Genomic DNA, 54,369 nt, shown 5'->3' on the forward strand with positions numbered 1-54,369 from the left:
CATAAACCAGAACGGCCAAGCTAGATAATATCGGCACAAAGGTCAGGATCGTAACGACTGCGAACTTGACGAAGCCAACCACGGATGATGGCTTCTCAACCATTGTCATTGTCGTAGCATATGCCGCTGCGAGCCAAGGCAATATGGCAACAGCTAGAAGGGCGTAATTCCATTCGGAAAATTTCGCGCCAGCCCCCCATTGAACTAGGTCCGTGATAGCAGATAGCGCGCCCGCTATTGCGACGTAGATCAGCCCACGCTTAGGGACAGTGCCGAACTCGCCCATCGTCTGCGTGAAGAAGTCTTGGAATGTGGAACCGCCGGTCATTCACGAATCATGAACGACAACGCTTTGCACCGCAATCTAGGTTCTGCATCAGACGCTATGTCAGCTTTTGGACATATCACTGCGCAAAGCCGCCAGTCCGCCACCCACCCATCGTTTGACCGCTCCGCACCCTCATAACGCAACACCCACTGGCCCCCCCGCGCCTCAGCCGCTAGAGGCCATGCGATGCGGCCCGCCATTCCCACCCTTCTCCACGACATATTCGGCTTTCCTGCCTTTCGCGGGGTGCAGGAGCAGGTGGTTGGCCGCGTCATGGCGGGGTTGCCGACGCTGGCGATCATGCCGACCGGGGCGGGCAAGTCGCTCTGCTACCAATTGCCCTCGGCGGCGCTGGACGGCTGCTGCGTCGTCGTATCGCCACTGATCGCGCTGATGCATGACCAGTTGCGCGCGGCGAATGCGGTCGGCCTGCGCGCCGCCAGCCTGACCAGCGTGGATGCCGACTGGCGTGAAACGCAGGATCGCCTCCGCAATGGCGATCTCGACCTGCTCTATGTCGCGCCCGAACGCGCCAGTCAGGAGGGGTTTCGCAGCCTGCTCCGCTCGGCAAAGGTCGCCCTGTTCGCGATCGACGAAGCCCATTGCGTGTCCGAATGGGGCCATGATTTCCGCCCCGACTATCGCCTGCTGCGCCCGCTGCTCGACGAATTTCCCGACGTTCCGCGCCTGGCCCTCACTGCCACGGCGGACGCGCACACGCGCGATGATATTCTCGTCCAGCTGGGCATCCCGCGCGACGGCCTCATCATCTCCGGCTTCGACCGGCCCAATATCCGCTACGCCGTTCATCCGCGCGACGGCCTGTCGAGCCAGCTCGCTGATCTGGTCGCGACCCATCCCGGTCCCGGCATCGTCTATGCCCAGACCCGCGCCGCGACCGAGAAAATGGCTGAAACGCTGGGCCGTGGCGGCCGCCCCGTGCGCGCCTATCATGCAGGGCTCGACCCCGCCGTCCGTGCCCGCAACCAGGCCGCCTTCATCGCCAGCGAAGATATGGTGATGGTCGCCACCGTCGCCTTCGGCATGGGCATCGACAAGCCCGACGTCCGCTTCGTCGCCCATGCGGGCCTGCCCAAGTCGATCGAGGGCTATTATCAGGAATCGGGCCGCGCGGGCCGCGACGGCGAACCGGCGGTCGCGCATCTCTTTTGGGGCGCAGAGGATTTCGCCCGCGCCCGCCAGCGGATCATGGAACTCGACCCGTCCCGCCAGCAGGGCGAGCGCACCCGCATCGCCGCGCTCGGCGCACTGGTGGAGACAGCCACCTGTCGTCGCGCGATCCTGCTGCGCCATTTCGGCGAATCCCCGCCAGCGACTTGCGGCAATTGCGACAATTGCCTCTCGCCGCCCGCCAGCGTCGACGCCACCGAAACCGCGCGCAAATATCTCTCTGCCGTCTATCGCACCGGGCAAAGTTTCGGCTCCGGCCATATCGAGGCGGTGCTGACCGGCGGCGTCACCGACAAATTGCGCGAGCGCGGCCATGACAGGATTTCGGTCTATGGCATCGTGTCGGGCGACGAAACCGCGCTGCTGCGCCCGGTGTCGCGCGCGCTGCTGGTGCGCGACGCGCTGGAAACGACCGAACATGGCGGGCTGATGCTCGGCCCCAATGCCCGGCCGATCCTGCGTGGCGAGGAGGAAGTCCGCATCCTCGTGCCGCCCAGGCGCGAACGCCGCAAGCGCAACGCCCGCAACGGTGCGGAGGCCAATCCGGTCGGCGATCCGCTGTTCGACGCGCTGCGCACCTGCCGCCGCGAGCTGGCCCAGGAAGCGGGCGTGCCGCCCTATGTCATCTTCCACGATTCGACCCTGCGCGAAATGGCCGAACAGCGCCCCACCAGCTTGCGCGATCTCGGCACGATCAGCGGTGTCGGCCAGAAAAAGCTCGATGCCTGGGGCGATGCTTTCCTGGCGGCGATCCGGCCCTTTCTTTAACGCGACATCCTTGAAACCGGCGCTGTCCCGGCGCATGGGATGAGCAAAGGAGACCCACCGATGTTCCGTAAACTGACCGACCATATCCTCGTTTCGCCCCAGATCACGATCGATCAGGTGGCAGAGGCCAAGGCGCAGGGCGTGACGATGATCGTCAACAACCGTCCCGATGACGAGGAGCCGGGTCAGGTCAACGGCGCGGACATCGAAGCCGCAGCCAAGGCGGCGGGCATCGCCTATGTCGCCGTACCCGTAGCCCATGGCGGCTTTGCCCCCTGGCAGCTCGATGGCATGGCCGCCGCGCTGGAACAGGCCGGGACGGGCAAGACGCTCGCTTATTGCCGGTCAGGCACCCGCAGCACATTGCTCTGGGCGCTCACCCGCGCGCGGGCAGGGGATAATGGCGACGTGCTGGCAGCGCAGGCGGCTGCGGCAGGCTATGACATCGCCCCGGTGCGGCAGATCATGGACGCGCTCAAGAGCGACTGATCACTGCTCCTCGCACCGCCCGGTAAATTCGGTCGCCGCGCGCACATGGACGATGCGCGTGCGGCGATCATAGTCGATGTGCGGCTTGTTCAGCCCGTTCATGCGATAGCTGCCCGTAATCCGGTCTGGCGTCACCAGCAGGTCGGCGATCGGCCACCAGCCGTCGCTCCCGCCCGAATGGATCGGCGATACCAGCTTGCCGGACGGATGAACCCGGCCGACGCCATCGGCAATCTCGATCTCCAGATCGGACGAGAAGGCTTCGCGCCCCATGGTCGTGCCAAATTCCGGTTCGAATTTGCGCGACTTGCGATTGTAGCGATAGCCGGACGTGCTTTGCGCAGCAGGCCCGCTGCCCGCGCCGATACAGACCAGCGAAATCCGATCAAAGGACTGCGTTGGCCGCGTTGTCGCGCCGCCGCCAGCATTGCAATTGGCCGCCGGAACCGTGCCGATCGCGTTGTAGCGGCCCTCCGCCGTCGCCACCGAAATGCACTGCCGCTGCCGGTCGCTCCACCAGAAGGACCATTTCGTGTCTCGCACCACATTGGTGGTGATGAAGCGATAGCCCCGCGCCTCCAGCTGGGTTTCGCCCCCGGCGGCCCTGGCACCGACCAGGTCGGCGACATCGGGCGGGGTCTGGGCGATGGCGGGGGTCGCGGATGCCGCTAGCAGGACGGCTATCACAGGCAGGCAACGCATGGATCAATCCTCCTGACAGGGCGCTGATGTGAACATTAGCGCGTGAACAGAAATCCGACGATAAGGAACAGGGTAAATGCTTCAAACAGGGTGATGGCAACCGCACCGATCGCCGAAATATAGCCGGTTTCCAGCTTCATGGCGAACCAGCGTGTCTCTACGATGACATAATAGACTATGCTTGCGACGACCAGCCCGATGCCGCCCATATAGGTGGCGGGCCATGTCGTGCGGGCCAGGGCGACGCCGATGCCAATGCCCAGCGCGAACACGCCGGTGGGATAGCATTGCGCGTAAAAAGGCGCGCGCAACGCATTGCGATCGATCGGCAGGCCGCGCCGGCGCACCATCCTTGTCGCGGTGAACAGGGAAAAGGACGCAAAAACTACAAGCCGCAGCACCAACGCGCTGGCATCGTCATTGACCAGTCCGGCCAGCCCGTGCCGATCGGCGACGATCGCGTCGACCTCCCCCAGCGCCATCGCAACCGCATGGGCCATCAGCAGCGCAATCGCCAGGAACAGCGGCGGGCTGAGCGCCGCGCCATATTGCTCGTCATCGGGCAAAGCGAGCTGGTCGTCGGCATAGTCCATCATCGCAAAGGGATGGACGATCGAACGCCACAGGGTCAGCGGGAAGAAGAGCAGCCAGCTCATGACTTCGTAGAGAAGCTCGTCGAGCGAGTTGATCCATTTCATGAAATCCATGGCGCATCATCGAACAAAGCCGGTGCGCAGGGCAATCCCCTTAGAGCATGGAAATCTCAGCCTTCCACCGTCACATGCTCCATCCGGGGCAGGGTGCGCACCCGCGCGCGTATCCGCGCGGCGTCCGCGCCGGGTGCCAGGCTGATGATCGACGCATGGGCATGGGGACCGATGCGCCAGACATGCAAGTCGCGGATGGTCGCGCCCTCGGCCTCTACCAGTGTCCGCACCTTGGCCATCAGCGCCGGTTCGGCGGTATCGAGCAGGATGGCGGCGGTATCCTTCATCAGGCCCCAGGCCCAGCGCGCGATCACTACCGCGCCCAGCAGGCCGACCGCCGGGTCCATCCACCACCAGCCCAGATAGCGCCCGGCCAGCAAAGCCGCGATCGCCAGCACCGACGTCAGCGCATCGGTCAGCACATGCACATAGGCAGCGCGCAGATTATTGTCGGCATGGCCATGCTTGGCACCATCGGCGTGATCATGCCCGTCATGATCATGGCTATGGTCATGCCCCAGCAGGAAGGCGCTGATGATGTTGATGACCAGCCCGACGATCGCGACCAAGGTCGCCTCGCCAAAGGCAACCTCGACCGGCTGAAAGAAGCGCATCCCCGATTCGATCGCGATGAACAGCGCCATGACCCCCAGCAACAGCGCGGACGCAAAGCCCGACAGATCGCCGACCTTGCCGGTGCCAAAGGTATAGCGCGGGTTGCGCGCGTGCCGCCGGGCATAGCCATAGGCTGCCGCCGCCACCGCCAGCGCGCCCGCGTGCGTGGCCATATGAAATCCATCGGCCAGCAGCGCCATCGACCCGGTGGTCCAGCCAGCGACAATTTCCACCACCATGGTCGCGGCGGTCAGCCAGACGACCCACAGGGTGCGCTTGGCATTCTCGTCATGCCCGGCGGACAGATAGATATGGTCGAAATAATGGCTGTCCTCGCCATCGCCGCTTTGCAGCGATGCGCCATTCTCCAGCCCCTGGTCATGGTCCCGATCATGGGCATGACGGCCATGATGATGATGGTCGTTATGCATCGTCATTTCCCGTAGCGGCGGATCAGTGCCAGCATTTCCTCACTTGCCGCGCTACGTTCGGCATCGGTCAGGCCGGGCCGGGCGACATGCTCGCGCATATGCTGCTCGATCAGCTCCTCCATCAGGCTGCCGACCGCGCCGCGCACCGACGCCACCAGTTGCAGCGTTTCGGAGCAACCTGCGTCGCCCGCCAACTGGCGTTCGACGGCAGCCACCTGTCCCGCAATCCGGCGCACCCGCGCCAGCAATTTGTCCCGATCCGCGATGATATGCATAGGATAGCCCCCTATCCTATTTCCAGGACTTTGACCAGAGCGTGTTACACCAACCTCCGTTCGTTTCGAGCGAAGTCGAGAAACGTCACACGGATGTTTCTCGACTTCCCTCGAAACGAACGGGGGACAGGAAAACCAACCCGCGCTGAACGGCGCACCCGTCGGCAGCCGCTTCCCCAAAAACCATGCCGCCGCGCCATTTGAGTCATGGCCTTGTCCTATCGCCTCCCCTAACAGGATGGCATGACCAACCGGGTGGAATGCGATCTGGCGATCCTTGGCGGCGGCCTGGCGGGCAGCCTGATCGCGCTTGCCTTCGCCGCGCGGCGGCCCGACGTGCGGCTGGCGCTGATCGAGCGTGACGCGGTCATCGGCGGCAATCATATCTGGTCCTTCTTCGATGGCGATGTCGTGCCGGGCGACCGCTGGCTGGTCGATCCGCTGGTCAGCCATCGCTGGCCGCAGGGCCATGAAGTCCGCTTTCCCGGCCATCAGCGTCGGCTCGACACCCCCTATAACAGCGTCGCCTCGCCCAAGCTCGACGCCCATGTCCGCGCCGTGCTGGGCGATGCGGTGCTGATCGGGGCGGATGCCATGTCCGTGTCACCATCGGCCATCACATTGGCCGACGGGCGAGAGATTGCAGCGGGCGCAGTGATCGACGCGCGCGGCGCGGGCGACCTGTCGGCATTGCGCTGCGGCTGGCAGAAATTTGTCGGCCATACGCTGCGGCTCGATGCGCCGCACGGGATCGACCGGCCGGTGATCATGGATGCGATCGTGGATCAGATCGACGGCTATCGTTTCGTCTATCTGCTGCCTTGGGACGCGCGCACCATCTTCATAGAGGACACCTATTACAGCAACAGCACGGTGCTGGATGTCGCCACGATCGGCGCGCGCATCGCCGCCTATGCGCAGGCAAAGGGGTGGCACGGAACGGTCATCCAACGCGAACAGGGCGTGCTGCCGGTGGTCCATGGCGGCGATTTCGACGCCTATTGGCCCAGCGCTGATCCCATCGCCCGCGCCGGGGTGCGGGCAGGGCTGTTCCAGCCGATGACCGGCTATTCGCTGCCCGACGCGGTGCGCTTTGCCACCTGGCTGGTGGACCAGCCGCTCGATCGTCTGGCTGCCGTCACACGCACCCGCGCCGCTGCCCACTGGCGCAATGGCGGCTATTATCGCCTGCTCGGCAAGATGCTGTTCGGCGCGGCGCACCCCGACCAGCGCTGGCGCATCTTCGCCCGCTTCTATCGCCTGTCCGCGCCGCTCATCCAGCGCTTCTACGCCGGACGCTCCACCCTCACCGACCGCATCCGCATCTTGTGCGGACGCCCCCCCGTGCCCATAAGGGATGCCATGCGAACATTGTTGAATCCGCCCGCCTGATGACCAGAAAAGCGATCGTCATCGGCGCAGGCTTTGGCGGGCTGGCGCTCGCCATCCGCCTGCAATCCGCCGGTATAGACACTACCCTCGTCGAGGCGCGCGACCGTCCCGGCGGGCGCGCCTATATGTGGGAAAAGGAGGGCTTCACCTTCGACGCCGGGCCGACCGTCATCACAGATCCCGATTGCCTGTCGGAACTGTGGCGTCTGTCGGGGCATGACATGGCGCAGGATGTGACGCTGATGCCGGTCAGCCCCTTCTATCGCCTCAACTGGCGCGACGGCACCAATTTCGACTATAGCAATGACGAAGCGTCGCTGCGGTTGGAGATCGCCAAGCTCGATCCCGCCGATGTCGCAGGCTATGAACGCTTTCTCGATTATGCCGCCGGCGTCTATGAGGAGGGGTATCGCAAGCTCGGCTCCGTCGCTTTCCTCGACTTCGCTTCGATGATCAAGGCCGCACCGGCGCTCGCCAAATATCAGGCCTGGCGCTCGGTCTATTCGATCGTCTCTTCCTATGTGAAGAATGAGAAGCTGCGCGAGGCGCTGTCCTTCCACACGCTGCTGGTCGGCGGCAATCCGATGAACACCAGCGCCATCTATGCGCTGATCCACAAGCTGGAAAAGGATGGCGGCGTCTGGTTCGCCAAAGGCGGCACCAACCGTCTGGTGCAGGGCATGGCCACCCATTTCGAGCGGCTGGGCGGCACATTGCGGCTGGGTGACAAGGTGACCCGGATCGAAACCCATGGCGACAAGGTCACCGCCGTGCATACCGCGTCCGGCTGGCGCGGGGAGGCGGATGCGGTCGCCAGCAATGCCGACCTGATGCACAGCTATCGCGATCTGCTCGCCCACCATCCGCGCGGGCAAAAACAGGGCGAAAAGCTGGCGCACAAGCGCTGGTCGCCCAGCCTGTTCGTGCTGCATTTCGGCATCAAGGGCAGCTGGCCCGGCATCCCGCACCATATGATCCTGTTCGGGCCGCGCTATAAGGGGTTGCTGACCGACATTTACGATCATGGCGTGCTGCCGGAGGATTTCTCCCTCTACCTGCACCACCCGACCGTCACCGATCCGTCGATGGCGCCCGAAGGCCATTCGACCTTCTACGCCCTCGCCCCGGTGCCGCACATGGGCAAGCTGCCGATCGACTGGGACCAGTTCGCGCCCGCCTATGCCGAACGCATATTGGACGAGATCCAGCATCGCCTGATCCCCGACATACGATCGCGCATCGTCACCCAATTCCATTATGCGCCGTCCGATTTCGGGCGGGATCTGAACGCTCATCTGGGCAGCGCCTTCAGCCTGGAGCCGCTGCTGACCCAGAGCGCCTGGTTCCGCGCGCATAATCGCGACGATGTGATCCCCAACCTCTATCTGGTGGGCGCAGGCACGCATCCGGGCGCGGGCATCCCCGGCGTCGTCGGCAGCGCGAAGGCGACCGCGGCGCTGATGATCGACGATATGGCATCGGCAAGTTAAGTATCTGATATCTAATGATAATATCAGATATGCCATATGTGAATATGGGAAGAGTATGAAAAGATTGGCAGTCTATTGCGGATCGGCCACCCCCGCCGATCCCACTTTCATCGAAGCCGCCCGCCATGTCGGCCACACCCTTGCTGCGCGCGGCATCGGCGTCGTCTATGGCGGCGGTCGCCTTGGCCTGATGGGCGCAGTGGCGGATGCTGCGCTGGAAGCGGGCGGCGAGGTGATCGGCGTGATCCCCGAAGCGCTGGTGGGTGCCGAAGTCGCCCATCGCGGCTGCACGCAGCTGCACGTCGTCCAGACCATGCACCAGCGCAAACAGCTGTTCACCGACCTGTCGGACGGCTTCGTCACCCTGCCGGGCGGCGTGGGCACGATGGACGAACTGTGGGAAGCGATCAGCTGGTCGCAGCTGGGCTACCACCAAAAGCCGGTCGGCCTGCTCAATATCGGCGGCTTCTATGACCAGCTGATCGGTTTCAACCGCCAGATGGTGGAGGCCGGCTTCATCCGTCCGCAACATGCGGGCATCCTGCTCCATGCCGACGGCATCGACGCTTTGCTCGACGCCATGGCCGCCTATCAACCGCACGAAACCATCTTCGCGATGAAGGCGGACCGGCTCTGACAGGATTGCTGCGCCTCGACCGACCCGCCCTCGTCGCCCATGCGCAGGCAAGCATCGCGCGCGGTTCCAAATCCTTCGCCATGGCCTCCACCCTGTTCGACCGGGTGACCCGCGAACGCGCCTGGCTGCTCTATGCCTGGTGCCGCAAATGCGACGACATCGCCGACGGTCAGGACCATGGCGGCACGCTACGTGGCGTGACCGATGGGCAGGCGCGACTCTCGACCATCCGTGTGCTGACCAATACAGCGCTGCGGGGCGAGGCGACGGGCGATCCTGCCTTTGACGGCTTCGGCGTGGTGATGCGTGAATGTGCCATTCCCGCCCGCTATGCCCATGACCTGATCGAGGGCTTCGCGCTCGACGCACGCGACTGGCGACCGCGCAGCCAGGACGACATGCTACGCTATTGCTACCATGTCGCTGGCGCGGTCGGCTGCATGATGGCGGTGCTGATGGGCGTCGATCCGACCGATGAGGCGACGCTGGACCGCGCCTGCGATTTGGGGCTCGCGTTCCAGCTCGCCAATATCGCCCGCGATATCAGCGAGGATGAAGCCGCCGACCGCTGCTATCTGCCGCAGGAATGGCTGGCGGAAATGGATATCCCGCCCGGCGAACATATGAAGCCATGGGCGCGCCCGCGTCTCGCCCAGTTGGGCAAGCGGATGGCCGATATGGCCGCCGCCTATGAACAAAGCGCGCGCCACGGCACCGGTGCCCTGCCACCGCGCGCGGCATGGGCGGTGCTGGCTGCAGCGGGTATCTATGGCGACATTGCCCGTGAAGTCGCGAAGCGGGGCGAACAGGCGTGGGACCATCGCGTCGTCACGCCCAAGTCCGACAAGCTGTTATGGGTCGCCCGGTCCGGCTGGCAGGTGATCGGTCGCACCCGGCGCTGGCCCGCGACGACGCCGCGCCCAGCTGACCTGTGGTCTCGCCCAGCCGCCTGACATTTCCTCCAAGAACAAAAAAAGGGCCGATGCTTTCGCATCGGCCCGAGGCATGTTCGCAGGAGGAACAATGTGGGGCGGGCGGGCCTTGTGCCTTTCGGGCGGCCCGCCCTGCCAAGTCTTACATATTATAGGCGCGTTCGCCGTGGCTGGAGAGATCCAGACCCTGCTGTTCATCTTCGGCGCTCGGACGCAGACCGATGGTCTTGTCGATGACGAAGTAGAGGATCGCGCTACCCACGCCGGACCAGACGAGTGTCAACAGCACCGCCTTGATCTGGGTGATGACCTGACCGGAGATGCTGTAGGTCGAGGCATCGAAACCCGCCGGAAAGACGGTATAGTCGAAATAACCCTGACCGCCCAGCGCCGGAGAAGCGACGATGCCGGTGGCAATGGCACCAACGATACCGCCAACGCAGTGGACGCCGAATACGTCCAGGCTGTCGTCATAGCCGAGCTTGCCCTTCACGAAAGCCACGAAGATGTAGCAGATCGGCGAGACAACGAAGCCCAGGACGACCGAGGTCATAGGCGCGCCCAGACCAGCCGCCGGGGTGATGGCGACGAGGCCAGCGACAGCGCCGGTGACGGCACCCAGCAGCGAAGGCTTGCCATGGTGGAACTGTTCGACCAGCGCCCAGCTGACGGCAGCTGCGCAGGTGGCGACCATGGTGTTGATGAAGGCGACGCCGGTGACGGCATTGGCTTCCAGGTTGGAACCGGCGTTGAAACCGAACCAGCCGACCCACAGCAGGCTTGCGCCGATCATGGTCATGACGAGCGAGTGCGGCGGCATGGGTTCCTTGGGGAAGCCAACGCGCTTGCCAATCATGATGCAGCCAACCAGGCCAGCGATGCCCGCATTGATGTGGACGACGGTGCCGCCCGCGAAATCAAGCGCGCCCATGCCCCACAGGAAGCCGGTGTCGGTCGGAGCATCAGCCAGGAAGTCGGGGCCAGCCCAATACCAGACCATGTGCGCGATCGGGAAATAGATCACGGTCAGCCAGGCGACCACGAACACGATCAGCGCCGAAAACTTCACGCGTTCGGCAAAAGCACCGACGATGAGGGCCGGGGTGATCATGGCGAAGGTCATCTGGAACACGACGAACACCAGTTCAGGCAGATAGACGTTATTGCTGAACGTCGCTGCATAGGTGGTGGCATCGACGCCCATCAGGAACGCCTTGGAGAAGTTACCGATGAACGGATTGTTGCTGGTGAAGGCGAGGCTGTAGCCCCAGCAGACCCAGACCAGGCCTGCGACCGACACGATCATGAAAACCTGCATCAGGACCGACAGCATATTCTTGCTGCGGACCAGACCGCCGTAAAAGAGGGCGAGGCCGGGGATCGACATCATCAATACCAGAGCGGCGGAGATCAGCATCCAGGCGACGTCGCCCTTGTTGACCATGCCGGCCATGGCAGCGGCGTCAGGCGCCTTGATCGGGCCGGCAAATGCCGGCGACGCGGCGAGCAGGGTCAGGCCAAGCGCCCCCGCTACCCCGCAAAGTTTCTTGGAAAAGGTCATTATTTCCCCCTTCTTACAGCGCGGTTTCGCCGGTCTCGCCGGTGCGGATACGCACGGCCTGACCGACATCGAGGACGAAGATCTTGCCATCGCCGATGGCGCCCGAATTGGCGGCTGCCTGGGTCGCTTCCACGACGCGCGGCGCAAGGTCGTCGTCGCAGACGACCTCGATCTTGATCTTCGGGACCATGTTGGTGGAATATTCGGCACCGCGATAGATTTCGGTCTGCCCCTTTTGGCGGCCAAAGCCCTTAACTTCGCTGACCGTCATACCTGCGATGCCGAGCGAGGAGAGTGCCTCGCGGACATCGTCAAGCTTGAACGGCTTGATGATAGCCATGACAAGTTTCATGTCGCCCCCTGTTACTGGTGTGCGGGGACTACTCAGCAAGAGGCGTGCCAATTTGTTAAACGCGGGTTAACGCGGGCTTGCGGCGCGATGACATGAACGGCAGCGCCAAAAAAATGGGCAGCGCGGTTTCGATGCTCAAAAAATAGGCAGTATCAACCTACCATTGCGCGCCTTCCGCAACGGCAACGGCTTCTTCGGGCAGCGTCTCCCGCCCCAGCGCTGCATTACGATGCGGGAAACGGCCAAAGCGGGCGATGGTTGCGTGATGCTGCCGGGCAAAGTCGATCGACCGGGCATCGCCTGCCCCTTCAAACAGGGTCAGCGACAGTTCCTGATCCTCCAATGCCTCGCTATGCTGGAACGGCATGTAGAAAAAGAGCCGCCCCGCGCCGCCAATCTGGATATCATAGCCTTGGGCGATCGCACCGCGCGCCACGTCCCGCGCCAGCGCGTCAGTGGCGAAGGCCTGCGCCGTGCCCCGGAACATGTTGCGCGGCAACTGGTCTAACAGGATCACGGCGGCCAGCGCATCGTCAGCGCGGTCGAGGAAAGCGTCCGCAGGGAGCGCTTTCTTTTCGCGCCACAAAGGCTGGAATCTTGCCTGACATTGGTGATCCAGCGCAGGATCATGACTGTACCAGCCTGCCTCGCCGACCTGATTGAACCAAAGGTCGAGCAGCGCCGCCGCCCAGTCGGCGGTGATGGCGTCATGGCTGTCGGTCAGCATGTTCATGGATGCTATACCCATGACCTTCCCGCCCGGTTCCGCGATCCGTAGCGGCAAAGCGTCAGGTCGCCGTGCCGCCGACGGTCAGTCCCTCCATCAGCAGGGTCGGTTGGCCAACGCCCGCAGGCACGCTCTGCCCGCCCTTGCCACACATGCCGATGCCTTCGTCCAGCGCCCAGTCATTGCCGATGCCCACCACCTTGGTCAGCGCCGTCGGACCGTCGCCGATCAGGGTCGCGCCCTTGATCGGATCACCCAGCTTGCCATTCTCGACCCTGTAGGCCTCCGTGCAGGAAAAGACGAACTTGCCCGACACGATGTCGACCTGCCCGCCGCCAAAGCTTTTGGCGAAAATGCCCGACTTCATGCGTGACAGCAATTCTTCCGGGTCATCATTGCCGCCCTTGATGAATGTGTTTGTCATGCGCGGCATCGGGCCGTGGGCATAGCTTTCGCGGCGACCATTGCCGGTCGGCTCGACCCCCATCAGCCGGGCGTTCAGCCGGTCCTGCATATAGCCCTTGAGGATGCCATCCTCGATCAGGATATTCTCGCGCGTCGGTGTGCCTTCATCGTCGATGGAGAGCGATCCGCGACGGCTGGCAATCGCGCCATCATCAACCACGGTCACGCCCGGCGCAGCAACGCGCTGGCCGATGCGACCGGAAAAGGCGCTGGTGCCCTTGCGGTTGAAATCGCCCTCCAGCCCATGGCCGATGGCTTCATGCACCAGCACGCCGGGCCAGCCGGGACCAAGCAGCACGGTCATTTCGCCAGCTGGGGCGGCGACCGAGCGGAGATTGACCTGCGCCTGCGCCAGCGCTTCGTCGATGGCGCGGTTCCAGACGGCCGGTTCCATCATCTGATCGTAAAGATAGCGCCCGCCTATGCCGAAGCTGCCGGTTTCGCGGCGGCCATCTTCTTCCAGAATCAACGAGACGTTGAGGCGCACCAGTGGGCGAATATCAGTGGCGGTAAAGCCGTCGGCGCGGACGATCTCGACAACCGACCAGCTGCCGGCCAGGCTGACCGACACCTGTGCGACGCGCGGGTCGCGGGCGCGGGCGGCGGCGTCAATCGCGGCACACAGCGTCACCTTCTCGGCAAAGGGGACGATCTCCAGCGGATTGGCATCGGTATAAAGGTGGCGGTTGGTCCTCTGGGGCGGCGGCGCGGGCGGGGTGGTGGCCGGATCAAGCAGGGTCAGCGTTTGCGCCGCCTTGCGGATCGCCGCTTCGCTAATGTCGTTGGCATGGGCAAAGCCGGTCATTTCGCCCGACACGCCGCGCAGGCCGAACCCGGCATCGGTCGAATAATCGGCGGTTTTCAACCGTCCGTCATCAAAGCCAAAGCTCTCGCTCGCGCGATATTGCAGATAGAGTTCGCCATCGTCGCAGCTTTTGAGCGCATCGGCGGTCAGGCGGCGCGCGCCATCGGGATCAAGCAAGCCAGGGCGATAGAGAAGGCCACGGGCGTCGGTAAATTGGGCGGTCAGATCGGTCATGCCCCCGATATAGGGACGACATCATCCAGGCCCAAAGGAAAAGTTAGAGGCTGGCGCCCGAAGCGATGTCGGGCAGGTTGCCGACGTCGCCAGTATCCGCAGCGCCACCCGCCAGCACGAAGCGGCGGTCACAATAGCCGCAATCGACATAGCCATGCTCGTCAATTTCCAGAAACACGCGCGGATGGCCGAGCGCGGCAGGAATATCGCCCGAACCGTCGCAGGAGACGCGGGACTTGGAGACTCGGATGATTTCAGGCGGCTGGATCATGATCGCGGACCTAGCAGCGGCGGCGCTGCGCTGCAATATGGGACAGGCGCCTACATCAGCGGCAGGCGCGGCCTTTTGCAGGGCATATCCTTGTCACCCTTCACCGCTTTGGCCGCGGGCTTCCAGTCGGCGCAATCGCTCGCTGCCATCACCGCAAAGGGCGACAGCATCAGCAGGGCAGGCGCAATGGTGCCGCCAATAAGGGCTGCAAAGGGCATGAGCTAATGGTGCCGCAGCGATGCTTGCCACAGGATGAACGATACGCAGGCGGTTTGATCGAAGATGCCCTCGCTTGCGCTCGGGAGTTTTGCGGGAAAATGTCCCCCGGACATTTTCTGATCCGCAAAACTGGTGGGCGATGACGGGCTCGAACCGCCGACATTCTCGGTGTAAACGAGACGCTCTACCAACTGAGCTAATCGCCCGCTCCTGCGGAGAAGCGTCTATCTAGGGAAAAATGCCGGGGCGTCAAGCCGGGAGTCAGGTGGTGAGCAGGCGGCGGCTGGCCCCGAACCAGCGGGTCAGCGCTTCGGCGGCCTCGTGCGCCAGCGCGATGAAGATGCGGCGGCCGTCATGCGGATCGGCCTGCCGCTCGACCAGTCCCTTGTCGGTCAGGGTGCGAATCCAGCGCAGGGCGGTGGTGGGCGGCACGGCGGCGGCGATGCACAGGCTGGAAACCGACACGCGCTCATGTTCCAGCCTGGCTGCCAGCAGATCGAGCAGCATATCCCAAGCGGGATCGGCAAACAGGTCGCCGGGCAGGAAATCGGCACGGATGCGGCGCGCGCGCAGCAGGTCGCGGACCTGTGTGGCGGTGATGGCGGGCATGTCGGTGCGCGTCGCTTCGCCGCCGATCGGGGCGAGTGCGGGCATCCCGATATAGTCGCTCGGCCGATCGGAAATACGCTGGCCCAGATCAAAGCTGGGAGTGGCCACCCGCGTCCGTTCCGTCAGCGCGTCGAGGGTGCGGGCAAGGCGACCGACTTCCTCGCTCAATTGCTGGAGGCGGGCGCTTTCGCGGTCGATTTCATGCACCTGGCCCGAAGCTGGCCGACGATCCCCGGCGGCGACCAGCGCGGCGGCGAGTTCGACCCGGTCGGGATCGCACAGCAATTGTGTATGTGGGCTGCGCAGGCAGGCGAAGGCGAGTTCCACCGTATCCCATCCGGCGATCAGGATGACCGCCATGCCAGCCTGGATCGCCTGGGTTTCCAATTGCACCAGCAGGCGTTCCAGCAACGGGGTGATGATGGGGCAAAAGACCAGCACCGTGTCGCACTGGGCCTGAAGATCGAGCCGCACCGGCGCATCGGCCAGCGCGGTCAGCCCCAGCAGGCGGAAACCTGCCGCCGCAGCGACCGGCTCCAGCGCGGAGGCGTCCATCTGGTCGGCGATCACCAGCAGGCTGGCGCGATCATCGCGTGGCGTCAGCGGTGCGCTATGGCTCGTCAGCGGCGAGGCGTAGGAAAAATCTTCCATCATGGTCCGAATCCCGTTCTAGCTTCGTTCTAAAGAATAAAGCAAGAACGGATCGATTCAGCCCCGCATATTCGCCATTCTGGACAGGGTCTGGAGCAATGGCTTCATTCGGTCATGGACAAGGGGCGACAGGCGGCGCTTTCCGTCCAGTTTGCAGCCAATTTGGCGGGAGGATGCAGGAAATTTCCTATCATTTTAGGAAGGGCTGACATTCTCTCCGAAATGGAGTCAATTGTCACACCGCCGTGGCGCGGGCAAAGGCGATGTAGAGCGCGCGCAGCCGCATCGCGACCGGGCCCGGGGTGCCGCTGCCGATGGTCTGGCCGTCGATGGTGACGACCGACTGGCACAGGGTCGATGCGCTGGTGATGAACGCCTCTTTCGCGGTCAGCGCTTCCGCGACGGTAAAGGGGCGGCGGATGACGGCCAGACCGCTTTCGGCGGCCAGAGCGGTCAGCGCGTCGCCGGTGCAGCCCGCCAGCACCGCTTCGCTATAAGGGCGGGTAATGATGCCTTCGTCGGTGACGATGAAGGCGGTGGAGGAAGCGCCTTCGGTGACGAAGCCGTCCTCGACCAGCCAGGCCTCCTGCGCGCCCGCGTCGCGCGCGGCCTGCTTGGCCATCGCCTGCGCCAGCAAGCCAGTGCTTTTAATGTCGCGGCGTTTCCAGCGCAGGTCTGGCATCGTGGCAACCGCGATGCCGGTGGTGACAGCGGGGACGTTCAGGAACGGCTTGTCCTGCACGAACAGGAACAGGGTCGGCGCGGTATCGGGCGATGGCAGAAAGTCGCGGGTCGCGTCCGCGCCACGGGTGAGCTGAAGATAGACCAGCCCTTCATGGAGCGCATTAAGAGTGACGAGCTGCTTCTGCACGGCCTCAATCTCGGCAAGGCTGAGCGGCAGGCGAATGCCAAGCGCATCGGCAGAGCGTTGCAGCCGGGCGAGATGGCTGGCGCTGTCGACCAAGCCGCCGTCGATCACCGCAGCAACCTCATAAATCCCGTCGGCAAACAGGAAACCGCGATCCAGCGGCGAGATCCGCGCCTGATCGAGCGGCAGAAAGGCACCATTGAGATAGGCGATCGACATGAAGCGGGACGGTTCCTGAGCGGTGGATATCCACTGCTTTTGCCGGTCGGGCGGGCAGGGTCAAGCGGCTTGGCGGCACATATTGCCTTGGCGCTGGACCGGTGATGGGTGCGGAACTTCGCTAACTTCGCCCATATCGCGCATGAAGAATGGGCGCAAAGTCGGTCGTCCGCTGGTGCGGGTTGGGAAGGGCGGACGATGGGAAGGAGCCGCGGCGGCTATAGCAGGGGTGAGGGTCTGTAGGACAGGTGGAAGCTCCGTTTTTGCCTTCCCGCCTAAGCCGCCTTCCCCTGCAACGCCTTCTGCCGCCGCCGTTGCACGGACGATCCGATCCCCATCGCCTCGCGATATTTCGCGACCGTACGCCGGGCGATGTCCATGCCCTTGGCGCGGAGCAGGTCGACGAGGGTATCATCGGACAGGATGGCGTGGGGCTCTTCGGCCATGATCAGCGTCTTGATGTGGCTCTTGACCGCTTCGGCGGACACCGCGCCGTCGCCTTCCGCGTTCGAGACGCCGCTGGTGAAGAAATATTTGAGCTCGAACTGGCCGCGCGGGCAGGAAAGATATTTGTTCGACGTCACCCGGCTGACAGTGGATTCATGCATGGCAATGGCGTCGGCGACGGTGCGCAGGGTCAGCGGCTTCAAATGTGCGACGCCCTTGCGGAAGAAATCCTCCTGTTGGCGCACGACTTCGCTGGCGACCTTGATGATCGTTTTCTGCCGCTGGTCGAGCGCTTTCACCAGCCAGTTGGCGCTGGCGAGGCAGTCGGCGAGCCAGGCCTTGGCGCTCTTGTCCTGCTTGCCCGACGCCAGTTCGACATAGTAGCTGCGGTTGATGAGGACGCGGGGCAGGGTGGCGCTGTTGATCTCGATCGCCCAGCCGTCGGCGGTGGGCCGCACGAACAGGTCGGGGGTGACCGGCGCGGCGCGATCACTGGAAAAGCGCAGGCCGGGCTTGGGATCATAGCCGCGCAGCTCGCGGATCATGTCGGCCATATCCTCCTCATCCACGCCGCAGATACGGCGCAACTGGGGCAGCGCACCGCGCGCCAGCAGGTCGAGATTGGCGAGCAGCCGGGCCATGCAGGGATCGTGGCGGTCGGCCTCCTTGGCCTGCAGGGCAAGACATTCGGACAGCGACCGCGCGCCAACCCCGGTGGGGTCGAATGTGTGGATGACGCCCAACACCCGTTCGACATCGCAAAGCGGCAGGCCGAGCGCATGGGCGGTTTCGAGCAGATTGGCCTCAAGATAGCCCGCCGGGTCGATCTGGCCGATCAGCTGACCCGCGACGACCAGGTCCATGCCGGACAGGGCGGCGCGGGCCTGATCCATCAGATGTTCCTGAAGGCTGGGTTCGGGGTTGGCGAAACTGTCAAAATCGAGCGCTTCGCCGCTGCCGCCCGACAGCGCGTCCATGCCGCTGCCAGAACCGCTACCCGTGCCATGGGCGTTGGCCATGCGATCGCCGGGGCCATCGTCGATGAAGGTTTCCGCGCCATAATCGACGTCGAGCGGGGAATCGCTGGCCCCCAGCCCTTGCCCGATCAGGTCGTCGCTGGACCCGGTTTCCGCCGAAAGGGTCGGGCGATCGACATCGCGGTCGATACCGTCTGGCAGGGGCAGGTCGTCAGGCGTGCTGCCGCTGTCGAGCAGCGGGTTCTTTTCCAGCTCACCCGCGACGAACGCCTCTATCTCCAGATTGGAGAGCGCCAGCAGCTTGATCGCCTGCTGGAGCTGCGGCGTCATCACCAGCGACTGGCTCTGCCGTATGTCGAGGCGTGGACCGAGCGCCATCAGAATAAGGTCCATTCAGGACAGTGAGCGCGCGCCACCATCATGTCAGAGCGAGAAATTCTCGCCCAGATAGAGGCGGCGCACATCGGCATTGGCGACCAGTTCGGTCGGGCTGCCCGCAAAAAGCATCTGGCCGCCATAGATGATGCAGGCGCGATCGACGATTTCAAGCGTTTCGCGCACATTATGGTCGGTGATGAGGACGCCGATGCCCCGGTTTTTAAGGTCCTTCACCAGATCGCGAATGTCGGCGATGGAGAGCGGGTCGATGCCCGCGAACGGTTCGTCCAGCAGTACGATCGAGGGATTGGCGGCCAGCGCGCGGGCGATTTCGCAGCGGCGTCGTTCGCCGCCCGACAGCGCCATGGCGGCCGAATCGCGCAGGCGGGTGAGGCCAAATTCTTCGAGCAGCTGTTCCAACCGCGCGTCGCGCGCGGCGCGGTCCGGCTCGGCCAGTTCCAGCACCGCGCTGATATTCTGCGCCACGGTGAGGCCGCGGAAGATGGACGTTTCCTGCGGCAGATAGCCCAGGCCCAATATGGCGCGGCGATACATGGGCAGGCCGGTAATATCCTGCCCGTCCAATATGATGCGCCCGCGATCGGGGCGGACGAGCCCCATGACGGAATAGAAGCAGGTCGTCTTGCCCGCGCCATTGGGGCCGAGCAGGCCGACCACTTCGCCCTTGCCCACGGTCAGCGATACGTCGGACAGGACGACCCGCTTGTCATAGCTTTTGGCGATCGAGATGACCGACAGGCCGTCGCCCAGCTCCTGCGGGGCCAGCGGGCGGTGGTCGGCGGCGGGCCGGTCCTGGGTGGTGACGTCGTGCATGGCTCGTCCATATTTGCAGCCAAGGGGTTGACCGCCGGTAAAAATTGACCCGCCCATGGGGCAGTTGGCATTCTTTGTGCATGGGAATGCCGCCGGGGCAAGGGGGAAAATGCCGGGCGGGGGCTTCGACGCGCCTAGCCGCGCACGGGGAGCGCCGTCTGATATTTGGTGACCGACAGGGCAAATTGCGACGATGCGCCCGCGACCGAAGGATGTTTGAGCAGGGTGCGCATCAGGAAATGCTCATAATCCGCGACGTTGGAGGCGACGACGCGCATCAGATAATCCCATTCGCCCGACATGGAATAGCATTCCATCACCTGATCATGGTCACGCACGAACGTTTCGAACGCGGCGATCGAGTCGCCTGAAAAATCCTTCATCCGCACATGGCAGAAGATGGTGACATCCTGTCCCAGCAGTTGCGGATCGGCCAGCCGCACCGCGCCGCGCAGCACGCCTGCCTCCTCCAGCGCCTTCACCCTGCGCCAGCAGGACGGGCCGGTGCTGCCGACCCGTTCGGCGAGGTCCGCATTGCTGAGCGCGGCGTCGCGCTGCAACTCTGTAACGATGCGGCGATCGAGGGCATCGAGTTCGACAAATTTCGTCATATAATCGCCATTTCGGGAAATTTGGTTACAGCTATAGCCGAATAATCGGCCATTTTGAAAAGCAATTTCGCGCCCTATTTGCGATGCTGTGGCTATGGCCGAAACCCCGCCCCATCGTCCCGCGCACGCTGCGGAGGACTGGACCGTCCCGCAGGACTGGGACCGCTACAGCGCGGCCGATCATGCGATGTGGGACCGGTTGTTCGACCGGCAGGCGCATATGCTGCCGGGGCGGGTGGTGCCGGAATTCATCGCCGGGCTGGACATATTGCGGATGGACCAGCCGGGCATCCCGCGCTTCGACGCGCTGTCGGAACGGCTGATGGCGGCGACGGGGTGGCAGGTGGTGGCGGTGCCGGGGCTGGTGCCGGACCGGGTATTTTTCGATCATCTGGCCAATCGCCGTTTCCCCGCCGGGCGCTTCATCCGCACGCCAAACCAAGAAGATTATCTGCAGGAGCCGGACGTGTTTCACGACATATTCGGCCATGTCCCGCTGCTCGCCAATCCGGTGTTCGCCGATTATATGCAGGCCTATGGCCAGGGCGGGCTGCGCGCCGACGGGCTTGGCGCGATCGAGAAGCTGGCGCGGCTCTACTGGTACACGGTCGAGTTCGGGCTGATCGCCACGGATGAAGGCCTGCGCCTCTATGGCGCGGGGATCGTGTCGTCCAACGCCGAATCGCATTTCGCGCTGGAAGATCCCTCGCCCAACCGGCTGGGTTTCGATCTCCAGCGGCTGATGCGGACCCGCTACAAGATTGACGATTTCCAGCAGAGCTATTTCGTTATCGACAGTTTCGACCAGCTGCTGCGCCAGACGGTCGAGACCGATTTCGCGCCGCTCTACGCCGCGCTGGATCAGCAGAGCGATCTCGACACCGACACCATCCTGCCCGGCGACCGCGTCTTTACCCGCGGGACGCAGGCCTATGCCCATAAGAAAATGCAAGAGGAGCCGATATGACTGCCAGCGCCGACAATCCCCTGGGCCTGAACGGTTTTGAATTTGTCGAATTCACCTCGCCAGAGCCGCAGGCGATGGCCGCGCAGTTCGAGGCGCTGGGCTTTACCGCGACCCACCGGCACCCGACCAAGAATATCACCCGCTACAAGCAGGGGCGGATCAATCTGATGCTCAACCGCGACGATGCGGGCCGGGTCGCGGCGTTTCGCGGCGTGCATGGCCCCTCGGCCAGCGCCATGGCGTTCCGCGTCGCCAATCCGCAGGGCGCGCTGCAATGGGCGCTGGCCAATGGCGCGCAGCCGACCGAGGAGGACGACACCGTTATCATGGGGATTGGCGGCGCTTACCTCTATTTCATGCCGGACCAGGGCGACCCCTATGCCAATTGGGCCGAATTTCCCGGCTGGCGTGAGGCCGAGGCGCGCAACAATGTCGGCCTCGACCTGCTCGACCATCTGACCCATAATGTCCGGCGCGGGCAGATGCGGGTGTGGAGCGAATTTTACCGCACCCTGTTCGGGTTCGAGGAACAGAAATTCTTTGATATCGAGGGCAAGGCGACGGGCCTGACCAGCCAGGCGATGATCGCGCCGGACAAGGCGATCCGCATCCCGCTCAACGAAAGCAAGGATGACAATAGCCAGATCGAGGAATTCATCCGCGACTATCATGGCGAGGGTATCCAGCATCTGGCGCTGACCACTGACGATATTTACGCGACGGTCGAAAAGCTGCGCGCGCGCGGCGTGCGGTTGCAGGACACGATCGAGACTTATTATGAACTGGTCGACAAGCGCGTGCCGGGCCATGGCGAGGATCTGGAACGGCTGCGAACCAACCGCATCCTGATCGACGGCGATGTGGAAAGCGAAGGGCTGTTGCTGCAAATCTTTACCGAGCCGATGTTCGGGCCGATCTTTTTCGAGATTATCCAGCGCAAGGGCAATGAAGGCTTTGGCAACGGCAATTTCCAGGCCTTGTTCGAGAGTATCGAACTGGACCAGATACGGCGCGGGGTGGTGAGCGTCGACGCCTGACATAAGAGACGCGAGGAGAGGATTGACATGCATTACCTCCCCGGCTGGGGCAATCATCATGCGAGCGAGGCGGTGGTCGGGGCGTTACCCGTCGGGCGCAATTCGCCGCAGCAGGTGCCGTTCGGCCTCTATGCCGAGCAACTGTCCGGCACCGCCTTCACCGCGCCGCGTCACGACAATCGGCGCAGCTGGCTCTACCGGATGCGGCCGAGCGCCGGGCATTCGCCGTTACGGCCCCATGCGCGCGAAACGCTGATCGCGTCGGGGCAGGTCGATACGCCCAACCGGCTGCGCTGGAATCCGCTGCCAGCCGCTGGGGCAGGGGTGGATTTCGTCGATGGCCTGATCACGGTCGCGTCCAATGGCGACATAAGCGTAGGGACGGGCTGCGCTGTGCATCTTTATGCGGCCAGTGCGTCGATGGTGGATCGCGCCTTTTTCAGCGCCGATGGCGAGATGCTGATTCTGCCGCAGCAGGGGCGCCTGCGCATCGTTACCGAAATGGGTGTGCTGGACGTCGCACCCTTGCAGGTCGCGCTGATCCCGCGCGGGGTGCGCTTTCGTGTCGAACTGCCGGACGGCGCGGCGCGGGGCTATGTCTGCGAAAATTACGGCGCGCTGTTTCGCCTACCTGAATTGGGACCGATCGGCTCCAATGGCCTGGCCAATGCCCGCGATTTCGAGGCACCCGTCGCTGCGTTCGAGGATGTCGAGCGACCTACCCAGATCTTGCAAAAATATGGCGGCACGCTCTGGGTGACGCAGCAGGATCACAGCCCGTTCGATGTCGTTGCCTGGCACGGCAATCTGACGCCCTGTCGCTATGACCTGACCCGCTTCAACACGATCGGCACGGTCAGTTATGACCATCCCGATCCGTCCATCTTCACTGTGCTGACCAGCCCCAGCGACATGCCGGGCACTGCCAATGTCGATTTCGTGATCTTTCCGCCGCGCTGGATGGTGGCGGAGGATACGTTCCGTCCGCCCTGGTTTCATCGCAATGTGATGAGCGAATATATGGGCCTGATCCACGGCCAATATGATGCCAAGGCGGACGGTTTCGCGCCGGGCGGCGGCAGTCTGCACAACAGCATGTCGGGCCATGGCCCGGACGTCGATAGCTGGCGCAAGGCGGTGGAAGCTGCCCTGTCGCCCCAAAGGATAAAAGACACGATGGCGTTCATGATCGAGAGCCGTATGCCGTTCCGCCCGACCCGCTGGGCGATGGAAACACCCCTTTTGCAGGCTGATTATGACGCCTGCTGGCAGGGCTTTCCCAAGGCGCGCCTGCCATGACGCGCTGGTGGACCACCGATGAGACGCATGATCCGGCGCGGACCAGCTGGGTCGAGAGCGCGCAGGGGCATGGCGATTTTCCGATCCAGAACCTGCCCTATGGCGTCTTTTCGCCCGCCGGGGCGGAACAGCGGATCGGGGTTGCGATCGGCGACATGATCCTCGATCTGGCAGCGTGCGTGAAGGCAGGGTTGATTGCGCAAGACGCGGTGCTGTCGCATCCCACGCTCAACGCGCTAATGGCGTTGTCGGGCGAGACTCGCCGCAGTCTGCGCCGCGCGATCAGCGCTTTGCTCTCCGATCCCGCGATGCAGGCGACGGTCAAGCCGCATCTCCATGTCGCGCGCGAGTGCGCGTTGCATCTGCCCGCGCAGATCGGTGATTATAGCGACTTCTATGTCGGCATCCATCACGCCAATAATATCGGTCGCCAGTTCCGCCCGGACAATCCGTTGCTGCCCAATTATAAATATGTGCCGATCGGCTATCATGGCCGCGCCTCCTCGATCCGCCCGTCGGGCGAAGCGCTGGTGCGGCCCTGCGGCCAGCGCAAGGCACCCGATGCGGATATGCCGGTCTATGGTCCCACTGCGCGGCTGGATTATGAGCTGGAACTGGGCGTGTGGGTCGGTCCGGGCAATGATCTGGGCAGCCCGATAGGGATTCACGACGCGGCTGATCATATTGCCGGCTTCTGCCTGCTCAACGACTGGTCGGCGCGCGATTTTCAGGCGTGGGAATATCAGCCGCTTGGGCCGTTCCTGGCCAAGAATTTCCATTCCACCATCTCGCCCTGGGTCGTCACCGCCGAAGCCATGGCCCCGTTCCGCATCGCCCAGCCCGCGCGGCCCGACGGCGATCCCGCGCCCTTGCCCTATCTGGCCGATGCCGACGATCAGGCGCATGGCGCGCTGGGGCTGACGCTGGCGGTCTATCTGACGAGCGCCACGATGCGCGCGGAGGGGATGGCGCCGATGCGGCTCAGCCATGGTCCGGCCAGCAACATGTATTGGACGGTGCAGCAGATCGTGACCCACCATGCGTCCAATGGCTGCAACCTGATGCCGGGCGATCTGCTGGGCACCGGCACGATTTCCGCGCCGCTGCGGGAGGGTTTTGGCAGCCTGATGGAACTGTCAGCGGGCGGCAAGGAGCCGCTGACCCTGCCGACCGGCGAGACGCGCGCTTTTCTGGCCGATGGCGATGAAATGACGTTGCGGGCGGTTGCGCGGGCGGATGGGTTTGTGTCCATAGGCTTTGGCGATTGCCGGGCGCAGGTCCTGCCGGCGCGAGGATAGGAGGACGGCATGATCCTGCACGGCTATTATCGCTCCAGCGCTGCCTATCGCGTGCGGATCGCGCTGAACCTCAAGGGGCTGGCCTATACGGACGCCTTCCACCATTTGCTGCGAAAGGAACAGCGCGCGCCCGCCTATCTCGCGCTCAATCCGCAGGGACTGGTCCCCGCGCTGGAGGTCGACGGTGCGGTGCTGACCCAGAGCATCGCCATTTGCGACTATCTCGATGAGGCCTATCCCGCACCGCCACTGCTGCCCGCCGATCCGGTCACACGGGCGCAGGTGCGCGGCTTTGCGCTCGCCATCGCGTGCGACATTCACCCGGTACAGAATCTGAAGATATTGCGGCGATTGCGTGCGCTGGGGCTGGACGAAGCGCAGGTGACGGGCTGGGCGCGGGAGACGATCGAGGATGGGCTGGCCGCCTGCGCGGCGCTGATCGCGGGACAGAGCGGCCCCTATTGTTTCGGCGATCAGGTGACGCTGGCCGACATCTGCCTCGTGCCCCAACTGGTCAACGCCCGCCGCTTCGGCGCGCGCTTCGACTATGGCCGTATCCCGTCGATCGAAGCGGCCTGCCTTGCACTCCCCGCCTTCACCCGCGCTGCGCCGGAAAATCAGCCCGACGCGGAATAGGGGACGACTATTGTGGGATGCATGATCAATGCATCGTTCAAGTGGTCAGGGGATTTGGAAGGCGATTTGCAGGTCATCATCATCCCGGCTTGGATAATCCAACCAACAGCAAAAGGCCCGTTCCACCACTGGAACGAGCCTTTTGGCTATCTGAAAACCGATCAAGCGCGCGGGGCGAAAACCCCGTAGCGGCTTACTTGATCTTGGCTTCCTTGAATTCGACATGCTTGCGCACGACCGGGTCATATTTGCTGAAGCTCAGCTTCTCGGTCTTGGTGCGCGGGTTCTTCTTGGTGACGTAGAAGAAGCCGGTGTCAGCGGTGCTGACGAGGCGAATCTTGACAGTTGCTGGCTTGGCCATGGCCTTATCCCCGGACGTGAATATAAAAAAGTAAGAGCGGCCCGCCAAATGTCAGGACCGCCCCGTTTCAGCGGTGGCCCATGGGGCAGATTCGCGTCGCTGTCAAGGTTGGCGCGCCGACCTTGGCCGGTTTACCCGGTCTTAACCAGACAGGCGCATCATGCCAATGGGACGACAGGACAGCGAAGGGGCTTTCCCATGCGACATGATCCAAAGCTGGCGATATTGGCCGACCTGATGCGACGGGTCGACGGGCTGGCGGGCCAGCGCGGTCATTTGTCGGTCGCCCGGCTGCATGATGAAGTCGACCAGATTCGCCATATCGCCCGCGCCTTTCACTTGGATGACGTCGAAGGACTGGCCGGGACGCTCGAATCGGCGCTCTCGCTCCATGGCCTTGGCCCGGTGGTGCTGTCCTATCTCGACCTGATGCGCGACGCGATCACCAGCGACATGCCCGTGGCCGACATCGTGCCGATCATCGCGCACCGCCCGGCTGCCGCCGCACGTCCCACCCTGCACGCCTGAACCAGCGCCGCCGATGGACGCCCTGCTGCTTGCCCTGCTCGGCTGCCTGCTCGGCGAAATCGGTGATAAGAGCCAGCTGCTAGTCCTAGCGCTGGCAACCCGCTATCAGCGCAACGGTGCTGTGATTGCGGGCATCGTCGTCGCCGCCATCGCCAACGCCGCCATTTCCGCCACGGCAGGCGCGTGGATCGGCCCGATGCTGGGCGCTGACGCCCGCCTTCTGTTCCTCTCGCTCTCCGTCCTGTTTCTGGGGATCGGTATGTTCTGGCCAGTCACAGCGCCCGATCCGCTGGCGGGCTGGCCGACCGGCGCGTTCCTTACCACGATGCTGGGTCTCTTCATCCTGGGCTTTGGCGATGGCCCGCAATTTCTGGTCTTGGGGATCACCACCCATAGCGGCAATCCGGTGCTGGCGGCGGTCGGCGGCGCGATCGGCGTGATCGCGGCGTCCGTGCCGGTCGTGCTGCTGCGTGACCGCATCTTCGCGGCCCTGCCCACCCGCGCGATCCGGCTGGGCGGCGGCGTGCTGCTGCTGATAGCGGGAAGTGTCATGGCCTTGTCGGCGCTGGCGCTTTTCTGATCGCTTTCTTTCATCAGGCTGATCGCGTTTTTCGGTGGCACCTTATGCGCCGTCGATCATTATATGTCCGAAACCAATATTGCACTGCCCAGGAGGACATCAATGACCGCCGCCGATCTCAAGACCCCCACTGACCTTAAAAGCAACGCCACCAAGTCCGTGGCGCAGGCGCTCAACGGTGTGCTGGCTGACAGCTATGCGCTCTATCTCAAGACCAAGAATTTCCACTGGCATGTGTCCGGCCCGCATTTCCGCGACTATCATCTGATGTTCGATGAACAGGCCGCCGAAATCCTCGCCACCACGGACCTGATTGCCGAGCGCGTGCGCAAGACCGGCAATGTCACGCTGCGCTCGATCGGCGACATTTCCCGCCATCAGAGCCTCAAGGACAATGACGCCGAATTCGTCAGCCCCGCCGACATGCTGATGGAATTGCGCAACGACAATCTGGCGCTGGTCGAATCCTTCCGCGCGGTCAAGGCTGCCGCGACAGAGGCGGGTGATAACGCTACCGAAGGCATTGTCGACGACTGGACCGACCAGGCCGAACAGCGCGCCTGGTTCCTGTTCGAGGCTGGCCGGGGCGCTTAAGACCGCCGCGCATTACACGCAGTTGTTCCCCGGCGAAGGCCGGGGTCCAGTCCGGAGCGAAGAACTGGACCCCGGCCTTCGCCGGGGTACGCCATGACTATTGTTCGTCGATCAACGCGATAGCCATTATCTCCACCGCATCCGGCCTCCCGGCAAAATCGACCATTTCGCCCACCGCCGCATCCATCATCGCGCGCGCCAGCGGGGCGGAAAAGCTGATCCGCCCGTCCGCCGGGTCAGCCTCGTCGTCGCCCACGATCGCAATCGTCTTGTCCCGCCCGTTGAGCCGGTATGTCACCCGGCAGCCGAACGCCACGACATCCCCCGCCGCGACCGGTCGCAAATCCGCCGTCGCCAGCCGCGTCCGCCAGTAGCGCAGCACGCGGCTGTGCTTCTTGGCATCCTCCTCGGCCATGCCGCTCAGGTCGACCGCCTCCAGCGCCGCGACCTTCTCCCGCGTCAGCCGCAAGCCCCGCGCCGTCACCCAGTTCGGCCCCGCCGGAATCGGCAGCTCGAACTTGGGCTCCATATGCTCATCATCGCCCTCGCGACGAAAGGCGACACTCATGGCAATCTCCCAAAAACAAATATCCGTTCGCCCTGAGCGAAGTCGAAGGGCAGCCAGAACGAAGTGAAGGCACTTCGCTACGCTCAGCGACAGGCTTCGACTTCGCTCAGCCCGAACGGCTATTGAAGCTCAATCTTCATCGAACAACCCGGCGAGCTGCTCCACCATCGTTCCGCCCAATTGCTCGGCGTCCATGATCGTCACCGCCCGCTTATAATAGCGGGTCACGTCATGGCCGATGCCGATTGCGACCAGCTGCACGGGTGACCGGTTCTCGATCCAGTCGATCACCTGCCGCAAATGCCGTTCCAGATAGGTGCCGCTATTGACCGACAGGGTGCTGTCATCCACCGGCGCACCGTCGGAAATCACCATCAGGATGCGCCGTTCTTCATTGCGGGCGATCAAACGGCTATGCGCCCAGAGCAGCGCCTCGCCGTCGATATTTTCCTTCAGCAGCCCTTCGCGCATCATCAGGCCCAAATTCTTGCGCGCCCGCCGCCATGGTTCGTCGGCCTTTTTATAGACGATATGGCGCAGGTCGTTGAGCCGCCCCGGCATCGGCGGCCGTCCGGCGGCCAGCCACTCCTCGCGCGCCTGCCCGCCCTTCCACGCCCGCGTGGTAAAGCCCAAAATCTCGGTCTTGACCCCGCACCGCTCCAGCGTGCGCGCCATGATGTCAGCGCTGATCGCCGCGATGCTGATCGGCCGCCCGCGCATCGACCCTGAATTGTCGATCAGCAGCGTCACCACCGTGTCGCGAAATTCGGTATCGCGCTCGATCTTGTAGGTCAGCGACCGGGTCGGGTCGATGATGACCCGCGCCAGCCGCGCGGCATCCAGCATCCCTTCATCCTGGTCGAAATCCCAGGACCGCGACTGTTGCGCCATCAGCCGCCGTTGCAGCCGGTTGGCAAGCTTCGTCACCGCCCCCTGCAAGCTGACGAGCTGCTGGTCGAGGAAACCGCGCAACCGCACCAGCTCCTCCTCATCGCACAGCTCGTCGGCGGTCACGATCTCGTCATGCTTGAGCGTATAGGCCTTGTAATCGAAGCCTGGCGGCAGGTCGGATGTCGGCCGGTTGGGGCGGACCGGCATCATGCCTTCCTCACCCATATCGTCCGCGCCCGCATCGCTGTCGGCGTCGAACTCGTCGCTATATTCGGTCTCGCCGTCTTCGGTGTCGCCGCCCTGATCCTCGGCGCGGGTTTCGGTGTTTACGTCGCTGTCGCCGGACTCGTCCTGTCCCGAATCGCCGTCCTCGGACTGCTCCTCATCCTCGTCGCCCTCATCCTGGGCTTCGGGTTCGTCGGTGTCGGGCGGCACATCGGCGTCGATCAGCTGGAGATGTTCCAGCATCGCGGTGGTCAGCTTTTGAAAGGCGCGCTGGTCGTCGATCGCCAGCGCGAGCGCGTCCAGATCATGCCCCGCCTTGTCCTCGATCCACTGCTCTACCATCGCGACGCCCGCCGCGACATCCTTCGGTATCGCCTGTCCGGTCAGCCGCTCGCGCACCTTGAGCGCCAGCGCGGTGGACAGCGGCACCTCGTCCGCCGATCGCGCCCGGCGGATCGCATCGGATTTCAGCCGCAGGTCGAGTGCATGGTTGAGGTTGGCGCGCACCCCCTCCATCTGCCGTGACCCGATCGCCTCGACCCGCGCCTGCTCGACCGCGTCGAACACGGCGCGCGCCACCGCCTCGCCTGGCGCGGAGGCAGCATGTATCTTCGCGCTATGATGCCGCAATTTCAGCGCATTGGCGTCGGCAAAGCCCCGCGCCAGCGCCACCTGATCGGCGGGCAGGGTACGGGCCGGTGTCGGCACCTTGATCGCCTTGCCCGCCAGATGCGGCGCATCAGCGGTAAAGCCAACCTCCACCTCTGCATCACGCGCCATCGACCGCGCCGCGCCCGACAGCACGTCCTTGAAAGCATCGAGGGGGGAGCGTTCGGTCATCGGGCGTCCTGTATGCGGACAGGATCAGCGGCGATCACCACTTACCCCGCCTTCCCCACGACGCTCTCCGGCAAGTCCTTGCCGAACACGCGCTGATAATATTCGGCCACCAGCGCCCGTTCCGCCTCGTCGCATTTGTTGAGGAAGCTCAAACGGAAGGCAAAGCCGACATTTTTGAAGATCAGCGCGTTCTGCGCCCAGCTGATCACGGTGCGGGGCGACATGACGGTCGAAATATCGCCGTTGATGAAGCCCTGCCGTGTCAGTTCGGCGACCTTGATCATGTTTTCGACTTCCTTGCGGCCGCCCTCATGATCATATTCGCCCGACTTGGCCAGCACCACCTGCGCCTCGGTCGCGGCGGGCAGGTAATTGAGCGCCACCACCAGATTCCACCGGTCCATCTGGCCCTGGTTGATCTGCTGCGTGCCATGATACAGGCCGGTCGTATCGCCCAGACCCACCGTGTTGGCGGTCGCGAACAGGCGGAAATAGGGGTTGGGGCGGATCACGCGATTCTGGTCGAGCAGCGTCATCTTGCCGTCGGTTTCCAGCACGCGCTGAATGACGAACATCACGTCGGGGCGGCCAGCATCATATTCGTCGAACACCAGCGCGACCGGCCGCTGCAACGACCAGGGGAGCAGGCCTTCCTTGAACTCGGTCACCTGCTGCCCGTCTTTCAGGACGATGGCGTCACGCCCGACCAGGTCGATACGGCTGATATGCGCGTCCAGATTGATGCGGATGCACGGCCATTTCAGGCGCGCGGCGACCTGCTCGATATGGCTCGACTTGCCGGTGCCATGATAGCCCTGCACCATGACGCGGCGGTTGAACGCGAAACCCGCCAGGATCGCCAGCGTGGTGTCCGGGTCGAACACATAAGCGGGGTCCAGGTCCGGCACACGCTCGTCGGCTTCGCTAAAGGCCGGGATCTGCATGTCGACGTCGATGCCGAACACATCGCGGGCGTCCACGAACCGGTCGGGGGCATCCATCAGCGTTTCGGCGCGCGTGTCGGGCTGAACGTTGGAAATATCAGTCATCGGGTCATCATCTTCCTGCGAGTCATGTCCGCCCTAACCGATGCAGGAAGGCCATGTCGAGACAATGGGGACAGACCAGTCCCGGATCAAGCGGCCCATTCGGCCAGATTGGCCTCCTGCCCGATCAGTGCCAGCCCATGCGCGATCGATGTCAGTTCGCCCCCGGTCGCGATCCGATCCGCCCCAAAGCGCGCATCGAATATCCCCCGTATTGCCGGGATCAGCGACGATCCGCCGGTCAGGAACACCCGGTCGATGGCGGGCGGCGTCACTCCAGCAGTCGCCAGCGCCTTGTCCACTGTAGCCTCGATCCGGGCGATATCGGGCGCGATCCAGCGCTCGAAATCGGCGCGGCTCACCTGCGTCTCGATCTCCAGCCCACCCCCTGCAAAGCGGAACGCCGCGCTCTCCTGCGCCGACAACGCCCGCTTCAAACTCCCCACCGCATCATAGAGCGGATAGCCCAGTTCCTTCTCGATCACCGTCATCATCCGCCCGATCGCAGCGGGCTCATCGGCGGATTTCTGCAACCGCGCCAGCTCGTCCATCGTCCGCCGGTTGCGCATCAGCGCCAGCCGCGACCAGTCGGCAAAGTCGGCGAAATAGCTGCGCGGTATCTCCAGCGTCTTGCCGAACGACTGGTAACTGCCGCCCTTGCCCAGCATCGGCAGCACCAGATGGTCCATGATCCGATAGTCGAACCGGTCGCCTGCAATGCCGATACCCGCCGATCCCAAGGGCGTCGCGCGCCGCGCCGCGCCCGGTGCCTCTACCCGCACGATGGAAAAATCGCTGGTGCCGCCGCCGAAATCCGCGACCAGGATCGTCGCGGCCTGGGTCAAACGGCTGGCATAGCTGAACGCGGCGCCCAGCGGCTCATAGACATAATGGATGTCGGTGCCGAATCCGGCAAACATCGCGTCATAGCGCTTGCGCGCCAGCGCCTCGTCAGGCCGCGACCCGGCATAGGTCACTGGCCGCCCGACGATGATCCGCTCCGGCCTTTGGTCCAATGCGCCGCCGGCGTGGCCGACCATGCGATCAAGGAACATCGCCCCCAGTTCCTCGAAGCGATAGCGCTTCTCGAATATATTGGCGCTCTCGAAGATCGGGCTGGCGGCGACCGATTTGAAAGACTGGAGGAAGCGGCTATCCTCTGGATATTCCATATATTCCGCGATCGCCCACGGCCCCGCCTCATGCGCTAGCCCGCCCTTGACGCCCTCCTCATGCCAGAAACACAGCGCAGACCGGAACACCGCGCCGGTCGCTTCTTTGCCTGCAAATTCGACCAGATCGGATTGCTGGCCCGTGGCGATGGCTACCACGCTGTTGGTCGTGCCGAAATCTAGGCCCAGCGCGCGCGGCACGTCCTGCATGGTCTGTCTCCGGGGAAGGGGCCGCGCCCTATGGCATCGCCGGCCCATCAGGACAAGCCTGTCCTACACGCAGCTTCTCTGCCATGCGCGACATGGGTGAAAGGCTTTTTTCAGAGATGCCGGGATACGCCGTCATGATGATCATGTTCACGACAGCCGCCCTATTCCTGACGACGATCAATGCCCTGACCGTCCTGCTATTCTATCTGGACAAGGCGAAAGCCATTGCCGGTGAACGGCGCATACGGGAATCGGATTTGCTCACCTTTGCCTTCATCGGTGGCACGCCGGGGGCGTTTCTTGCCCGCCACCTGTTTCGTCACAAAACCCGCAAGGAACCGTTTTCGACCCGGCTTATGGTCATCGCGGTCCTCCAGATCGGCGCGTTGATCGGCTGGTTCCTGCTGTAATCAGGCGAACACTGCCGCCTTCTTCAAATGGCTATAGGCCTCGATCACGGCCTGCAACGCGCTTTCATGGCTGCGGTCGCCGCCATTATGGTCGGGGTGATACCGGCGCAGCAACTGGGTGTAGCGGGTGCGCAGCGCCTTGCGGTCGGCGTCGATCCCCAGTTCCATGACGCGCAGCGCCTTGCGGTCCTCCGCCGACAGGAACTTGCCGTCCTGTCGCATCTGCGCATCGGCCCGTGCCTTGGCCACCCGCTCCTTGAACTTCGCGCCAATGGCGTCGAGCGGATCGGAGAAATCCGACCATTTGGGCGGCGGGCTGTGCGCAGTGGAAGAGAAAGCGCGCGTCTCCCGTTCCCACCCGGCAAAGGGGCGCTGGGCAGCGGCGATTTCCTCCGGCGACATGCCGGTGAAGAAATTATAGCCCTGATTGAACTCGCGCACATGGTCCAGGCACAGCCAGCGCCAGCGCGGCCCCTCATCACCGGGGCGGGCGCTGCCCTCCAGCGGCGGTGCGCGGAACTCGCCAGCTTCCGGGCAGCCGGCCACCCAGCAGGGGCGGTCGCCCTCCACCCGGCCATGAAAGCGGTTGAAGCGGCGGGTCGAGAAAGGGTCGGTCGACAAAACTGTCCTGATGCAAGTGGCGACAAAGCGTCTATATAGGCGGCATGACCCAGATTCTGAAAGGCCCAGTGGCCACCGAAATCGAAACGCGGCTGCAAAATGCCCTGACCCCGCACCAACTGGCCGTGATCGACGACAGCGAAAAGCATCGCGGTCATGCCGGGCATGATGGCTCTGGCGAAAGCCATTTCACCGTGGACATCGTGTCGGATCGCTTCACCGGCCAGAGCCGCGTCGCCCGCCAGCGCATGGTCAATGCCGCGCTTGCCGATCTGCTGCGTGAGAAAGTCCATGCGCTGGCCATCAAGGCCCGCGCACCCGGAGAAGCCTGATGACGATGGACGATCTCATCATCCAGACGATCACGCCCACCACCCACGATCTGGGCGATTTCAAGGTTCACCGGTCGCTGCCCGCCAAGGGACGCACGATGGTCGGCCCGTTCATCTTCTTCGATCAGGCGGGGCCAGCCAAGATCGGCGCGGGGCAGGGCATCGATGTCCGGCCCCATCCGCACATCAACCTCGCCACAGTCACCTATATGTATGAAGGCGCGTTCTTCCACCGCGATTCGCTGGGGACGGAGCAGATTGTCGAGGCGGGTGCGGTCAATCTGATGACGGCGGGCAAGGGCATCGTTCATAGCGAACGATCGCCCGATGAAGAGCGGGCCAAGCTCTCCAAGCTGTCCGCCATCCAGACCTGGCTGGCGCTGCCCGACGCCTTGGAGGAAATGGACCCGGCGTTCGAGCATGTCGGCGAAGGCGGCCTGCCGGTGATCGAGGCGCATGGGGTGCGCGCCCGCGTGATCATGGGGTCGCTCTGGGGGCAGCGCTCGCCCGTCACCACCTATGCCGACACCATCTACGCCGACATCCAGCTGTCGCCCGGCGGCCGCGTGCCGATCGACCAGTCAGCCGACGAACGCGCGATTTACGTGTCGGGCGGCGATGCCGCGCTCGACGGGATGATGCTGGCCCCCCAGACCCTCTACGTCCTGCGCCCCGGCACCAGCGCCACATTGATGAGCGTCGATGGTGGCCGCGTCGTCCTGTGCGGCGGCGAAGCGTTCAAAACCCCGCGCCATGTCTGGTGGAATTTCGTCTCCTCCCGCCAGGACCGGCTGATGCAGGCGCGCGAGGATTGGGACGCGCTGCGCTTCCCGCTGATCCCCGGCGATGATCAGGAGTTCATCCCGATCCCGCAGGGACGACCCAAGACGGTCAGCTATCCGTAGAGCACGATAACTTTTACCTTGACCCGTTCGTTTCGAGCGAAGTCGAGAAACCGGTGCGCTCCGATTCTCGACTTCGCTCGAAACGAACGGAGGTTGGGGCTTCAGCCTGAAGTCATCAGGCTCCAAAATCAGAAGCTACTGCACAAAGGTCAGCGACAGATTCTCGGCGTTCTTGGGAATGTCGATCCGGCTCTCATTGATCGAGGCTTCCTCGCCCGGCTTCAGGCGATTCTTGTCCGCCTTCGTCGTCCAACTGAATACCAGCCGGTTTTGCCGGTCGCGCAATTGCACCAGCACCGGCGGCACCGGCAGCGCCTGCGTCCCGCTGTTGACGATCCGCGCACCGAACGCGAAATATTCCTCTCCCGTCGGCAGCTTGCGCCGCTCGGCAGGCTTGGACAGATAGAAGAGCAGATCAGGATCGCCCTCTTCGGCCACCAGCCCCAGGCTGACCGCCCATCCAGGCGGTCCGAAATAATAGAAGGCTCCGCCAGCCGCCGCGACGACCAAGGCAAAGGCGATCGCGGCATAGGTCCATAGCTTGACCGGATTACGGCGCGGCTTGAACGGCGGCGCGGGCGCGAACTGGCTGTCCTCGACGGCATCGACCGGCGCACCGGCGTAAATATCGTCGATCCGATTGTCCGCAGGCGCGGCGATCGGCGGCGCAACGGGCGCGGCTTCCTCCGGCACCGTGACCACGGCCTCGGTGGCTTCCGGTGCAGCTACAGGCGCAGGCGGGGCAACCGGCTCGACCGGTGCCGCAACCGGTGGCACCACCACTGGCGCCTCGACCGGCGCGCTCTCGCGCGGCGGCAGGGCGGCTGGTTGCTGGAACCAGCTATGCTTGCACGCGGCACAGCGGACCTGGCGGCCGGCCGGACCGACGGCGCTGTCCGGCACGACATAGCGCGTCGCGCAATTGGGGCACACCAGGATCATGTTGCTTCATAGGCATGGCAGGGACTCGCGCGCAAGCGGTCAACTTGTGTTGGCGTCATTCCGTCGCGACTCGCGGCAAGATGCGGGCCGGGCTTTACGGCTGCCTGCCCGCTGTGCCATGGCTGTGGTTCCGGGGAACAGGGAGCGCGCGAGCGCCATATTTCAAGACATGTCGGCCATCGTCCAGTTCGAGAATGTCGGCTTGCGCTATGGTCTGGACAGTGAAACGCTGTCCGACGTCAGTTTCACGCTGGCGGGCGGCGGCTTCTATTTCCTGACCGGCGCATCGGGCGCGGGCAAGACATCGTTGCTGAAACTCCTCTACCTGGCCCAGCGCCCCAGCCGGGGCGTCATCCGCCTGTTTGGCGAGGATGTCGTGACCCTGCCGCGCAAACGCCTGCCCGGTTTCCGCCGTCGCATCGGCGTGGTGTTTCAGGACTTCCGCCTCGTTCCGCATCTGTCCGCCTATGACAATATCGCCCTGCCGCTCCGCGTGGCTGGCATGGAGGAGGGGGAGATCGACGCCCCTGTCACCGAAATGCTCAATTGGGTCGGGCTGGGCGACCGGGGTCAGGCGCGGCCAGCGACCCTGTCGGGCGGGGAGCAGCAGCGCGTCGCCATCGCCCGCGCCGTGATCGGGCGGCCCGAAATTTTGGTGGCGGACGAACCGACCGGCAACGTCGATGCTGACATGGCCCGCCGCCTGATGACCCTGTTCGAGGCGCTCAACCGCCTGGGCACCACCATCGTCGTCGCCACCCATGATCTGCCGCTGATCGCGCAGGTATCGGGCGCGCAGATGATGCGGCTGGACAAGGGGCGGCTGGCCGACCCGACCGGATCGCTGCGCTATCCGCCGCGCCAGCAGGGCAGCGAGTGATGGCGTCGCGCGCGGATCGCCGTGCCGCCGCCGCCGCGCGTCATCGCCTGCTGCCCGGCGGGCGGGTGGCCGGGCCGATGCTGTGGATCATCGCGATCATGATGTTCCTGACCGTGCTGGCCGCCGCCGCTGGCCTCGGCCTTGGTGCAGCGGTCCAGTCGATGAGCGCGGACCTGGCCGGACGCGCCAGCGTGCAGGTGGTCGAAGCCAACCCGCAGCAGCGCGACCAGTTGGCGGCGCGCGCGCTGACGGCATTGCGCGGCGCGGACGGGGTGCAGGCTGCCGCTGCGGTCGATCCCGCCTTGCTGGCCGACCAGATCCGCCCCTGGCTGGGCGAGGAAGCGACTAGCGGCGACCTGCCGCTGCCTGCTTTGATCGACGTGACGCTGACGCCCGGCGATGCTGATGCAAAGGTCGCGCGGTTGCGCCGCCTGCTCGGCGGGCTGTCGCCTTCTTTGCGGATCGAACCCCATGCCGCCTTCCTGCTGCCGCTTGCCGGATTGCTCTCGGCGCTGGGCTGGCTGGCCGCAGGTGTCGTATTGCTGATGACGCTGGCGACCGGGGCGGTCGTGGTGCTGGCGGCGCGGGGCGCGCACGACAGCCATCGCGGCACTATCGAGGTGCTGCACCTGATGGGGTCCACCGACGTCCAGATCGCCCGGCTGTTCCAGCGCCGCATTGGCCTCGACGCCATGCTGGGCAGCGCGCTGGGCTTTGCCTTCGCTGCCTTCGTTATCCTGCTGATCGGCCTGCGCCTCTCGGCGACCGGTTCGGAACTGCTCGGCGCGGTGCGCCTGCCGCCGATCAGTTGGGTCGTGCTGGCATTGCTGCCGGTGGCAGGCGTCCTGTTGGCCACCCTAGCGGCGCGCTGGACGGTGTTGCGGGCGCTGGGGCGGGCGCTGTGATCGTCCGGCTGCTCGCCGTCTCGCTGCTGGGCTGGATGCTGGGCTTTGTATGGTTTGCGATCTTCCTGCCCCAGCCGCTCGACGGGCGCCAAACCGACGCGATCGTCGTGCTGACCGGCGGCGCGGGGCGGATCGACCGGGGCATCGCTTTGTTGCAGGGCGGGGCTGCCAAGCGGATGCTGATTTCCGGCGTCGATCGCTCCGTCCGCCCGGTCGAACTGGCGGCGCAATATGAGACGCCCGAAGCCTTGTTCACCTGCTGCATTACCTTGGGCCGCGAAGCGATCGACACACGGTCCAACGCGATTGAAACTGCGCGCTGGCTGGAACGGCGCGATTACAAGACGGTGCGACTGATCACCACCGACTGGCATATGCGCCGCGCCGCGCTGGAACTGCGGCAGGCGCTGCCCGGCCGGGTCGCCATCGTCTATGACGCGGTGCCCAGCCGTCCCAGCCTGACGATGCTGGCGCGCGAATATAATAAATATCTGCTGCGCCGGGCCGCTGCAATTCTTGGCATTTGATGGCATAGCGCTCCGATGATCATCTTGCTGCGCTCCATCGTCTTTTCGCTCATCTTCTATCCCGGCAGCCTGCTGCTGGTGCTGGCCGCCTTGATATCCAGCAGTTTTTCGCCGCCCACCGTGCAGCGTGTGTCGACCGTCTGGGGCTGGTTCCACCGCTATTGCGCCCGCTGGCTGCTGGGGCAGAAGGTGGTGATAGAGGGCGATCTGCCGCTTGGTCCCTATCTCTATATCGTCAAGCATGAATCGATGTTCGAAACGATCGACATGCTGTGCGTGTTCGACCGACCGGTCATCGCCGCCAAGCGGGAATTATTCGATATTCCGCTATGGGGGACCATTGCTGACCGTTACGGCCTGATCCCGATCGAGCGCACCGCCGGGGCGAGTGCGATGCGGACGTTGCGGACCCGCGCCAAGGAAGCCAATGAAGCCGGAAGGGCGGTCTGCATCTTCCCCGAAGGCACCCGCGTTCCCCATGGCGAAGCGCCGCCGTTGCGGTCGGGCTTTGCCGGCCTCTATGCGCTGCTGGGGCTGCCCGTCGTGCCGATTGCGCTCAACAGCGGGCTGGTATCGCCCAAGGGCAGTTTCCTCAAAAAAGCGGGCGTCATCACGTACAAGGTTGGCGAAATCGTCCCCGCCGGACTGGACCGGCGCGAGGCGGAAGTGCGGGTCCATGCCGCGATCAACGCGCTGAACCCGCCTTCTGCCCTAGTGGATTGATTTTGACATTTGCATCCTCTGGCGGCTGGGATGGGTCTGCAAATGTCAAAATCGTAAAATCCACTAGAATCAAAAGATTGCTAGTGGTCCGAAAAGATTCTGACATTTGAACACGCCTTATCCCATAAGGTAGCAAATGTCAGAATCGGACCACTAGCTTAATGCGCCCGGCCAAAGTCCGGCTTGGCGTCGTCCTGACCCTGTTCGATGATGGAGCGGCGGATGGCGCGGGTGTGGGTGAACAGGTTGAACAGCGCGTCGCCATCATTCCAGCGGATCGCCCGCTGGAGCGCTGACAGATCCTCCGAAAAGCGCTGGAGCATTTCCAGCACCGCATCCTTGTTGGCCAGGAACACGTCGCGCCACATGGTCGGGTCCGACGCCGCGATGCGGGTGAAGTCGCGAAAGCCGCCGGCGGAATATTTGATGACTTCCGATTGCGTCACATTTTCCAGATCGCTCGCCGTACCAACGATGGTGTAGGCAATCAGATGCGGCAAATGGCTGGTCACCGCCAGAACCAGATCATGATGCGCCGGGTCCATCATCTCGACGTCCGCGCCGACCCGTCGCCACAGTTCGGCCACGCGCTCTATTGCTGCCGAATCAGCGTCGGCGGGCGGGGTGACGATGCACCAGCGGCCCTTGAACAATGTGGCAAAGCCCGCTTCCGGCCCGCTATTTTCGGTGCCTGCCACCGGATGCGCCGGGATGATCGTCCGTCCGGGCAAAGCCGCGACCAGTTGCGCCAGCACGTCCGCCTTGCATGACCCGACATCGCTGATGATTGCGTCGGCGGGCAGATCATCGGCCAGTTCCGCCGCTGCCGCACCCATCGCCCGCACCGGCACGCACAGAACCACCAGATCGGCGTCGGTGACTGAAGCGCCCGCCGTGTCGGTGATGTCGTCGCACAGGTCGATCCGCCGCGCGGTGTCCCGCACCGCCGGGTCGGCATCATGGCCGGTGACCCGCACCGTGGGCATTTCCGCCCGAATGGCGCGGGCGAGCGAGGAACCGATCAGGCCAAGGCCGATGATGGTGATGCGGGCGAACGGCAGCATCGCGTCAGGCCGATTCCGCCATGGCGCGCAATGTGTTGGCGACCGCGCGGGTCTGCGCCTTGGTGCCGATGGTGATGCGCAGGCCGTTGGGCAGCCCCTGTCCTGGCAGCCAGCGGGTGGCGTACCCTTCTTCCCACAATCCCTTCATCGCGGCTTCGGCGGTCAGCTTGCCATCGAACAGGATCAGCAGGAAATTGGTCTTGCTCGGCACCACGCGCAGGCCGTGGTTGGACAGCGCCGCCACCTCGCCTGCCAGCCATTCGCGCCAGCGCGCATTATGGGTGCGGCTCGATTCGACCCAACCGCTGTCATTGATCGCCGCGATCGCGGCGGCCTGCCCAGCGGTCGTCACGTTGAACGGCGCGCGGATGCGGTGGAGAATGTCGATCACCTCCGCGCTTGCATAGCCCCACCCAATCCGTTCGGCGGCCAGCCCGTAAATCTTCGAGAATGTGCGGGTGACGAAAACATTGCTAGCGGTTTTGGCCAGTTCAAGGCCACCATCATCCTCGTCAGCGTCCAGATATTCGGCATAGGCCTGATCCAGCACGAACAATATGTCGGGGCGCAGGCCCGCGTGCAGCCGGGCAATCTCCTCCAGGCTGGTCATCGTGCCGGTCGGGTTGTTGGGGTTGGCGAGAAACACGACTTTGGTTTTCTCGGTCACCGCGGCCAGCAGCGCGTCCACATCGGTCGCATAATCCTTGTCCGGTGCGATCACCGGGGTCGCGCCGACGCGGCGGGCGGCGATGTCGTAAACGGCAAAGCCATAGCGCACATACAGCACTTCATCGCCCGGCCCGGCATAGGCGCTGGCCGCGATATGCAGCAGCTCGTCCGATCCGGTGCCGTAGATGATCCGCGCCGGGTCCAGCCCATGCACCGCGCCGATCGCCTCGCGCAGCCTGGTCGCGCCCGGATCGGGATAGGTGGCCAGGTCGGCGGTGGCGGCGACCAGCGCGGCGCGCGCGGCGGCACCGGTGCCCAGCGGATTTTCATTGGCCGACAGCTTGATCAGCGGGCGGCCATCATCGGTCGCGGACTTGCCCGGCACATAGGGCGAAATGCCGAGAATCCAGTCCTTGGGAGCGGGTTTTACAAGTGTCTCTGTCATGGCGACGCGCTTTAGCGGCTTCCGCGCCAAAGGCAAAGCGGCAGTCCAGATTGACAGCGCTCCACCGTGGTCCTAGCCCGGCGCGACCATGGCCAGCCTCTCTATGACAGATGACAGCCGTTTCGGCCTGCGCCGACAGGTTCGGCTTGCCGGGCCTTTGCCGCTGGATAGCGGCGCGGCGCTGGGGCCGGTCGATATCGCCTATGAAACCTATGGCACGCTCAATGCCGACCGATCCAACGCGATCCTGATCTGCCATGCGCTGACCGGGGACCAATATGTCGCGTCGGACCATCCGGTGACGGGCAAGCCCGGCTGGTGGTGGCGGCTGGTGGGCGAGGGGAAGCCGGTCGATCCGGCGCGCCATTTCATCGTCTGCGCCAATGTCATCGGCAGTTGCATGGGATCGAGCGGCCCGGCCAGCCTGGACGCGGCCACCGGTGCGCCCTTTGCCATGCGCTTTCCGGTGTTGACCATCGCCGACATGGTGCGGGCGCAGGCGATGCTGCTCGACCATCTGGGGGTCGATCGGCTGTCGGCGGTGATTGGCGGGTCGATGGGCGGGATGCAGGCGCTGACCTGGCCGACTTTGTTTCCCGACCGGGTGGAAAGCTGTGTCGTCATTGCGTCCACTGCGCGGCACAGCGCTCAGAATATCGCCTTTCATGAGGTTGGTCGGCAGGCGATCATGGCCGATCCGCACTGGCGCGGGGGGGATTATTATGCCGACGGGCAAGTGCCGAGCGCGGGCCTGGCGGTCGCGCGGATGGCGGCGCACATCACCTACCTGTCCGAAGCGGGGCTGACCGAGAAATTCGGACGGCGCTTGCAGGGGCGCGACGCCAAGACGTTCGGCTTCGACGCGGATTTCCAGGTGGAAAGCTATTTGCGTCATCAGGGGTTGAGCTTTGTCGAGCGGTTCGATGCGAACAGCTACCTCTACATCACCCGCGCCATGGACTATTACGACATTGCCGAGGATCATGGCGGGTCGCTGGCCAGGGCATTTACCGCCAGCAAGGCGCGCTTCTGCCTCGTCAGTTTCGATACCGACTGGCTCTATCCGACGGCGGAATCGCGGATCATCGTCCATGCGCTCAACGCCGGGGGTGCGCAGGCGAGTTTCGTCGAACTGTCCAGCCCGTTCGGCCATGACGCCTTTTTGCTGGAATGTCCTGAATTGAACCGCGTCGTTGATGGCTTTCTGAAGGGCGGGCGGGCGTGAGCGAGCAGTTGCGGCCCGATCTGGCGCTGATTGCGCGCACGGTGCGGCAGGGTGCGCGGGTGCTGGACGTGGGCTGTGGCGACGGCGCGCTGATGGCGGCGCTGCGCGACAATGCCGGGGTGGATGCGCGCGGGCTGGAGATTGACGGCTCCAACGTCGCGGACGCTGTCGGGCGCGGCCTGTCGGTGGTGCAGGGGGACGCGGACACGGACCTGCGCTATTATCCCGACGCCAGTTTCGATTATGCGATATTGAGCCAGACGCTCCAGACGACGCGGCGGCCCGACCTGGTGGTGGAGGAATTGCTGCGGATCGCCGCCCAAGCCTTCGTGTCCTTCCCCAATTTCGCCCATTGGCGCGGGCGGATTTCGCTGCTGTGGGGGGGGCGGATGCCAGTGACGCGGCTGTTGCCCGACACATGGTATGACACGCTCAACATCCATCATGTGACGGTGGACGATTTCCGCGCGCTGGTGAAGGATCGCGGCTGGACCATCGACGGGCAATGGTTCCTGAAAGGCGACAAGGAAACCACCCACGCCAACGCCAATCTGTTCGCCGAACATGCGGTGTTTTTGCTGCGGAAATAGGCGGGTGACCGGGTGATGGATGATCTGTTTTCCGAAACGGCGATTGCAGGGCGGACGCTGTCACGGGAGAATGTCGAAGCGTTGCGGGCAGGACCGCGCCGGCTGGTCGACTGTCAGCTGGAGGAGGCCGACCTGTCCGGCCTGACCCTGTCGGGATGGACGTTCGAGCGATGCACGCTGCGCAAGGCGGATCTGACCGGCGCAAGGCTGGACCGGACCATATGGACATCGTGCCGCGCGCCCTTTGCCAATTTTACCGGCGCGGACGTGAGTGAGGCGCAGGTCACTGCCTGCGATTTCAACAATAGCAGCTTTCGGCGGGCGGTGCTGATGTCGGCGACGTTCAACAACGCCAAGCTGACGGGCGCGGATTTCACCGACGCCAGGGGTATCGACCTGTCCTTTGTTGAAACGCTGCTGATCAACGCGAAACTGCCGGGTTTCTCGTTTCGCAAGCAGGTGATGACGAGGGTCGATTTCTCGCAGGCGGATCTACGCAAATGCGATTTTCGCCACACGGTTTTCGAGGATTGCAGCCTGCGCGACGCCAATATGGCCGGATCGCGCTTTGACGGCGCGGACTTGCGGTCGGCCGATCTTGGCGGGCTGCGGCTGGTCGATGCAGGGCTGTTCCGGGGCGCGACCATTTCGCGCAGCCAGGCAGGGCAACTGCTGGGCGAACTGGGGCTGAACGTCCGCTAGGACGGGCGCCTCATCCCCGCGCTCCGATCCCCTTTTCGATCAGGGCGTTGGCGATGGCGGCGATTTCGTCGGCCGGGCGGCTATCGTCCCAGACGCCATAGCGCAGGCCCAAAAACACGTTCATGCCCATGATCGCCCAGGCATGGACCTCCTCTACATCGGCGCGCACGTCGCCGCGCTCTGCCGCTTTGGCCAGGCGGGTCGTCATGCGGGCGGCGGTATTTTCATAATGGGCGCGGTAGGCAGCCTGATCGACGAACTCCGATTCGTCGATGATGCGGTAGATTTCCTTGTGTGACCGGGCGAACTCCAGAAAGCTCAGCAGGCCGATTCTTTCGGCGTCGATGCCGTCGCGCGCCGTTGCGATGCGGGGTGACACATAGTCGCGCACCTGCCCCGACATGTCGGCCACCAGCGCGCGGAAAATATCGTCCTTGGTATCGAAATAGGTGTAGAAACTGCCCAGCGCACAGCCCGCGCGGCGGGTGATGCCGCTGATCGACCCTTCATGGAATCCCTTCTCGCCGAACTCCTGCGCAGCCGCCGCCAGAAGCGCGCGGCGGGTGCGTTCGCCGCGCGCCGTGCGGGGGGTCTTGTCGTCCCTCAAGGGCACCTGATCGGTCATAGTCTCTCCCCCGTCGCTGTGTTCTTTTTACCGCAATTTGGCCGCGTCGATAGCCCGCTCCATATTTCAAGTTGAAAGCTGGTTCAACTTTCATTATCGAATCGAGCAAGACACATGGCGACCCGCCAACCGGGCGCACATATTCAGGAGAGGACCGCTCATGAAGGCCTATCACAGCATCCGCGCTCTAACCCTTGCGTCTGCCGCCTGGACCGGCGTGCTGGCCCTGCCCGCCATCGCCCAGGACGCGCCGCAGGGTGCTGCCGACGATAGCGAGGGCACCATTGTCGTCACCGCCCGCCGTCGCGAGGAAACATTGGTCAGCGTGCCGATCGCGGTCAGCGCCTTTTCCGGCGACAAGCTGGAAAGCCAGGGCGCGATCGACATTACCGATCTGGCGAACCTGACCCCCAACACCACGCTGGAAGCGTCGCGCGGCACCAATTCGACGCTGACGGCCTTCATCCGCGGCGTGGGCCAGCAGGACCCGGTGTCGGGTTTCGAGCAGGGCGTGGGCATCTATCTGGACGATGTCTATCTGAACCGGCCGCAGGGCGCGATCCTGGACATTTACGATGTCGAACGGATCGAGGTGCTGCGCGGGCCGCAGGGGACGCTTTATGGCCGCAACACGATTGGCGGCGCGGTCAAATATGTGACCAAGATGCTGCCGCAGGAATTCGCGCTCAAGATCAAGGGCAGCTATGGCACCTATGATCAGGCCGATGGCATCATCAGCGTGTCGGCGCCGATCGGTGACATGATCCGGGTTGGCGGGGCCTTTGCCCGCCTGTCACGCGGCGGCTTTGGCGACAATCTCACCACCGGGGACGAGAATTACAACAAGGATGTCTGGGCCGGGCGCGCGACGTTCGAAATGGGCGGCTATGGTCAGCCGGTGCTGATGCGGATCACCGGCGACTATACCAAGGATAATAGCAGCGCGCGGGGCGGCCATCGCCTGATCCCCGGCCAATTGTCGGGCGCGCCGGTGCTTGGCGACGTGTTCGACACGCGCGGCGGCCTTGTCGATCCCAAGCAATATGTGAAGTCCTACGGACTTTCGATGAACATCACGGCGGAATTGTCCGACGCGGTGACGCTGCGGTCGATCAGCGCGTGGCGCAAGGATGACAGCGCATCACCCATTGATTTCGACGCGCTGCCCGCGGTCGATGTCGACGTGCCGGCCTTCTATTTCAACGAGCAGCTGAGCCAGGAATTCCAGCTCCTTTATGACAATGGCCCGCTGCATGGCCTGCTGGGCTTCTATTATCTCGATGCCAAGGCCGACACCGCGTTCGACGTGCGGCTGTTCACCACCGTGGCCGGGCTGACCGCCTATACCCAGGCCGATGTCGATACTGAAACCTATGCAGTGTTCGGCGATTTCACCTTCGACATTTCGCAGCAATTGAGCATTTCGGCGGGCGGTCGCTATACCTGGGACAAGCGCCGGGCCGACATTTTGCGGCAAAATTATCTGGGTGGCGGGTCGCCTCTGTTCGGCGGTGCTGGCGTGGCGTTCGGCGCGCCCGGCACCAATTTCAACGGGGAGCGCGAATATAAGAAATTCACGCCCCGCGTCTCAGTGAGCTACAAGCCGACGCCTGATCATAATATCTATGCCAGCTATGCGCAGGGCTTCAAGGGTGGCGGTTTCGACCCGCGCGGCGTGGGCGTCAATGCACCCGACCTCAACAGCAATGGCATCCGCGAAGATAGCGAGATCGCCTCGTTCCTGAGCTTCCGTCCCGAAAGCGTCGAAAGCTATGAAGTGGGCTATAAGGGCAACTTCATGAACGGCGCGCTCTATGTCGCGGTCGCGGGCTTCTATGCCGATTATACCGACGTGCAGATTCCGGGTTCCGTCGCCTGCTCGGTCGGCGGCATCCCGTCCTTCTGCGGGGTTGTGTCCAATGCGGGCAAGGCGCGGTTCAAGGGGCTTGAATTTGAAAGCAACGCCCGACTGGCGCAGGATTTCCTGACCGGCGGCGACCGGCTGAGCCTGGCGACGGCGGTGGGTTTCATCGACGCGGAATATCGCGAATATGTCACCAATATCGGCGGTGTCCCGACCGACGTCGCTGCTTTCCGCGAAGTGCAGAACACTCCCAAATGGACCGCCAGCGGCACGCTGGGTTACACCACCCCGGTCGGCGACGGCAGCCTCTACGCGGGCAGCACCGTCTCGTGGCGCAGCAAGACCTATCAGTTTGAAATCCCCAACCCCTATATCGACCAGAAGGGCTTTGCCCTGTGGGACGCCAGCATCGTCTATACCGCGCCGGACGACCGCTGGACGCTGGGGCTGCATGGCAAGAACCTGCTCGACAAGGAATATAAGACGTCGGGCTACACCTTCGTCGCGGCCAATGCGACGACCGGCGCGATCATCAACAATGCCGCCGGTTTCCCGACCCCGTCGCTGGGCCGCGAAGGCACGCTGACCGCCTTTTACGGCAATCCGCGACAGGTGTTCGTCACGGGGACGGTGAAGTTCTGAGGCGCACATCGGCAATATGAAAAAATCCGTTCGCCCTGAGTAGGGGCTGAGCGAAGTCGAAGCCCCGTGTCGAAGGGTTGCGCCCAAACGCAATCCTTCGATATGCCATTTCGACTTCGCTCAATGGCTACTCAGGACGAACGGTGTCTGAAGGCTGGTCACTAGGAAACGACATGACAGACCGATCCGTTTCCCCCGCCTATCGTGGCGTCGTGCTGGCGATGCTGCTGCTGGTCTATACGTTCAATTTCCTCGACCGGCAGATCCTTGGCATCCTGGCCGGCCCGATCAAGGCGGAGCTGGGCCTCTCCGACGGGCAGTTGGGGGCGCTGGGCGGGATTGCCTTTGCCTTGCTTTATTCGACGCTGGCCATTCCGCTGGCGCTGCTGGCCGACCGGACCAGCCGGACCTGGGTGATCACCGTCAGTCTTGCGGTGTGGAGCGGCTTTACCGCTCTATGCGGGCTGGCGGGCAGTTTCTGGCAGATGTTCGCGTTCCGCGTCGGCGTGGGCGTGGGGGAGGCGGGCGGCGTCGCCCCCTCCTATGCCGTCATTTCCGACTATTTCCCCGCGAACCAGCGGGCGCGGGCGCTCTCCATCTATTCGCTCGGCATTCCTTTGGGGTCAGCCGGTGGCGTGCTGCTGGGCGGCTATATTGCCCAAGCGGTCGAATGGCGCACCGCCTTCATCGCCGTGGGGCTGGCGGGCCTGCTGATCGCGCCCTTGTTCCGGCTGGTGGTGCGGGAACCCGCGCGCCCGGTGCTGGCAAGCGATGCCGTGCCGGTGAGCGCAGTGTTCGGCATATTGGCGGTCAAGCGCGGCTTCTGGTTCCTGGCGCTGGGCGCGGCGTGCAGTTCGATGTGCGGCTATGGCGTCGCCTTCTGGCTGCCCAGCCTGTTGATGCGCAGCTTTGGCCTAGACCTGATGGGCGCGGGGCAGTTTCTGGGCGCGCTGCTGCTGATCGGGGGGGTGGCAGGCGTGCTGCTGGGCGGCTGGCTAGGCGATGCGATGGGCGGCAAGGACAAGGCCTATTATGCCTGGGTGCCTGCGATCAGCTATGTCGTGGGGATGCCCCTGTTCGTGGTCGGCGTGCTGTCCGACAGCGTGGGCTTTGCCTTTGCCTTGTTCCTGATCCCGCAGGCTTTGGTCTATGTCTGGCTTGGCCCGGTACTGACCGCCGTGCAGCACCTCGTCCCCGCCCATATGCGCGCCAGCGCGGCAGCGAGTTTCCTGCTGATCAACAATCTGGTCGGGCTGGGACTGGGATCGTGGAGTGTCGGCGCTTTGTCCGACGCGCTGACGCCGACTTATGGCGCGGAGGCGCTACGCTACGCGATCGTCGCAGCGCTGGGATTCTATCTGCTCGCGGGACTGTTCATGGCGCTGGCGGGCAGGGCGCTGCGCAAGGATTGGGTTGCAGCGTAACACGCACATCCGTTCGCTTCGAGCAAAGTCGAGAAGCCGCAAGCGCCGTGCAAGCGTTTCTCGACTACGCTCGAAACGAACGGAGGAGGGGATTACCGCTCCTTGGTCGCGCTGAACTTGATCTTGGGGTGGCGTTCCTGCTGGTAGCCGATGTCCCAGGCGCTGCGGGCCATGAATACCAGCGCGCCGTCGCGGTCCTTGGCCATATTGGCGGCGTTGAAGCCGATGAAATCCTTGATCGCGGCTTCGTCACCGCTGATCCAGCGGGCGGTGTCGAAGGGTGAGGGTTCGAGGCCCGCCGCGACCTTATATTCCGCGTCCAGCCGGGAAATCAGCACTTCCAGCTGGAGTTGCCCGACCACGCCGACGATCCAGTTGCTGCCGATTTCGGGGTAGAATACCTGAATCACCCCCTCTTCGGACAGGTCGTCCAGCGCTTTGCGCAGTTGCTTGGTCTTGGTCGGGTCTTTCAGCTGCACCCGGCGCAAAATTTCCGGCGCGAAATTGGGCAGGCCGGTGAAGCGCAGGCCGGGCTTCTCGCTCAGCGTATCGCCGACGCGCAGCGCGCCATGGTTGGGGATGCCGATAATGTCGCCGGGATAGGCCTCGTCCGCCAGTTCGCGGTCCTGCGCGAAGAAGAGGATCGGCGAATGGACCGCCAGCGCCTTGCCGGAGCCTGACGGGGTCAGCTTCATGCCGCGCCGGAACTTGCCCGACACCAGCCGCATGAAGGCGATGCGGTCGCGGTGCATCGGGTCCATATTGGCCTGCACCTTGAAGATGAAGCCGGTCACCTCGCTGCCCTCCGGCTCGACCGCGGCGGGTTCGGCCGGTTGCGCGCGCGGCGGCGGGGCGTGGGCGGCGAGCGCATCGATCAGTTCGGTGACGCCGAACAATTTGAGCGCGGAGCCGAAATAGACCGGGGTCAGGTCCCCCTGGCGATAGCGGTCGAGATCAAATTCGGCATAGCCGCCCTGCGACAGCTCGGCCTCCTCGCGCAGCTTGGTCAGGCCATCGGGCGAGAGGAATTCGGCCAGTTTCGGGTCGTCCAGCCCGGTAAACTGGTGCCGCGTGCCGTCAAATTCCTTCGACGGCCCGGTTGGCTGCATCAGCCGGTTGGTGGCGAAGTCGTAAATGCCTTCAAACTCGCCGCCCATGCCGACCGGCCAGCTCATCGGGCAGACGTCCAGCTGCAACTGGTCCGCCACTTCATCGAGCAGGCCGAATGTCTCGCGCCCCTCGCGATCCACCTTGTTGACGAAGGTGATGATCGGCAGGTTGCGCAGGCGGCACACCTCGAACAGCTTGCGCGTCTGCGGCTCGATACCCTTGGCCGCGTCGATAACCATCACGGCGGAGTCCACCGCGGTCAGGGTGCGGTAGGTATCCTCGGAAAAATCCTCATGCCCCGGCGTGTCGAGCAGGTTGAAGGTGATCGTCTCGCCATCGCGCGTCCGCTCGAACGTCATGACCGATGAGGTGACGGAAATGCCGCGCTGCTGCTCGATCTTCATCCAGTCCGATCGCGCACGCCGGTTCGCCCCGCGCGCCTTGACCTCCCCCGCCAGATGGATCGCGCCGCCCTCCAGCAGCAGCTTTTCGGTCAGCGTGGTCTTACCGGCGTCGGGGTGGGAAATGATCGCGAAGGTGCGGCGGGATGGGATGGTCATGATGATTTTCTGGGTCGGGAGTAATAAAGCCGTTCGCCCTGAGCGAAGTCGAAGGGCCATGCCGAGCGGAGGAGAGGCACTTCGGCTTCGCTCAGTGGAGGGCTTCGACTTCGCTCAGCCCGAACGGAATCTAGGAAGCGCCGTTACACGTCCACAAGGCTGACGTCCATGCGGAAGGCGCGGATCTGCCCCGGTGGCAGGGCGATGATGCCCTGCTTGTCCCACACGTCCCCCTCGAACCCGACCAGATCGGCCATGCCCGCCCAGGGTTCGACGCACAGATAATGCGCGCCGGGCTTTTGCCAGAGGCCGAGCCATGGCGTGTCGGGAAAGTCGATTTTCAGGCGCGGCTGACCCGGCACGCCCCAGAGCAGCGAGCGGCTATTGAGATCGTCCCAGATCAGCGCGTCGCCAGCGAACATGGCATGGCTGGGGACGAGCGTGTCGCCATCGACCGGGGAGGGGCCGGACTCCCGCGCGATCAGGCCCGGTTCCGCGCCCACCATGCGGATCGGCGCGGGTTCGGCTTTTTCAAAGACGATGCGGTGGTCCTCCGGCGCGCCGCCATAGGGCAGGGGCCAGGCGAAGGCGGGATGATAGCCAAAGGAGAAGGGCATCACCGCCTCCCCCCGGTTGGTCACGGTCGCGGTCATGCGCAGGCTCGCCCCGTCGATCGCGAAATCCATGTCGAGCCGGAAGGCGAAGGGATAGACGGCAAGGCTGGCCGCATCCGCCTCCAGCCGGAAGATCGCGGCGCTCTCGCTGCTGTCGATCAGGGCGAAAGCGCTGTGCCGGGCAAAGCCGTGCTGGGGCATCGGATAGTCGCGCCCGTCGAGCCGATAGACGTCGCCGCGAGCGCGCCCGACGAAGGGGAAGAGCAGCGGCGCATGGCCGGTCCACCAGCGCGGGTCGGCGTCGGTCATCAACTCGCGGCCCTGTGCATCGCGCAGCGACCAGAGTTCCGCGCCGTGGGGATTTATCGTGGCGCTTAGCTGGTCCGAAGCGATACCGACCGGTGCGTCTGTCACGTCCTGCTGTCCTCCTGATGATGCGCGCCTGCCTTAGCGCGGGGGTAGCCGCCTGTCTTGTCCCGACGCGCGCTCGTTTCGCAAGGGAACCGAAAGTTGGGCCACTGGTTTGGCAGGCGGGAGACATGATCATGAAAATATACGCAATCGCCGCGCTTTTACTCTGTTCAACACCGGCGCTGGCGCAGGAAGCGGAAAAGCCAAAGGACGAAACACTTAAAAAAGCGGGTAACATCGCCAGCCAGCCGGTGCGCGACATCGGCCTCGACAAGGATGAGATTCCGCCGGTGCTGCTGAAAGCGGTGGAAAATCCCTATGCGACCCCGGCGTCGCGGACCTGCAAGGGGCTGAAAGGCTCTTTGGGCGAACTCAACGCGGTGCTGGGTGAGGATTTCACGGTCGGCGCAAAAGCGAACGAGAATCGCACCGGCAAGATTGCCGAAGCGGTCGGCAAGACTATCGTCAATTCGCTGATCCCTTTCCGGGGTCTGGTGCGCGAAATCAGCGGTGCCGCGCCGCAGGAACGGCGTTTGCAGGCAGCGGTCACGGCGGGGATCGCCCGGCGCGGCTATCTGCGCGGGCTGGCGGCGAATAAAGGCTGCAAGATCACCAGCTAAGCATATTCGCGCCCATAACCCCGATGGGGTATGCGCGCGGGCTGCGGGCCGCATAATGCCATAACAAGGTGGTCTGACTGCCTGCCGATGGCCGGATCATTCGCGACCCATGATCTGGTCATCGGCCCTTGGTTCGCAAGGTTTAGACCGCACCGGCCCACACCCCCACCCGACCTCCCATTCAGGATACACTCTGTGGGCGGTCGGGTGGGGGTGCGGGCCGGTGCGGCAACCGAAATGCGCTCTTTCGCGCATTTCGACACAGACGTTTCGTCAGTCATGTCGCGCCTTCGCTTCATCCCGCTTTCATGCTAGGCCGCCGCCAACATATTGGCGAGACCCATGATGAACGACCTGACCCAGACCCCTGAAATGCTGATCGCGATGATGGGCGCACGCGCCCGTCGCGCTGCGCTGGCCCTCGCGCAGGCGAGCGAAGCGCAAAAGGCCGATGCGCTGCGCCGCGCGGCGCAGGCGTTGCGGGATCAGGCACCGGCGATCATCGCCGCCAATGCGCGCGACATGGACAATGCCGCCGCCAACGGCCTGTCGCCTGCGATGCTCGACCGGCTGAAGCTGGACGCTGGCCGGGTCGCGGCCACCGCCGACGGGGTGGAGCAGGTCGCCAGCCTGCCCAATCCGCTGGGCAGCGTCATCGATCAGAGCGTGCGCCCCAACGGGCTGGAACTCAGTCGCGTGCGCGTGCCGCTGGGCGTGATCGGCATCATCTATGAAAGCCGCCCTAATGTGACGGCGGATGCCGCGGCGCTCTGCCTGCGCGCGGGCAATGCCGTCATCCTGCGCGGCGGCAGCGAGGCGAAGGAGAGCAACCGCGCGATCCTGAGCGCGATGATCGAGGGGATCGAGGCCGCTGGCCTGCCCGCCGATGTCGTGCAACTCATCCCCACCACCGACCGCGCGGTCGTGGGCGCGCTGCTGCGGGCGACCGAATTTATCGACCTGATCGTGCCGCGCGGCGGCAAGAGCCTGGTCGCGCGGGTGCAGGAAGAAGCGCGGGTGCCGGTGTTGGCGCATCTCGATGGCATCAACCACAGCTATGTCGATGGCGCGGCGGACCCGGCGATGGCGCGGCAATTGGTGGTCAATGCCAAGATGCGCCGCACCGGCGTGTGCGGCGCGACCGAAACGGTGCTGATCGACCGCGCCTTTGGCGACCCGCCCGCGCTGGTGAAGGCCTTGCTCGACGCGAAATGCGAAGTGCGCGGCGACGAGGCGGTGCAGGCGATGGACGCGCGCGTCATCGCGGCCAGCGATCAGGACTGGGACACCGAATATCTCGAAGCGATCGTGTCGATCCGGCTGGTCGATGGCGTAGAGGATGCGATCGCCCATATCGCCGCCCATGCCAGCCATCATACCGACGCGATCATCACCGACGATGCCGAGGTCGCAGAGCGGTTCCTCAATGCGGTGGATAGCGCCATCGTGATGTGGAACGCCTCCACCCAGTTTGCCGATGGCGGCGAATTCGGCCTGGGCGCGGAAATCGGCATCTCGACCGGGCGACTCCACGCGCGCGGGCCGGTGGCGCTGGAGGGGCTGACCACGTATAAGTGGATCGTGCGGGGGGCGGGGCAGGTTCGGCCGTAAGCTTCGGGTGTTCCCGCGCAGGCGGGAACCCAGTCCCACCGTCAGAACTGGGTTCCCGCCTGCGCGGGAACACGCTGTTATTTACCCCTTCACCACTGCATCAATCGCCTTCAGCTTCGCCAGCATCGGCGCGACCCAGTCGAGCGGGAGCATGACAGGCCCGTCGGACGGCGCATTGTCCGGGTCCTGATGCGCTTCGGCGAAGATCGCGGCGACGCCCGCCGCCACCGCGCTGCGCGCCAGCACCGGCGCGAACTCGCGCTGGCCGCCCGATGCTGAACCCAGGCCGCCGGGCTGCTGGACCGAATGGGTGGCGTCAAACACGACCGGATAGCCGGTCTCACCCATCACCGGCAGCGCGCGCATGTCGCTGACCAGTGTGTTGTAGCCGAAACTCGCGCCGCGTTCGGTCAGCAATATGCGGTCATTGCCGGTCGAGGCGACCTTTTGCGCGACCGCTGCCATATCCCACGGGGCCATGAACTGGCCCTTCTTGACGTTGATGACCGCGCCGGTGCGTCCGGCGGCGAGCAGCAGGTCGGTCTGGCGGCACAGGAATGCCGGGATCTGAAGGATATCGACCGCCTGGGCCGCGGCCTCCACCTGACCCGCATCATGTACGTCGGTCAGCACCGGGCAGCCCAATGTCGCTTTCACTTCGGCCAGGATCGCCAGCCCCGCGTCGATGCCGACGCCGCGCTGGCCCGACACCGATGTCCGGTTTGCCTTGTCGAACGAAGATTTGAAGATGAACGGCACGCCCGCCGCCCTGGCGATCCGCGCCAGCGCATCGGCCATGAACAGCGCATGGTCGCGGCTTTCGATCTGGCAGGGACCGGAAATGAGGACGAAGGGCAGGTCGTTGCCGATGGTGATCGGGCCGACACGCACATGTTTGGGATCAGTCATGCCGGTCACTTGGGCGCTTTGGCAAAACGCCGCAAGAGCTGGCCGCGCCACAGACCTTTCCCCGGATGATAGTTCCAGCAGAACCAGCCAAAGCAAAGGCAGGCGATCAGCGAGGGCAGCGCCATCGGATCGCCATGGCTTTTCATATGGCGATAGAAGGCCATGTCCGCGCGCCAGCGGTCCCGCTCGCTGCCGCCGCCGTTGATGCCATAGGCATTGTCATGCTTCCTACAGCCGATGTTTCGGTTGTATTTACGGTGGTCTATGAAATAGCAGTAGTCGCGTTCGGGCGTGTTCATGACCCGATTAGGGCCGGGGCAGTGCAAAAATTCAAGCGTAAAGTCTTTTATCTCGGCGGTTTCGACCCGCGCGGCGTGCGTTTTTACCACCAGCTCTATCGCGACCAGGCCGGACGCTATGACCGGCTGACCGGCGAGGACGTCATTGTGAGCGGCAGGCGGGCCGGACCTGCGGGATCGGTCGTCTCCACCGTGTGGAGCGTGGACAATGCGCAGGCCGGGGTCGAGACGGATTATGAATTTCTCCGCTGGGAGGATCTGGTCGGCAAGGTGTGGATTCGCAATCCGCTGAAACTCGCCTGG

Annotated in this window: 60 protein-coding genes and 1 tRNA gene (2 of these 61 running past the window's edge); 30 read left to right on the forward strand and 31 right to left on the reverse strand. The window is 64.1% G+C overall.

Features of this window, described 5'->3' with window-relative positions:
- On the reverse strand, nucleotides 1-328 hold the 5' end (the start) of the coding sequence (locus tag KRZ98_RS14315) for a hypothetical protein (RefSeq protein ID WP_217674144.1). Its footprint begins 389 nt before the window's first position; the window shows 328 of its 717 coding nt (coding positions 1-328); it begins with the start codon at nucleotides 326-328; the stop codon falls past the left edge of the window.
- A gap of 186 nt (nucleotides 329-514) precedes the next feature.
- Here KRZ98_RS14315 and recQ point away from each other — a divergent pair, with 186 nt between their 5' ends.
- Entirely contained in the window at nucleotides 515-2,287 is a 1,773-nt protein-coding gene (recQ, locus tag KRZ98_RS14320; protein WP_217674145.1) for a DNA helicase RecQ, read from the forward strand.
- Between the two features lie 60 nt (nucleotides 2,288-2,347).
- Complete coding sequence (locus KRZ98_RS14325) at nucleotides 2,348-2,776, forward strand: TIGR01244 family sulfur transferase (RefSeq protein WP_217674146.1); 429 nt, start codon at nucleotides 2,348-2,350, stop codon at nucleotides 2,774-2,776.
- On the opposite strand, the gene KRZ98_RS14330 is transcribed toward KRZ98_RS14325, so the two are convergent.
- Genes KRZ98_RS14330 through KRZ98_RS14345 form a run of 4 tightly spaced genes read right to left on the reverse strand, consistent with a single transcriptional unit; the run spans nucleotide 2,777 to nucleotide 5,506 of the window.
- Entirely contained in the window at nucleotides 2,777-3,478 is a 702-nt protein-coding gene (locus KRZ98_RS14330; protein WP_254798438.1) for a hypothetical protein, read from the reverse strand.
- 35 nt (nucleotides 3,479-3,513) lie between these two features.
- The gene (locus KRZ98_RS14335) at nucleotides 3,514-4,185 is read right to left on the reverse strand and encodes a hypothetical protein (RefSeq protein WP_217674147.1); all 672 of its coding nucleotides are present in this window, start codon (nucleotides 4,183-4,185) and stop codon (nucleotides 3,514-3,516) included.
- A gap of 56 nt (nucleotides 4,186-4,241) precedes the next feature.
- Nucleotides 4,242-5,237, reverse strand: coding sequence for a CDF family Co(II)/Ni(II) efflux transporter DmeF (dmeF, locus tag KRZ98_RS14340; RefSeq protein ID WP_217674148.1), 996 nt, complete (start codon nucleotides 5,235-5,237; stop codon nucleotides 4,242-4,244).
- On the reverse strand, nucleotides 5,234-5,506 hold the full coding sequence (locus tag KRZ98_RS14345; protein ID WP_217674149.1) for a metal/formaldehyde-sensitive transcriptional repressor: 273 nt from the start codon (nucleotides 5,504-5,506) through the stop codon (nucleotides 5,234-5,236). The genes dmeF and KRZ98_RS14345 overlap by 4 nt, the downstream gene beginning before the upstream one ends.
- A gap of 243 nt (nucleotides 5,507-5,749) precedes the next feature.
- On the opposite strand from KRZ98_RS14345, the gene crtY reads away from it, so the two are divergent.
- From crtY to KRZ98_RS14365, 4 genes are read left to right on the forward strand one after another with little or no spacing between them, the layout of a single operon-like run.
- Nucleotides 5,750-6,898 (forward strand): lycopene beta-cyclase CrtY, encoded by a 1,149-nt coding sequence (crtY, locus tag KRZ98_RS14350; RefSeq protein WP_217674150.1) that lies wholly within the window; start codon nucleotides 5,750-5,752, stop codon nucleotides 6,896-6,898.
- A complete protein-coding gene (locus KRZ98_RS14355; protein WP_217674151.1) occupies nucleotides 6,898-8,388 on the forward strand; it encodes a phytoene desaturase in 1,491 nt (496 codons plus the stop codon). Before crtY ends, KRZ98_RS14355 begins: the two co-directional genes overlap by 1 nt.
- Before the next feature lie 55 nt (nucleotides 8,389-8,443).
- Nucleotides 8,444-9,025 (forward strand): TIGR00730 family Rossman fold protein, encoded by a 582-nt coding sequence (locus KRZ98_RS14360; protein WP_217674152.1) that lies wholly within the window; start codon nucleotides 8,444-8,446, stop codon nucleotides 9,023-9,025.
- Between the two features lie 53 nt (nucleotides 9,026-9,078).
- The gene (locus tag KRZ98_RS14365; protein WP_368389836.1) at nucleotides 9,079-9,978 is read left to right on the forward strand and encodes a phytoene/squalene synthase family protein; all 900 of its coding nucleotides are present in this window, start codon (nucleotides 9,079-9,081) and stop codon (nucleotides 9,976-9,978) included.
- A gap of 121 nt (nucleotides 9,979-10,099) precedes the next feature.
- On the opposite strand, the gene KRZ98_RS14370 is transcribed toward KRZ98_RS14365, so the two are convergent.
- The 12 genes from KRZ98_RS14370 to KRZ98_RS14425 all read right to left on the reverse strand — a co-directional run bounded on the left by KRZ98_RS14370 (nucleotide 10,100) and on the right by KRZ98_RS14425 (nucleotide 20,185).
- Nucleotides 10,100-11,518, reverse strand: coding sequence for an ammonium transporter (locus tag KRZ98_RS14370; protein WP_217674154.1), 1,419 nt, complete (start codon nucleotides 11,516-11,518; stop codon nucleotides 10,100-10,102).
- A gap of 13 nt (nucleotides 11,519-11,531) precedes the next feature.
- Nucleotides 11,532-11,870: a P-II family nitrogen regulator gene (locus KRZ98_RS14375; protein ID WP_004209785.1), complete on the reverse strand. Its 339-nt coding sequence runs from the start codon at nucleotides 11,868-11,870 to the stop codon at nucleotides 11,532-11,534.
- A gap of 157 nt (nucleotides 11,871-12,027) precedes the next feature.
- Entirely contained in the window at nucleotides 12,028-12,603 is a 576-nt protein-coding gene (locus KRZ98_RS14380; RefSeq protein WP_217674400.1) for a DUF924 family protein, read from the reverse strand.
- 55 nt (nucleotides 12,604-12,658) lie between these two features.
- Nucleotides 12,659-14,101: a metalloprotease TldD gene (gene tldD / locus KRZ98_RS14385; RefSeq protein WP_217674155.1), complete on the reverse strand. Its 1,443-nt coding sequence runs from the start codon at nucleotides 14,099-14,101 to the stop codon at nucleotides 12,659-12,661.
- 43 nt (nucleotides 14,102-14,144) lie between these two features.
- Entirely contained in the window at nucleotides 14,145-14,372 is a 228-nt protein-coding gene (locus KRZ98_RS14390) for a zinc-finger domain-containing protein (RefSeq protein WP_217674156.1), read from the reverse strand.
- Nucleotides 14,373-14,422: 50 nt separating this feature from the next.
- Nucleotides 14,423-14,590 carry a hypothetical protein gene (locus tag KRZ98_RS14395; protein WP_217674157.1) on the reverse strand — a complete coding sequence of 56 codons (168 nt, stop codon included), beginning with the start codon at nucleotides 14,588-14,590 and terminating at the stop codon, nucleotides 14,423-14,425.
- 131 nt (nucleotides 14,591-14,721) lie between these two features.
- Nucleotides 14,722-14,797: transfer RNA gene (locus KRZ98_RS14400), tRNA-Val, on the reverse strand.
- A gap of 55 nt (nucleotides 14,798-14,852) precedes the next feature.
- Nucleotides 14,853-15,854 carry a MarR family transcriptional regulator gene (locus KRZ98_RS14405; protein WP_217674158.1) on the reverse strand — a complete coding sequence of 334 codons (1,002 nt, stop codon included), beginning with the start codon at nucleotides 15,852-15,854 and terminating at the stop codon, nucleotides 14,853-14,855.
- A 232-nt stretch (nucleotides 15,855-16,086) separates the two neighbouring features.
- Nucleotides 16,087-16,938: a D-amino-acid transaminase gene (locus KRZ98_RS14410; protein WP_217674159.1), complete on the reverse strand. Its 852-nt coding sequence runs from the start codon at nucleotides 16,936-16,938 to the stop codon at nucleotides 16,087-16,089.
- Nucleotides 16,939-17,213: 275 nt separating this feature from the next.
- Nucleotides 17,214-18,740, reverse strand: coding sequence for an RNA polymerase factor sigma-54 (gene rpoN / locus KRZ98_RS14415; RefSeq protein ID WP_217674401.1), 1,527 nt, complete (start codon nucleotides 18,738-18,740; stop codon nucleotides 17,214-17,216).
- Nucleotides 18,741-18,785: 45 nt separating this feature from the next.
- Nucleotides 18,786-19,574, reverse strand: a complete 789-nt coding sequence (gene lptB, locus KRZ98_RS14420; protein ID WP_217674160.1) for an LPS export ABC transporter ATP-binding protein — start codon at nucleotides 19,572-19,574, stop codon at nucleotides 18,786-18,788.
- A 134-nt stretch (nucleotides 19,575-19,708) separates the two neighbouring features.
- Nucleotides 19,709-20,185: an Lrp/AsnC family transcriptional regulator gene (locus KRZ98_RS14425; protein WP_217674161.1), complete on the reverse strand. Its 477-nt coding sequence runs from the start codon at nucleotides 20,183-20,185 to the stop codon at nucleotides 19,709-19,711.
- A gap of 94 nt (nucleotides 20,186-20,279) precedes the next feature.
- Here KRZ98_RS14425 and phhA point away from each other — a divergent pair, with 94 nt between their 5' ends.
- Genes phhA through KRZ98_RS14455 form a run of 6 tightly spaced genes read left to right on the forward strand, consistent with a single transcriptional unit; the run spans nucleotide 20,280 to nucleotide 25,611 of the window.
- Entirely contained in the window at nucleotides 20,280-21,152 is an 873-nt protein-coding gene (gene phhA, locus KRZ98_RS14430) for a phenylalanine 4-monooxygenase (protein WP_217674162.1), read from the forward strand.
- Nucleotides 21,149-22,189 carry a 4-hydroxyphenylpyruvate dioxygenase gene (gene hppD, locus KRZ98_RS14435; RefSeq protein WP_217674163.1) on the forward strand — a complete coding sequence of 347 codons (1,041 nt, stop codon included), beginning with the start codon at nucleotides 21,149-21,151 and terminating at the stop codon, nucleotides 22,187-22,189. Before phhA ends, hppD begins: the two co-directional genes overlap by 4 nt.
- Before the next feature lie 27 nt (nucleotides 22,190-22,216).
- A complete protein-coding gene (gene hmgA / locus KRZ98_RS14440; protein ID WP_217674164.1) occupies nucleotides 22,217-23,488 on the forward strand; it encodes a homogentisate 1,2-dioxygenase in 1,272 nt (423 codons plus the stop codon).
- A complete protein-coding gene (gene fahA, locus KRZ98_RS14445; protein WP_217674165.1) occupies nucleotides 23,485-24,786 on the forward strand; it encodes a fumarylacetoacetase in 1,302 nt (433 codons plus the stop codon). The genes hmgA and fahA overlap by 4 nt, the downstream gene beginning before the upstream one ends.
- Nucleotides 24,787-24,795: 9 nt before the next feature.
- A complete protein-coding gene (maiA, locus tag KRZ98_RS14450; protein WP_217674166.1) occupies nucleotides 24,796-25,422 on the forward strand; it encodes a maleylacetoacetate isomerase in 627 nt (208 codons plus the stop codon).
- A gap of 21 nt (nucleotides 25,423-25,443) precedes the next feature.
- Complete coding sequence (locus KRZ98_RS14455; protein ID WP_217674167.1) at nucleotides 25,444-25,611, forward strand: hypothetical protein; 168 nt, start codon at nucleotides 25,444-25,446, stop codon at nucleotides 25,609-25,611.
- A 4-nt stretch (nucleotides 25,612-25,615) separates the two neighbouring features.
- On the opposite strand, the gene rpmG is transcribed toward KRZ98_RS14455, so the two are convergent.
- Nucleotides 25,616-25,783 (reverse strand): 50S ribosomal protein L33, encoded by a 168-nt coding sequence (rpmG, locus tag KRZ98_RS14460; RefSeq protein WP_006959016.1) that lies wholly within the window; start codon nucleotides 25,781-25,783, stop codon nucleotides 25,616-25,618.
- Between the two features lie 198 nt (nucleotides 25,784-25,981).
- On the opposite strand from rpmG, the gene KRZ98_RS14465 reads away from it, so the two are divergent.
- The 3 genes from KRZ98_RS14465 to KRZ98_RS14475 all read left to right on the forward strand — a co-directional run bounded on the left by KRZ98_RS14465 (nucleotide 25,982) and on the right by KRZ98_RS14475 (nucleotide 27,485).
- A complete protein-coding gene (locus KRZ98_RS14465; RefSeq protein WP_217674168.1) occupies nucleotides 25,982-26,311 on the forward strand; it encodes a hypothetical protein in 330 nt (109 codons plus the stop codon).
- 13 nt (nucleotides 26,312-26,324) lie between these two features.
- Entirely contained in the window at nucleotides 26,325-26,891 is a 567-nt protein-coding gene (locus KRZ98_RS14470; RefSeq protein WP_217674169.1) for a TMEM165/GDT1 family protein, read from the forward strand.
- Nucleotides 26,892-26,993: 102 nt separating this feature from the next.
- Nucleotides 26,994-27,485 carry a Dps family protein gene (locus tag KRZ98_RS14475; RefSeq protein WP_217674170.1) on the forward strand — a complete coding sequence of 164 codons (492 nt, stop codon included), beginning with the start codon at nucleotides 26,994-26,996 and terminating at the stop codon, nucleotides 27,483-27,485.
- A gap of 97 nt (nucleotides 27,486-27,582) precedes the next feature.
- Here the strand turns inward: KRZ98_RS14475 and KRZ98_RS14480 are convergent, their stop codons facing one another.
- The 4 genes from KRZ98_RS14480 to KRZ98_RS14495 form a co-directional block, all read right to left on the reverse strand.
- Nucleotides 27,583-28,053: a GreA/GreB family elongation factor gene (locus KRZ98_RS14480; RefSeq protein ID WP_217674171.1), complete on the reverse strand. Its 471-nt coding sequence runs from the start codon at nucleotides 28,051-28,053 to the stop codon at nucleotides 27,583-27,585.
- A gap of 129 nt (nucleotides 28,054-28,182) precedes the next feature.
- A complete protein-coding gene (gene cobT, locus KRZ98_RS14485) occupies nucleotides 28,183-30,009 on the reverse strand; it encodes a cobaltochelatase subunit CobT (RefSeq protein ID WP_217674172.1) in 1,827 nt (608 codons plus the stop codon).
- A gap of 41 nt (nucleotides 30,010-30,050) precedes the next feature.
- A complete protein-coding gene (gene cobS, locus KRZ98_RS14490) occupies nucleotides 30,051-31,058 on the reverse strand; it encodes a cobaltochelatase subunit CobS (RefSeq protein ID WP_217674173.1) in 1,008 nt (335 codons plus the stop codon).
- 86 nt (nucleotides 31,059-31,144) lie between these two features.
- Complete coding sequence (locus KRZ98_RS14495; protein WP_217674174.1) at nucleotides 31,145-32,437, reverse strand: Hsp70 family protein; 1,293 nt, start codon at nucleotides 32,435-32,437, stop codon at nucleotides 31,145-31,147.
- Nucleotides 32,438-32,574: 137 nt separating this feature from the next.
- Between KRZ98_RS14495 and KRZ98_RS14500 the strand changes: the two genes are divergently transcribed.
- A complete protein-coding gene (locus tag KRZ98_RS14500) occupies nucleotides 32,575-32,847 on the forward strand; it encodes a DUF1294 domain-containing protein (RefSeq protein WP_217674402.1) in 273 nt (90 codons plus the stop codon).
- On the opposite strand, the gene KRZ98_RS14505 is transcribed toward KRZ98_RS14500, so the two are convergent.
- Entirely contained in the window at nucleotides 32,848-33,468 is a 621-nt protein-coding gene (locus tag KRZ98_RS14505; RefSeq protein ID WP_217674175.1) for a J domain-containing protein, read from the reverse strand.
- A gap of 44 nt (nucleotides 33,469-33,512) precedes the next feature.
- Here KRZ98_RS14505 and KRZ98_RS14510 point away from each other — a divergent pair, with 44 nt between their 5' ends.
- Together KRZ98_RS14510 and KRZ98_RS14515 are read left to right on the forward strand one after the other, a co-directional pair.
- Nucleotides 33,513-33,800 carry a BolA family transcriptional regulator gene (locus tag KRZ98_RS14510; protein ID WP_217674176.1) on the forward strand — a complete coding sequence of 96 codons (288 nt, stop codon included), beginning with the start codon at nucleotides 33,513-33,515 and terminating at the stop codon, nucleotides 33,798-33,800.
- Entirely contained in the window at nucleotides 33,800-34,705 is a 906-nt protein-coding gene (locus KRZ98_RS14515) for a pirin family protein (protein ID WP_217674177.1), read from the forward strand. Before KRZ98_RS14510 ends, KRZ98_RS14515 begins: the two co-directional genes overlap by 1 nt.
- A 135-nt stretch (nucleotides 34,706-34,840) precedes the next feature.
- Here the strand turns inward: KRZ98_RS14515 and KRZ98_RS14520 are convergent, their stop codons facing one another.
- Nucleotides 34,841-35,647: a zinc-ribbon domain-containing protein gene (locus tag KRZ98_RS14520; protein ID WP_217674178.1), complete on the reverse strand. Its 807-nt coding sequence runs from the start codon at nucleotides 35,645-35,647 to the stop codon at nucleotides 34,841-34,843.
- A gap of 169 nt (nucleotides 35,648-35,816) precedes the next feature.
- Between KRZ98_RS14520 and ftsE the strand changes: the two genes are divergently transcribed.
- Genes ftsE through KRZ98_RS14540 form a run of 4 tightly spaced genes read left to right on the forward strand, consistent with a single transcriptional unit; the run spans nucleotide 35,817 to nucleotide 38,682 of the window.
- Nucleotides 35,817-36,527 (forward strand): cell division ATP-binding protein FtsE, encoded by a 711-nt coding sequence (gene ftsE, locus KRZ98_RS14525; RefSeq protein WP_217674179.1) that lies wholly within the window; start codon nucleotides 35,817-35,819, stop codon nucleotides 36,525-36,527.
- Nucleotides 36,527-37,432 (forward strand): ABC transporter permease, encoded by a 906-nt coding sequence (locus KRZ98_RS14530; protein ID WP_217674180.1) that lies wholly within the window; start codon nucleotides 36,527-36,529, stop codon nucleotides 37,430-37,432. The genes ftsE and KRZ98_RS14530 overlap by 1 nt, the downstream gene beginning before the upstream one ends.
- Nucleotides 37,429-37,959 (forward strand): YdcF family protein, encoded by a 531-nt coding sequence (locus tag KRZ98_RS14535; protein ID WP_217674181.1) that lies wholly within the window; start codon nucleotides 37,429-37,431, stop codon nucleotides 37,957-37,959. Before KRZ98_RS14530 ends, KRZ98_RS14535 begins: the two co-directional genes overlap by 4 nt.
- Nucleotides 37,960-37,974: 15 nt before the next feature.
- The gene (locus KRZ98_RS14540; RefSeq protein ID WP_217674182.1) at nucleotides 37,975-38,682 is read left to right on the forward strand and encodes a 1-acyl-sn-glycerol-3-phosphate acyltransferase; all 708 of its coding nucleotides are present in this window, start codon (nucleotides 37,975-37,977) and stop codon (nucleotides 38,680-38,682) included.
- A gap of 158 nt (nucleotides 38,683-38,840) precedes the next feature.
- On the opposite strand, the gene KRZ98_RS14545 is transcribed toward KRZ98_RS14540, so the two are convergent.
- Together KRZ98_RS14545 and hisC are read right to left on the reverse strand one after the other, a co-directional pair.
- Nucleotides 38,841-39,746, reverse strand: coding sequence for a prephenate/arogenate dehydrogenase family protein (locus KRZ98_RS14545; protein ID WP_217674183.1), 906 nt, complete (start codon nucleotides 39,744-39,746; stop codon nucleotides 38,841-38,843).
- 4 nt (nucleotides 39,747-39,750) lie between these two features.
- A complete protein-coding gene (gene hisC, locus KRZ98_RS14550; protein WP_217674184.1) occupies nucleotides 39,751-40,860 on the reverse strand; it encodes a histidinol-phosphate transaminase in 1,110 nt (369 codons plus the stop codon).
- 88 nt (nucleotides 40,861-40,948) lie between these two features.
- Here hisC and KRZ98_RS14555 point away from each other — a divergent pair, with 88 nt between their 5' ends.
- The 3 genes from KRZ98_RS14555 to KRZ98_RS14565 are packed head-to-tail and all read left to right on the forward strand — an operon-like array spanning nucleotide 40,949 to nucleotide 43,377.
- Nucleotides 40,949-42,085, forward strand: coding sequence for a homoserine O-acetyltransferase (locus tag KRZ98_RS14555; RefSeq protein ID WP_217674185.1), 1,137 nt, complete (start codon nucleotides 40,949-40,951; stop codon nucleotides 42,083-42,085).
- Nucleotides 42,082-42,675: a methionine biosynthesis protein MetW gene (gene metW / locus KRZ98_RS14560; RefSeq protein ID WP_217674186.1), complete on the forward strand. Its 594-nt coding sequence runs from the start codon at nucleotides 42,082-42,084 to the stop codon at nucleotides 42,673-42,675. The genes KRZ98_RS14555 and metW overlap by 4 nt, the downstream gene beginning before the upstream one ends.
- A 15-nt stretch (nucleotides 42,676-42,690) precedes the next feature.
- On the forward strand, nucleotides 42,691-43,377 hold the full coding sequence (locus KRZ98_RS14565) for a pentapeptide repeat-containing protein (RefSeq protein WP_217674187.1): 687 nt from the start codon (nucleotides 42,691-42,693) through the stop codon (nucleotides 43,375-43,377).
- A 10-nt stretch (nucleotides 43,378-43,387) separates the two neighbouring features.
- On the opposite strand, the gene KRZ98_RS14570 is transcribed toward KRZ98_RS14565, so the two are convergent.
- Nucleotides 43,388-44,002, reverse strand: coding sequence for a TetR/AcrR family transcriptional regulator (locus KRZ98_RS14570; protein ID WP_217674188.1), 615 nt, complete (start codon nucleotides 44,000-44,002; stop codon nucleotides 43,388-43,390).
- A 160-nt stretch (nucleotides 44,003-44,162) separates the two neighbouring features.
- Between KRZ98_RS14570 and KRZ98_RS14575 the strand changes: the two genes are divergently transcribed.
- Together KRZ98_RS14575 and KRZ98_RS14580 are read left to right on the forward strand one after the other, a co-directional pair.
- A complete protein-coding gene (locus KRZ98_RS14575; protein ID WP_217674189.1) occupies nucleotides 44,163-46,508 on the forward strand; it encodes a TonB-dependent receptor in 2,346 nt (781 codons plus the stop codon).
- A 173-nt stretch (nucleotides 46,509-46,681) separates the two neighbouring features.
- Complete coding sequence (locus KRZ98_RS14580) at nucleotides 46,682-47,932, forward strand: MFS transporter (protein WP_217674190.1); 1,251 nt, start codon at nucleotides 46,682-46,684, stop codon at nucleotides 47,930-47,932.
- Nucleotides 47,933-48,024: 92 nt separating this feature from the next.
- Here KRZ98_RS14580 and KRZ98_RS14585 read toward each other — a convergent pair whose 3' ends face one another.
- Both KRZ98_RS14585 and KRZ98_RS14590 read right to left on the reverse strand, forming a co-directional pair.
- A complete protein-coding gene (locus KRZ98_RS14585) occupies nucleotides 48,025-49,602 on the reverse strand; it encodes a peptide chain release factor 3 (RefSeq protein WP_217674191.1) in 1,578 nt (525 codons plus the stop codon).
- Between the two features lie 143 nt (nucleotides 49,603-49,745).
- Nucleotides 49,746-50,630 (reverse strand): aldose 1-epimerase family protein, encoded by an 885-nt coding sequence (locus KRZ98_RS14590; protein ID WP_217674192.1) that lies wholly within the window; start codon nucleotides 50,628-50,630, stop codon nucleotides 49,746-49,748.
- A 131-nt stretch (nucleotides 50,631-50,761) separates the two neighbouring features.
- On the opposite strand from KRZ98_RS14590, the gene KRZ98_RS14595 reads away from it, so the two are divergent.
- Nucleotides 50,762-51,247 carry a hypothetical protein gene (locus KRZ98_RS14595; RefSeq protein WP_217674193.1) on the forward strand — a complete coding sequence of 162 codons (486 nt, stop codon included), beginning with the start codon at nucleotides 50,762-50,764 and terminating at the stop codon, nucleotides 51,245-51,247.
- Nucleotides 51,248-51,592: 345 nt separating this feature from the next.
- Nucleotides 51,593-52,858: a glutamate-5-semialdehyde dehydrogenase gene (locus tag KRZ98_RS14600; protein WP_217674403.1), complete on the forward strand. Its 1,266-nt coding sequence runs from the start codon at nucleotides 51,593-51,595 to the stop codon at nucleotides 52,856-52,858.
- An 81-nt stretch (nucleotides 52,859-52,939) separates the two neighbouring features.
- On the opposite strand, the gene kdsA is transcribed toward KRZ98_RS14600, so the two are convergent.
- Nucleotides 52,940-53,767 carry a 3-deoxy-8-phosphooctulonate synthase gene (kdsA, locus tag KRZ98_RS14605; RefSeq protein WP_217674194.1) on the reverse strand — a complete coding sequence of 276 codons (828 nt, stop codon included), beginning with the start codon at nucleotides 53,765-53,767 and terminating at the stop codon, nucleotides 52,940-52,942.
- Nucleotides 53,768-53,772: 5 nt separating this feature from the next.
- A complete protein-coding gene (locus tag KRZ98_RS14610) occupies nucleotides 53,773-54,066 on the reverse strand; it encodes a hypothetical protein (RefSeq protein ID WP_217674195.1) in 294 nt (97 codons plus the stop codon).
- 21 nt (nucleotides 54,067-54,087) lie between these two features.
- Between KRZ98_RS14610 and KRZ98_RS14615 the strand changes: the two genes are divergently transcribed.
- On the forward strand, nucleotides 54,088-54,369 hold the beginning of the coding sequence (locus KRZ98_RS14615; protein ID WP_217674196.1) for a hypothetical protein. The gene runs 852 nt beyond the window's last position; 282 of the gene's 1,134 nt are visible here — the first part of the coding sequence; its start codon is at nucleotides 54,088-54,090; the stop codon falls past the right edge of the window.

The sequence above is a fragment of the Sphingobium sp. AS12 genome (assembly GCF_019097845.1).
In the GTDB taxonomy this organism is placed as follows: Bacteria; Pseudomonadota; Alphaproteobacteria; order Sphingomonadales; family Sphingomonadaceae; genus Sphingobium.

Coding starts and splice junctions, on each gene's coding strand:
- recQ (WP_217674145.1), top strand. CDS start 515: ATGCGGCCCGCCATTCCCACCCTTCTCCACGACATATTCGGCTTTCCT.
- KRZ98_RS14325 (WP_217674146.1), top strand. CDS start 2,348: ATGTTCCGTAAACTGACCGACCATATCCTCGTTTCGCCCCAGATCACG.
- KRZ98_RS14330 (WP_254798438.1), bottom strand. CDS start 3,478: ATGCGTTGCCTGCCTGTGATAGCCGTCCTGCTAGCGGCATCCGCGACC.
- KRZ98_RS14335 (WP_217674147.1), bottom strand. CDS start 4,185: ATGGATTTCATGAAATGGATCAACTCGCTCGACGAGCTTCTCTACGAA.
- dmeF (WP_217674148.1), bottom strand. CDS start 5,237: ATGACGATGCATAACGACCATCATCATCATGGCCGTCATGCCCATGAT.
- KRZ98_RS14345 (WP_217674149.1), bottom strand. CDS start 5,506: ATGCATATCATCGCGGATCGGGACAAATTGCTGGCGCGGGTGCGCCGG.
- crtY (WP_217674150.1), top strand. CDS start 5,750: ATGACCAACCGGGTGGAATGCGATCTGGCGATCCTTGGCGGCGGCCTG.
- KRZ98_RS14355 (WP_217674151.1), top strand. CDS start 6,898: ATGACCAGAAAAGCGATCGTCATCGGCGCAGGCTTTGGCGGGCTGGCG.
- KRZ98_RS14360 (WP_217674152.1), top strand. CDS start 8,444: ATGAAAAGATTGGCAGTCTATTGCGGATCGGCCACCCCCGCCGATCCC.
- KRZ98_RS14370 (WP_217674154.1), bottom strand. CDS start 11,518: ATGACCTTTTCCAAGAAACTTTGCGGGGTAGCGGGGGCGCTTGGCCTG.
- KRZ98_RS14375 (WP_004209785.1), bottom strand. CDS start 11,870: ATGAAACTTGTCATGGCTATCATCAAGCCGTTCAAGCTTGACGATGTC.
- KRZ98_RS14380 (WP_217674400.1), bottom strand. CDS start 12,603: ATGAACATGCTGACCGACAGCCATGACGCCATCACCGCCGACTGGGCG.
- tldD (WP_217674155.1), bottom strand. CDS start 14,101: ATGACCGATCTGACCGCCCAATTTACCGACGCCCGTGGCCTTCTCTAT.
- KRZ98_RS14390 (WP_217674156.1), bottom strand. CDS start 14,372: ATGATCCAGCCGCCTGAAATCATCCGAGTCTCCAAGTCCCGCGTCTCC.
- KRZ98_RS14395 (WP_217674157.1), bottom strand. CDS start 14,590: ATGCCCTTTGCAGCCCTTATTGGCGGCACCATTGCGCCTGCCCTGCTG.
- KRZ98_RS14405 (WP_217674158.1), bottom strand. CDS start 15,854: ATGATGGAAGATTTTTCCTACGCCTCGCCGCTGACGAGCCATAGCGCA.
- KRZ98_RS14410 (WP_217674159.1), bottom strand. CDS start 16,938: ATGTCGATCGCCTATCTCAATGGTGCCTTTCTGCCGCTCGATCAGGCG.
- rpoN (WP_217674401.1), bottom strand. CDS start 18,740: ATGGCGCTCGGTCCACGCCTCGACATACGGCAGAGCCAGTCGCTGGTG.
- lptB (WP_217674160.1), bottom strand. CDS start 19,574: ATGCACGACGTCACCACCCAGGACCGGCCCGCCGCCGACCACCGCCCG.
- KRZ98_RS14425 (WP_217674161.1), bottom strand. CDS start 20,185: ATGACGAAATTTGTCGAACTCGATGCCCTCGATCGCCGCATCGTTACA.
- phhA (WP_217674162.1), top strand. CDS start 20,280: ATGGCCGAAACCCCGCCCCATCGTCCCGCGCACGCTGCGGAGGACTGG.
- hppD (WP_217674163.1), top strand. CDS start 21,149: ATGACTGCCAGCGCCGACAATCCCCTGGGCCTGAACGGTTTTGAATTT.
- hmgA (WP_217674164.1), top strand. CDS start 22,217: ATGCATTACCTCCCCGGCTGGGGCAATCATCATGCGAGCGAGGCGGTG.
- fahA (WP_217674165.1), top strand. CDS start 23,485: ATGACGCGCTGGTGGACCACCGATGAGACGCATGATCCGGCGCGGACC.
- maiA (WP_217674166.1), top strand. CDS start 24,796: ATGATCCTGCACGGCTATTATCGCTCCAGCGCTGCCTATCGCGTGCGG.
- KRZ98_RS14455 (WP_217674167.1), top strand. CDS start 25,444: ATGATCAATGCATCGTTCAAGTGGTCAGGGGATTTGGAAGGCGATTTG.
- rpmG (WP_006959016.1), bottom strand. CDS start 25,783: ATGGCCAAGCCAGCAACTGTCAAGATTCGCCTCGTCAGCACCGCTGAC.
- KRZ98_RS14465 (WP_217674168.1), top strand. CDS start 25,982: ATGCGACATGATCCAAAGCTGGCGATATTGGCCGACCTGATGCGACGG.
- KRZ98_RS14470 (WP_217674169.1), top strand. CDS start 26,325: ATGGACGCCCTGCTGCTTGCCCTGCTCGGCTGCCTGCTCGGCGAAATC.
- KRZ98_RS14475 (WP_217674170.1), top strand. CDS start 26,994: ATGACCGCCGCCGATCTCAAGACCCCCACTGACCTTAAAAGCAACGCC.
- KRZ98_RS14480 (WP_217674171.1), bottom strand. CDS start 28,053: ATGAGTGTCGCCTTTCGTCGCGAGGGCGATGATGAGCATATGGAGCCC.
- cobT (WP_217674172.1), bottom strand. CDS start 30,009: ATGACCGAACGCTCCCCCCTCGATGCTTTCAAGGACGTGCTGTCGGGC.
- cobS (WP_217674173.1), bottom strand. CDS start 31,058: ATGACTGATATTTCCAACGTTCAGCCCGACACGCGCGCCGAAACGCTG.
- KRZ98_RS14495 (WP_217674174.1), bottom strand. CDS start 32,437: ATGCAGGACGTGCCGCGCGCGCTGGGCCTAGATTTCGGCACGACCAAC.
- KRZ98_RS14500 (WP_217674402.1), top strand. CDS start 32,575: ATGATCATGTTCACGACAGCCGCCCTATTCCTGACGACGATCAATGCC.
- KRZ98_RS14510 (WP_217674176.1), top strand. CDS start 33,513: ATGACCCAGATTCTGAAAGGCCCAGTGGCCACCGAAATCGAAACGCGG.
- KRZ98_RS14515 (WP_217674177.1), top strand. CDS start 33,800: ATGACGATGGACGATCTCATCATCCAGACGATCACGCCCACCACCCAC.
- KRZ98_RS14520 (WP_217674178.1), bottom strand. CDS start 35,647: ATGATCCTGGTGTGCCCCAATTGCGCGACGCGCTATGTCGTGCCGGAC.
- ftsE (WP_217674179.1), top strand. CDS start 35,817: ATGTCGGCCATCGTCCAGTTCGAGAATGTCGGCTTGCGCTATGGTCTG.
- KRZ98_RS14530 (WP_217674180.1), top strand. CDS start 36,527: ATGGCGTCGCGCGCGGATCGCCGTGCCGCCGCCGCCGCGCGTCATCGC.
- KRZ98_RS14540 (WP_217674182.1), top strand. CDS start 37,975: ATGATCATCTTGCTGCGCTCCATCGTCTTTTCGCTCATCTTCTATCCC.
- KRZ98_RS14545 (WP_217674183.1), bottom strand. CDS start 39,746: ATGCTGCCGTTCGCCCGCATCACCATCATCGGCCTTGGCCTGATCGGT.
- hisC (WP_217674184.1), bottom strand. CDS start 40,860: ATGACAGAGACACTTGTAAAACCCGCTCCCAAGGACTGGATTCTCGGC.
- KRZ98_RS14555 (WP_217674185.1), top strand. CDS start 40,949: ATGGCCAGCCTCTCTATGACAGATGACAGCCGTTTCGGCCTGCGCCGA.
- KRZ98_RS14565 (WP_217674187.1), top strand. CDS start 42,691: ATGGATGATCTGTTTTCCGAAACGGCGATTGCAGGGCGGACGCTGTCA.
- KRZ98_RS14570 (WP_217674188.1), bottom strand. CDS start 44,002: ATGACCGATCAGGTGCCCTTGAGGGACGACAAGACCCCCCGCACGGCG.
- KRZ98_RS14575 (WP_217674189.1), top strand. CDS start 44,163: ATGAAGGCCTATCACAGCATCCGCGCTCTAACCCTTGCGTCTGCCGCC.
- KRZ98_RS14580 (WP_217674190.1), top strand. CDS start 46,682: ATGACAGACCGATCCGTTTCCCCCGCCTATCGTGGCGTCGTGCTGGCG.
- KRZ98_RS14585 (WP_217674191.1), bottom strand. CDS start 49,602: ATGACCATCCCATCCCGCCGCACCTTCGCGATCATTTCCCACCCCGAC.
- KRZ98_RS14595 (WP_217674193.1), top strand. CDS start 50,762: ATGAAAATATACGCAATCGCCGCGCTTTTACTCTGTTCAACACCGGCG.
- KRZ98_RS14600 (WP_217674403.1), top strand. CDS start 51,593: ATGAACGACCTGACCCAGACCCCTGAAATGCTGATCGCGATGATGGGC.
- kdsA (WP_217674194.1), bottom strand. CDS start 53,767: ATGACTGATCCCAAACATGTGCGTGTCGGCCCGATCACCATCGGCAAC.
- KRZ98_RS14610 (WP_217674195.1), bottom strand. CDS start 54,066: ATGAACACGCCCGAACGCGACTACTGCTATTTCATAGACCACCGTAAA.